Consider the following 53,098-nt stretch of genomic DNA (forward strand, 5'->3'; position numbering starts at 1 on the left):
GTAATAATTGTATACAATATTCAAATTTTTTACTTAAATCCCTTATAAATATAGGCTTTTTGCTTTCAATTTATTAAAATATATTGTAAAATGATAAGCGGATGACATTGTGAGAGCATAGTCGATAAAAGTCATAATTCACTATTTTATTCTACTTTAACAGAGATTGACTAATTGACGGTTACTATTTATGATTATTAGGGAATTGATTTCTGGACTTTCATTTTTCCCGTATTTGATTATTTTACGTTTGTCTTTTATGAATTTTATTATTTAGTCGGTTTATAAATAGTGAGGTTCTTAAAAAAATATAAGGGGTTAAAATAACATTTTGAAAGGAGAATTAGCTGTGGATTGGTATTTATTACTGGCAGCTATTCTGCTGCCTGCACTGAGTGCGGCGTTATGCTTTATAATCAGAAATCAGAAAGTGCGTATTGCAATAGTAAGCATATCAACAGTATTGCTCTTTGCGGTAGCAGGCGGATTTATTGCACTTATGGTAAAATCTCCGGATGGAAAACTTGTATTCCATATGGAGCACAGTGTACTTGAAGTAGTAAGTTGGGTGATCAAGGGGTTTGATCTTTTACTCTTCTGCTATATAGCGTACATCGGGTTAAAGCATAAAAAGGCGATAGTATTTATTTTATCTGTATTACAATTTATTCCCTGGGCATTATTTGAGGTATTTGGGGTTTTCGGAAAGGTCAACGAGCCCGAAAGCGCATTTGTAATTGATTACCTTGCATTAATCATGATTATGCTGGTATCAATTATAGGACCCATTATTACTGTTTTTGCCATCGGGTACATGAAGGAACATGAGCATCACCTGCACTTGAAGGTATCGAGACAGCCAAGATTTTTCATGATACTCTTTATCTTCCTGGCGGCTATGAACGCACTGGTGATGACCAACAATTTATCCTGGATGTATTTCTTCTGGGAGATAACAACACTCTGCTCATTCCTGTTGATTTCCCATGATGCAACAGAAATAGCCATCAAGAACGGTTTAAGAGCCTTATGGATCAATTCTGTCGGCGGCTTGGCATTTATTATTGCAATTGTATTAATGAATTCCGGGCTGAACACACTTTCCATACAGGAGATATCGGAAGCAGGAATGCAGGGAGCCTTTGCAGGTGTTCTTCCCATAGCACTTTCACTGCTGTGTATAGCCGGTTTTACAAAGTCGGCGCAGTTTCCGTTCCAGAGCTGGCTTCTGGGTGCCATGGTTGCTCCCACTCCGGTATCTGCATTGCTGCACTCCAGTACAATGGTCAAAGCCGGTGTTTATCTGGTAGTCAGAATTTCACCAGCATTTGCCGGAACAGTTCTTGGACAGATGGTTGCAATCGTCGGAGGCTTTACCTTCGTGGCGGCATCTGCAATAGCAATAAGCCAGAGCAACGCCAAGAAGGTGCTTGCATATTCAACCATTGCAAACCTTGGACTGATTATCTGCTGTGCAGGTATCGGAACAAGAATTTCACTGGCTGCGGCAATTCTTCTCATGATATTCCACGCTGTTTCAAAAGGACTTCTGTTCCTGTGCGTAGGTACTATAGAACTGGGAATCGGAAGCCGTGATATTGAAGACATGCAGGGCTTGTTTAAAAGAATGCCCTTTACTACCGTAATTACCGTTATCGGTCAGATTTCAATGCTGCTGCCACCTTTTGGTGTCCTCATAACAAAATGGATGGCTATCGAGACTGCGGTTCATCAGCCGCTGGTATTGTTGTTCCTGATACTGGGCAGTGCTTTGACAGTAGTTTTCTGGAGCAAGTGGATAGGTATAATATTGACAATGTCATATAAGCCCAAGTACACCAGAGAAAAGTTATCCTTTTCAATGAAGGCGGCACTTTCCGCTTTAATTGCCGTGGTTATGGCTGCAAGCATAGGCATTGCACCATTGTACAATCAGTTTGTAAAGCCTCAGATACTTGCATTTAAACTTGCAGACAAGGAAGTGCTTACCGGAACAGGGATGGGAATATGGCTGCAGAAGGTTGACGCAGCCGTGTATGGTGGCTTTGCTTCCATCATGTTCTTCGCTGTAATACTTGTTCTTATGGTGGCAATACCTGTGATTGCAAACAGAATAAAGCCAAACAGGCTGAAAACCCCATATCTTTGCGGTGCCAATGCCGACGAGGATTTGCGAGGCCTGGAATTTATCAGCCCCGGTGACAAGATTGACACCGTTGTGGTCAGAAACTATTACATGGAAAATGTTTTTGGTGAAAAGAAGCTGACCTTCTGGGTTAATGTGGTTGCAGGTGCTGTAATTATTATAATGTTAGGGGTGGTGACAGGATTATGAGCATAAACAATTTAATTATTGCTGTCATTGCCATAATAGCCGCTCCTATAGTTGGTGGTTTATTAACTGGTATAGACAGAAAAATAACTGCTAGAATGCAGAATAGATTTGGTCCTCCGCTGCTGCAGCCCTTCTATGACTTCTTCAAGCTGTTGGGCAAGCAGGGGATAGCAGTAAACCAGACTCAGATGGTTTATGTTATGGGACACTTGTTCTTTGCTGTGGGTGCTTTTGTTATGCTGGTGCTGAAACAGGATTTGTTGATGCTGATGTTCATTTTGGCATTCTCAGCCGTTTCCTTGATAATGGGAGCCATGAGCGTTCGTTCTCCTTACAGCAAAATAGGTGCACAGAGAGAAATAATGCAGATGATGGCTTACGAGCCTGTGCTGCTTTTAATGGTGGTCGGAGTTTACAAGACAACCGGAAGCTTTATGATTTCAGAGATATTTGCCCACGAGCGGCCTTTGCTGTTCAGCCTGCCTCTGGTATTCCTTGCGTTCCTTTATGTCCTGACTATCAAACTCAGAAAGTCACCTTTTGACTTTTCAACTTCCCATCACGGACATCAGGAGCTTATAAAGGGTCTGACTACCGAGTTTTCAGGAACCCAACTGGCCCTCATAGAGCTTACACACTGGTTTGACCTTGTACTTTTACTGGGATTAATTACATTGTTTTTCGCCCAGCCGATCTGGGTAGGTATATTGATAGCACTGGCCAGCTATTTCTGTGAAATAGTTATTGACAATATAAGTGCGAGAGTGACCTGGCAGTGGATGGTAAAAGTAACTTGGGTTGCCGGAATAGGTGCGGCGCTTGTAAATATAGTTTGGATGTACCTGATCTAGAAAATTTGGCGTACCAGTTTAGTGTATGATTGACTGATTGCTGTATTCTCACTATATGGTGCTGAAAGTACGTAAATGGAGGTTTTTATGGGTATAATAAGCAAGTCGAGGAAAAAGTCACCCTGGGTAATGCATTATGACTGTACAAGCTGCAACGGATGTGATATTGAGGTTTTGGCCTGTCTTACTCCGCTGTATGATGCTGAAAGATTGGGAATAATCAATGTGGGTAATCCCAAGCATGCAGACATTTTGCTGGTCACAGGTTCTGCAAATAAAAGAAATGCACATGTATTAAAAAATATATATAATCAGATGCCTGATCCAAAGGTAGTGGTTGCTATAGGTGCCTGCGCCTGTACAGGAGGAATTTTCAAGGAATGCTACAATGTTATGGGCGGAGTTGAAAATGTTATTCCTGTGGACGTATTTGTTCCCGGCTGCTGTGCAAGACCGGAAGCTATAATAGACGGAATAGTCCAGGGCATCGGCAAATTGGATGAAAAAGCAGATGCAATGAAGGCCGGGAGTAAGGCGTAGAGAATGCGTTTGCATTCACATTGGGCTTTTAAAAGGCCATTGCGTGTCTTTTTATTTACTATTTAAATCGCTGCATACAGCGGATTGGAGATTAGTATGATTGAAAATTTAGTGGAAATTACTTGTGACCAATTGCTTGGTGAAATTTCAAAAGCCAAGCTGGAGGGCTACAGATTTGTTACTGCATCCTGTGCAGATAATGGTGATGACACTATAGATATTATCTATCATTTTGACAAGGACTATGGTATGAGAAATTACAAGGTCAATGTTAAAAAAGGAGAAGAGGTACCAAGTATCTCAAAGATAATTTTCAGTGCTCTGCTGGTAGAAAATGAGATGAAGGAATTGTTCGGACTTAATATAACCGGTATAGTGGTTGATTACGGAGGACACATGCTTTTATCGGAAGAGGAATTGGGATCACCGTTCTTAAGGCAGCAAATAACTATTGAGCAAAGAGGGGGTAAAAAAGAATGAGTTCAACTGTAATACCTTTTGGGCCACAGCATCCTGTGCTTCCTGAACCCCTCCATATCAAACTGGTTATGGAAGATGAAAATATAGTTGATGCCATACCGGCCATCGGCTATGTTCATAGAGGCCTTGAAAAACTCACAGAAACAAAGGAATTTACGCAAAACGTATTTGTCGTTGAAAGAGTTTGCGGCATATGCAGCGTAATGCATGCAATGGCATACTGCCAGGGCATTGAGGAACTGATGAATATTGAAATATCTGACAGGGCAAAGTTCCTGAGAGTTATATGGGCCGAGCTCCACAGAATGCACAGCCATCTTTTGTGGCTGGGACTTCTAGCTGATGCCTTCGGTTTTGAAAGTCTTTTCATGCAGGTATGGAGGGACAGGGAAAAGGTTATGGATATCATGGAGGAAACCGCCGGTGCCAGAGTTGTCATATCAGCCAACACCATTGGGGGAACCAGACGTGACCTTTCAAAGGAACAAATGGTTAAGATCAACGTAACAATTGATGAAATAAAAAAGGATTTGCAGCAGGTTGAAGCTGTGTTCCTGAATAACTATACCGTTAAGCACAGGTTGGTGGGAAGGGGTATCCTCTCCAAAGCAGATGCAATAGAATTGTGTGCAGTAGGGCCAATGGCAAGAGCGGCGGGAATTCCTATGGATTTAAGAACCACAGGCTACTCGGCATACGGACAATTGGATTTCGAGCCTGTAACCCATCCTGACGGTGACAATTATGCCAGAACATACGTAAGATTGTATGAGGTATATCAGTCTATTGATCTCATAAAGCAGGCTATAGCCAAAATACCCGAAGGTGAACATGTAGTTCCCGTTAAGGGTAATCCTCCCAAGGGAGAGGTCATATCCAGGGTTGAGCAGCCAAGAGGTGAAGTGTTGTACTACCTGAGGGCAAACGGAACAAAGAATCTTGAAAGGCTGAGACTCAGAACTCCGACTTTTGCAAATATACCTTCACTTATAAAAATGCTGCCCGGAAGCCAACTGTCTGATGTACCGCTGCTTATTCTGACAATTGACCCCTGCATATCTTGTACAGAAAGATAACGGGTAATATATTTGTATGTTTGTAGCCGCATATCGGCTTAAAGCCATAACATGGCTCATGGAGGTTAATATGTTAAAGATGGTCGAAAATGTATTTAAAAATTTGGTGTCAAAGCCCGCAACCAGGATGTACCCCTTTGAAAAGAGAGAGCCTTTTAAGGATTCCAGGGGACAAATTGAAGGTTGCGAGATAGATAAGTGTATTTTTTGTGGAATATGCCAGAGAAAATGTCCTGCAAATGCCATTGTAGTCAACAAGGCTGAAAAGTCCTGGGAGATAAACCAGTTCAAATGCGTTATCTGCAATGCTTGTGTAGAGGTTTGCCCGAAAAAGTGCATAGTTGCAAGTGCTTCACACAAAACAGCCTCGGCAGTCAAGGAAAGCTTGAAGATCGTTCAAGCTGAAAAGCCTGTTGAAGTTGAAGATGCAAGCAAGGTAACTGCCTGAGCCTAAACCTTATCAGGGCCGCCATGTTTCATACCGCAGTAAAAGCAAATACGCCGGCCTGGAAGCCGGCGTATTTTTTGGCAGCAGTGATATAATAAGACTGGCAGGAAAGTTTTCCTAGATGGTGGTGAATTATTACATGCACGAGTACGCAGTAACGCAGTCCATGCTGAATATTGCCCTGGAAGAAGCAAAACGGGCAGGGGCATCCAAAATTCTTGAGATTCGTCTTGTCATTGGAGATTTGTCTACAATTCTGGATGATTCAGTGCAGATGTACTTTGACATTATGAGTGAAGGAACGCCGGCACAGGGGGCAAAGCTTGTATTTAACAGAGTCAAGGCCCAGTTCAGGTGCAGGGAGTGCGGAGAGGTTTTTATAAAGCCGCCCAAAGGCTTTGACTGCCCACGGTGCGGTGGCCTTGGAATGCCTACGGAGAAGGGAAAGGAATTTTATATAGAGAGCCTGGAAGTTGACTGACGGCAGCACAAGTTTAATATATGAGCTATCACTATTGGCAGCCGTATTCATATTATAAAGTATGATTATTGCAGGGAGTACTCTTGGCATATGTCTGCGGGAAGTTTTACGGTGCTTTTAAGTGTGGTGGATATTATAGGTACAGTCGCCTTCGCAGTTTCCGGTGTCCTTGTAGGTATAAGGAACAGGCTTGATCTGTTCGGCATATTCGTACTGGCTGTCATAACTGCATCAGGCGGGGGAATAATAAGAGATGTGGTTATAGGCAGAACCATACCTGTATTTTTTACAGAGTGGAGATACTTTGCAGCAATAACCGTTTCCATGGTCATAACCTGTATCTTGTATAAGTTTGTCAACAGGATGCTTTCTGTAGTATTACTTTTTGATGCCATAGGACTGGGTGTGTTTACAGTAACAGCGACCTATAAGGCAATCGGCTACGGAATGCCGCTGCTGGGAGTTGTTTTTGCAGGGGTCATTACCGGTGTGGGCGGCGGAATATTGAGAGATATCCTGGTAAATGAAATTCCTCTTATTTTCAGAAGCGAGATATACGCAATTCCTTCCATAATCGGTTCGCTGCTGTTCTGTCTGCTGCATCACAGTGGTAAACTGAATGTGAATGTAAACACATATGTATGTGTGGCAGTGATACTTGCAATACGGCTGGTATCAGTAAAATTCGGGCTTAACCTGCCTACCTTTGCCAGGGTGGCTGGCAATAAGAGTGATGGCGCAACCCGGAATAAGCTGAGAAGATAAGAAGTAAAAAAGGAGGTACTTATGGAAGTTAAAATCATGAAAAACATCATGCATGCTAATGAGAAGCTTGCAGGAGAAAACAGGGATTATTTTCAGAAGAAAGGTATAAAGGCTGTAAACATAATGGCATCGCCCGGCTCAGGAAAAACCAGCACTATTCTGAAACTCATAGAAGCCTTCGGGGACAGGGCAAGTGTTGCGGTTGTTGAGGGCGATATAGCTTCAAGTATTGACGCCGAAAAGATAGACAGCCTTGGTAAACCTGTAATACAGATAAATACGGGCGGCGGCTGTCATTTGGATGCCAATATGATAAAGGTGGCCGTGGACAGTTTGAATTTAAGTGATGGGGCCATATTATTCATCGAGAATGTGGGAAACCTGGTATGCCCTTCTTCCTTTGACCTGGGAGAAGGTATCAAAATGGTCATAGCAAGTGTACCTGAAGGCCATGACAAGCCCTATAAATACACCTCCATGTTTGAACTGGCAGACATCATCGTATTGAATAAAACAGATTTGATGCCCTATATAGACTTTGACAGGGAAAGCTTCTACAAGGGTGTCAGGGCGCTTAACGAAAAATCGGAAATTATAGAAGTTTCCTGTAAAACCGGAGAGGGTGTAGACAAGCTTGCCCAGTGGCTGCTGCAATTATCCGTATAGTATTTTTTCATATGCGTCAGATTATTTTTTAAGGGGCCGTTTCAATCCGAGTATTGAAGCAAGCCCCTTTTATTATTAGTGCCAGCTAAAGCCGGTATTTACCGGGCAAGTATCTCATAACCTGTTTTGGTAACCGCAACGGTATATTCCCACTGAGCAGACAAGGAACCATCCCGTGTGGTAACCGTCCATTTGTCCCTGCCGATTTTTACGCTGTAGCCTCCCTCGTTAATCATGGGCTCTATGGTAAATACCATGCCCGGGAGCATTAAAAATCCCTTTCCCGGCCTTTCAAAATGGTCGATATGCGGTTCTTCGTGGAATTTCACTCCCACGCCATGACCTCCAAGGTCTCTGACCACAGTGTAGCCGTTTCTGTTTGCAAAGGGTTCTATTGCCCTGCCTATATCATTTGTGGCCCCAAAGGCCCTGACCTGCTCTGTGCCCAATTCCAGGCATTCCTTTGTAATCTCCACCAGCCTTCTGGCAGAAGGAGTTACTTCACCCACCAGATACATTCTGCTGGCATCAGAAAAAAAGCCGTCAAGAATAGTAGAAACATCCACATTAATAATATCGCCCGGCTTCAGCACCGCCCTGTCACTGGGAATACCGTGGCAGACCACATTGTTGACAGAAGTACAAACACTTCTTGGGAAACCATTGTAATTAAGGGGGGCAGGAATGGCACCGTGCTCCGTGGTATAATCATACACCAGTTTGTCTATGCCGGCTGTAGTTACCCCCGGACGGATTTCTTTTTCCAAAAGATCCAGGATAGCAGAAGTAATTTTTCCACTCTGCCGGATGCCTTCAATTTGCTCCGGCGTTTTGACAATTGACGGGTGTGGTATTATATATCCTTGAAGCTTATAGCTTTCAAGGACTGCAGTAAATTCATCGTTCAACACACTAACCTCCATGACCATGCTGTTTAGTTTTATAACAGCTATTTTATTTGTACAAGGGCTACAGTAATATCGTCTATTATTTCATTTGAATCCTTCTTGCCTGAAAAGGCAATGGCTTTTTCAATAAGTTCCGACAGGGCAGGTGACGGGTCAAGGTCAGACTCAACAAGATGCTGAACAATGCGCTCTTCACCAAATTGGGAGTTCTCTGGGTTTTTGATTTCAATAATTCCATCAGTATAAAAAAATATTCTGTCCCTAGGATTTATATTAATTTTAACTTCAACATATTCCGGGTCCTCCACCCAATTGCTTATTGGAATACCAGGAGCCCTCAGTATCCTTATATCGTCTTGTGACAAAACAATAGGGCAGACATTCAGGCCTGCATTTGAATATGTAAAAGTATAGTTTTCAATATCTATAATTCCATAAAAAATTGCTATGTACAGCTCATCAGAAAAACTGTTTTTATTGAAATAGCCATATAACTGTGTCAAAGTTTTTGACGGGGACAGCAGGGTTTTATCCAAAGCGGTTCTCAGAAACATGGTAAGCATGGAGGCAGCCACACCGTGCCCCGATACATCTGCAATATAGATACCTACATGTGTATCATCAATCTGATAGATATCCAGGAAGTCTCCTCCCAGTGCCTCACAGGGCCTGTATATAAAGCTGAAATCAAGTTTATCCGTGTCAAGCTGAGTTTGTGGAAGCAGGCTGCACTGGAGCCTTCTGGCCATAGCCAGGTCGGCTTTCAATTTTGCATTCTGACTTTCCAGCTCTCTTGTGAGGTTCTTCAGTTGGGTTATATCGTGAAGCACTTCAATAACTGCATCTATCTTGCCGGTTTCATGATTTTTGAGAGGGGAGCTTGTCACCGAAAATATACGGCCGTTAATATGTTCTTCCTTTTTGGCAGACCAATCCGGGGTATTGAATCTTGACAGGCAATTTGGGCAGGGGGATTTGCGTCCAAGGGTCTGATAGCACTTTTGGCCTATGATGTCATTATTGCCTAATGCCTGGCGCATGGATTTATTTACGAATACTATGGTGTCATCCCTGCTTATTACGCGAACCCAGTCCTGCATTCCGTCAATAATATCCTCAATAAAATTGCATGCCACCGAACCAAATTTATTTTTTAATTTATATGGCAAAAAAATCAACCTCTCTCATAAAACTTCAAAAATTATCATAGATAGTAATTAAGGCTAAATATATTTTAACATAGTTTTATTCCAAATAAACAAAATGCTCTCAAAATATTAATCTCAACAATTTTTGTCAATAATATGAACAGCAAAATCAAATATGAATAATAGCTGCTTATGTAAAGGCAGTATGCCTGAAAGAAACTTTTATCAGCTTGGAAATGGAGAGTAAAATGAATTTTGGTACAAGAGCCTCTAATGTGAAATATATAGACTCGGCAGCAGCAAATGCATTTGCAATGTTTTCAGAAGCCATGTATCAGCTTGTGAAAACCGTTAGGACTGACAAGAACAGAGATATTGTAATTGTGTGCATCGGAACGGACAGATCCACCGGTGACAGCCTTGGACCAATCATAGGGCACAAGCTCAGGGGCTTGAGACAAGACAGGATACATGTCTTCGGAAATCTGGATATACCGGTGCACGCAAAAAATCTTGAGGAAATAACAAAGCAAATCTATTCAAGCCATGATAATCCCTTTGTCATAGCTGTGGACGCCTGCCTTGGGAAGGTAGAGCATGTGGGCCATATAACCGTGGGGCAGGGACCGCTGAAACCGGGCTCTGCTGTGAATAAGGATCTGCAGCCCATAGGTGATATGCACATTACAGGGATAGTTAACTTCAGCGGCTTTATGGATTTTTTGATACTTCAGAATACCAGGCTGGGAACTGTAATGAAGATGGCGGATCTTATTTCCGGCGGCATAAAGTATGTGCTGTGGAGAATTTCCCGGGACGAAATGCTGGGAAGGACTGTAACAATGGCGCCGCCAGCCGTTCAAAACGGAACTGACAGGCTGGTGAACGAGATAAATTTATAAAACCAAATAAAAACAACCTATGTTATGGTTTTTAAGGTATGCGGACTCAATCAATAAACCTGTTGTGCTGGTTAATCTAGCAGATAAGTTTGTATACCACGCGAGGACGACTTTATATACAAGCATTTATTTGAAGCTCGTCCGGGAGTGAGTAGCATTTTCCCACTGTTGCCATATTTTTAATCAGCACAACGGGTTAAATTAATATCAGAACATATTGTTTGTTTATTTGTTTTATGAAATTATGGTGAACTTTCAGACTTTTCTTATTTATAGTCTTATAATATAGTATAATACAGTTGCACAAGCAGTTTAATTGCTCCTTCCCGGTTTTGAACCGGTGTTTTTGCAGGAGTGTACTTTATTTGGTGCGGCGGTTATATTTAAGGAGGGTTTTATGAATAACAGACGAAATGGTACTATGATTGTCGGATTGGTTTTGATACTGATCGGTGTAGCATATTTATTAAATAACTTTGGCATTTTTGAAATTTATTTTGATATTTTTGATATAGGTTTCCTTTTCTCAACCTTCTGGCCAATGTTTTTGATAATACCGGGATTAATATTCCACTATTCATTTTTTACTGCGAAAACATCCGATGCTGGTTTGCTGGTTCCGGGGGGAATACTGCTGGTAATGGGACTGACCTGTCAGATATCCATGCTGTTTAACGTATGGGCATATATGTGGCCTGGATTTATACTCGCAGTTGCAGTAGGTCTGTTTGAGCTCTACTTGTTTGGTTCAAAGGAAAAAGGGCTTCTTATACCGGTATTCATTCTGGGCGGCCTGTCCTTGATTTTCTTTGCAATATCTCTTGGAAGAATAACCATATTGAGACTTTACCTGATTCCCGCCATACTGATTTTCGGCGGATTGCTGATAGTTTTCAGAAATCGCAGGAATTAATATTGACGAAAAGTGCCCCTTTGCCGGCTGTTGCATATAATGATAATAGTCATTAACTCAAATCCTGTGGGGATGGAGCAATCGAAGGTGAATTTATATGAGCAGATGTGATGAACTTCAAGTGAGGCTGGAAAAGCTGGAAAGCTATGTTTACAATGAAGTCAGCCAATTCATTATGAGCGGCGAAAAAAGTAAGGCTGAAAATGTGACTGAAAACAGTAATCTTCTAAGATATAAGCCATCAAAGCACCAGAAAGCTTATAAACCGGAAAGAAATTTAAAAAAAAAATGTTATACCAGATAAAAGATGGGAATATATATATTATTAACTATGCAAACCCTTATGCTATAGGAGAATATATATAGTTAATAAATTCCGAAGATTTTATACAAGGAGTGGATAAACGGATGGATAAATACGTATGTACTGTTTGCGGGTATGTGTATAACCCCGAGGATGGGGATCCGGATAGCGGAATAGCACCGGGTACGGCTTTTGAAGATATTCCTGAGGATTGGGTATGTCCTTTGTGCGGAGTAGATAAAAGCATGTTTGAAAAGCAATAAAAAGCTATATGAAATTACTGAAGACGGTTTTCCAGAGCGCATGCTCATCGGAGAGCCGTTTTTTAAGTCCGGGGAATTAATTTTGTATGCCAAGACAGCTATATTATATTGACAAGGAGTGGTTTCTGAATGTATAAAGGTAAGCCTGTCATCGGGATAACAGCCGCTTTTGACTTTGAAAAAAGCACAAGCAATCTGAGAGACGACTATTATGAGGCAATTATTCAGTGCGGTGCTGTTCCTGTGATGATTCCTGTAACCGAAGTGAAAAGTGTATGGGTTGAGTATCTGGACATATGCGACGGAATAATCTTATCAGGCGGCCCTGATGTGGATGCTCTGCAATTTGGACAGAGCAACATGCCGTATACAAAAGAAATTTCTCCGGTGCGGGATAATATGGAGTTGTTCCTTGCAAGACAGGCCCTGGCTGTGGATAAGCCGCTGCTGGGCATATGCAGGGGTATACAGGTATTGAATATTGCATCAGGAGGCAGCATTTTTCAGGATATATATGCAGAGAATAATTCTGGGAAAAGTCTTATCCAGCACTGTCAGGCAGCTCCAAGATGGTTCCAGATTCATAATATCACTATATTGGAAAACAACTGTCTTTCAGGTATTTTTGGAAGGCAGACGCTGAAGGTAAATTCTTTTCACCACCAGGCGGTCAGGGAGATTGCTCCGGGATTTATCGTAAATGCCTGTTCGGAGGATGGCATAATAGAGGCCATCAGCAATGAAAGTAAGAAATTTGTGCTGGGAGTTCAATGGCATCCGGAGAATCTGTGGAGGAAGGACAAAATACATCTAAAGCTGTTTGAAAGGCTTGTAGCGGTATGTTAAAATAAACTAAAACAGATATATGCCGGGAACCGGTGACGGATCTGATAAAAAATATAAAATTAGGAAGGAAGAAGATGAAAGAGATATCCATTCTGACTCAGATAGATAATTACCTGAAAGACTTTCTTGGAGGCTTTTACAATCCGGTATTCAAAATAGGCAAGATTATTTTGATAATGATTGTTGCCCTGTTGATTGCACGGCTGGGCAAAATAGTCATAAGGAAAGTTTTTGAAAAACAAAAGAATTTTAAATTCAAGATGAGTGATAAAAAGCTGGACACTATGGCCACCTTGATAGCAAGTGTTTTTAAGTATGTAATATATATATGGGCCATACTGATGATTCTATCGGACATACTGAACCTTAAGTCGGTGCTGGCTGCGGCCGGAGTGGGAGGAGTTGCCATTGGCCTTGGGGCGCAAAGCCTTATAAAGGATACCCTGTCAGGTTTTTTTATTCTGCTGGAAGACCAGTTTGCAGTTGGAGACCTTATTACCATAGATACCATGACAGGAACCGTTGAGCATATGGAGCTGCGTGTTACCAGACTCAAAAACTACAACGGGGATATATATATAATACCAAACGGTGAAATAAAAAGAGTCACCAATCACACCAGGGATAACAAAATGGTGATTGTGGATATTCCTGTGGCATATTCCACAAGTCTGGAAAAAGTATATGAAATCGCCCGGAAGGTTTGTGATGAGGTAAAGCAGGAGTTTACCGTCTTCACCGAGGAGCCGTCTATTCTGGGAATAACGGAACTTGGGAAGCAAAGCATAAATCTGAGGATTACCGCCCGTACCTACCCAAATGAACAATGGGGGGTAGAACGAAGGATAAGAATGAAAATAAAAGAGGCCTTTGAAAAAACAGACCTTGAATTCTATGACCGGACTTTGATTACAAAGGAGGAGTAGCTATGGCTGACAAATATGCAGTTGGAGATATCGTGGAAATGAAAAAGCAGCACCCGTGCGGCAGCAAGCAGTGGGAGGTAATAAGGACGGGAGCTGATTTCAGGATAAAATGCACAGGGTGCGCACATCAGGTAATGCTTGCAAGAACCAAGTTTGAGAAGGCGGTAAAAAAGATTGTCAAGTCGGATGCCGGACAGGAGCCACGGGATTCCTCCTCAGTCTCCGGGTAATTGCCGGAATGGTGTATAGAAAATACAAATGTGGAAACACTTAGTAATAGCACACTGACAGGTATGAACGGATAAAAACCACCACTGTTCCCAAATACTTAAGGCAATTACTAGGAGGCTGAAATGGAAGAGCTGCAAAATACCACACCATCGGAAAAATTTGAAGCTGTAATAAAGGAGTATCTTCAGCAGGGAAAAGAGAAGCTGGAGAAGGACCTTGCGGGCACAAGAGAGGCAATTAAGCTTATAGCCAAGGATAAGACCAAAAATTTTATGAGGACAATGGATATGGGCTTGAGTGAGGAGGAGCGGAACTGCCTCAGCGCACTCATAATAACAAGTATGTATCAATCCTTTTGCTATGGCTATGGTATCGGAAAGATTGAAGGAGATACGAAGCAGAAGGTCTGCCTGTAAGATGCCGGCGGAAACCGGTTTCAAACCCTGGCAGGAATCGAAAGACGGAACTGCAAAATAAGCTGTGACTGTGGAAGCTTCAGTAACAGTTTATTTTTTTTCGATTTTTATGATATAATTGGGCTTATCAGAAGGCTTCAAGTATAAAAGATATTGCTGCTGTGAAATACCCTTGATTTTGGAGAGCAGAAAAGCAGGAGGGTGGTTTATGGGTTGTAACAGTTGTGCCTGTGAAAATTGCCATAACAAAATGTGTTCCAAAAGGGTACCCATATTTTCATCCTTTAACCAGGAGGAAATCACCAGGGTATCCAGCCTTATAGTACGCCGGGAGTACAAGAAGGGCGAACTGATTATACTGGAGGGTGCAGGCATTGAGAGCCTTGTAATCATAAATTCCGGGCGGGTGAAGGCATACAGGAATACCAGTGAAGGAAGGGAACATATTCTGTATATATTTTCCGAAGGGGATTTTTTCGGAGAAAAGAATCTGCTTCAGAACAAGGCTGCTACTTATAATGCAGAAGCACTGGAGGATACAGGGATATGTACAATACATAGAAAAGCTTTTCAGGAGCTTATGAGAGAGTATCCGGAGTTGAGCTTCAAGGTAATGGAGGAGCTCTGCAACCGCCTTGTGCGGCTGGAAAAGACCATAGAAAGCATGGGAACAAGGAATGTGGAACTGCGTGTAAACTCTGTACTTGTGGAATTTGCCGAGAAGTACGGAAGGGCTGAACCAAGGGGGCTTGTGATTGAATTGCCCATGAGCCGGGAAGGCATAGCAAACTATATCGGACTGACGCGTGAAACGGTCAGCCGCAAGATGAGCCTTTTGCAGGAGGAACACATTATTGAAATGGTGGGAAATAAAAAGGTCATCATTCTGGATATGAACAGACTAAAGGAAAATGTTTAAGGATTGCCTCTCTGCGGTAAACAAGCCCACAGGGGCTTTTTTTATTATGCGGAAAAGTTGACTTCTTCCATAAATAATCGAGGTCCGGGATTAAAAATATAGTTCTTGGCATAAAAATTTTATTTAAATTATGATTCCAATCACAGTTTTATTTTTTGAAATGCCGTATTCTTATGACATCAGGAATTTAACCGCCGGCAATGTACCAATTAAGATATTGCAGACCACTGGATAAAAACAGTCAAAAATATGGAGGATTGTAATCATGAGTATACAAATTAAAGATAAAATATTCTGGGTTGGAAAGATAGATGACAGAAAGGTACCTTTTCACAGGCTGATTCTTGAGCGAGGCACCACATATAACAGCTATCTTCTTATGACAGAAAAACCTACGGTTATTGACACGGTAGATATTGAATTCGGAAGGGAATACGTTGAAAATCTCAGGAAGCTGATAGACCCGGCACAACTGGAATATATCGTCATAAACCATGTGGAGCCCGACCATGCCGGAGCGCTGCCTGCACTTGCAGCAGCCGCAAAAAAAGCAAAGATAGTGACAACGGAGCTTGGAGGGCGATTGCTGAAGGATATGTTCAGGCTTCACCACAGGGAATTTATTCTGGTCAAGGATGGAGACAGTCTTGATATTGGAGGAAAAACACTGAGGTTTTTTGAGACACCCTTCCTTCACACAGAGGAAACCATGATAACCTATTCCGTGGAAGACAGGACACTGTTTCCCTGCGACATTTTCAGCACCCATATAGCCGCAGGCGAATTATATAATGACTTGGCGGAAGAGGAGTATGTTGAAGACTTCAAGCTCTATTACAAACTGATAATGTCCCCTCACAGACCATATGTGGAAAATATGCTGGATAAGCTGAAAGGGCTATCCATAGACGTAATTGCACCTGCACACGGCTATATCCTCAGAGAGGACGCCGGGTCCTTCATCAGACTTTATCAGGAGATGAGCAAGGCCGGAAATGCACAAGATAAAAAGGTGACAATCGTGTTTTCCACAATGACGGGAAATACCGGGAAAGCAGCTCAAAAACTTGCAGAAGGTATTGAGGAGAAGGGAATAAGCACCTCGGTCTTTAATCTCAAGAATGCCGACGTAGCTGAAGTAGCGGAGGTAATCAGGGCATCTGACGGAGTTCTGATAGGCAGCTCTACAAAATATGCAGATATGGTGGGCAAAATTGAGGAGCTTTTGGGACTTCTGAAGGAAAAAGGTGTGGGAAGCAAGCTTGCAGCAGCATTCGGCTCATACGGGTGGAGCGGTGAAGCGGTTACGCATATTGAAAGATATCTTTGTGACGCAGGCTTAAAGGTGGTTAACCAGAACTTTTTGATTGAAACTCTGGGAGTGGATCAGCCCCTTTTTCCACTCAGAGTGAAATTTGACAGGGAAGAGGGCCTGAATACCGCTTTGAAAGCGGGAGGCGTTTTTGCAGAGCTTTTAAAATAATATTAATCGAGATTTTTTCGTGAAAAGGAGATGTTATGACTAAGATCAATATATTTCAAACACTTGGAGAAATAGTTTCAGCACATCCTCAAGCAAGTGCCGTATTCAAGAAGTATAACATTGACTTCTGCTGCGGGGGAAACCGGCCTCTGGCAGATGCAATAAGGGAACAGGAATTAAATGGGGAAGAATTGCTCAGCGTATTGGAAGAAGCCTGCTTTAACGCAAAGGAGCAGGTGCGGAAGGAAGATTTCAGAGATATGGCCCCTCCCCGGCTTATAGAGTACATTGTCGGCACACATCATGCATTTTTGAGAAGGGCACTCCCCGAGGCCGGCGAACTGGCGGAAAAGATATTAAGAGCACATGGAACAAGGCATCAGGAGCTGTTTAAGGTCCACAAGCTTTTCAACTCACTGAGGGCAGAACTGGAAGAACACCTCATCAAGGAAGAGGAGCTTTTGTTCCCACTTATAAATGAATATGAAGGCAAGCCTTCCCAACAGCTTTTCCAGGAAATAAGGAGAGTCATGGAGGAGACGGAGGATGAGCACGAGGGTGCAGGTCATATACTTAAGGAACTGAGGAATATCACCTCAGAGTACGTCGTGCCGGAGGATGGCTGCGTAACCTATGAGCTGGCCTATTCAAAACTCAGGGAAATAGAGAGCGACTTATTTGAGCACATACACCTGGAAAACAATATTCTGTTTAAAAGATTCCGTACCATCATAGATCTGTCCAGGCCGGTGCACGACCTGTGCAAGGAGAACCCTTCCGTGGTTGAAATACTCAGGGAATTAGGCTTTGACCAGATAACCAATCCTGCCATGCTTAATACTGCCGGAAGATTTATGACAATTCCAAAGGGGGCTGTTATGAAAGGCGTGGATTTGGGAAGAATTAAGATTGAACTGGAAAAAAGAGGTTTTGATATAAAAGACTAGGAGGTGCAATATGAGTGAATTCATAAACAATCGCCAATACAGGCAAAAGATATTAAAGGAAATAATATTGGAGCTTCACCAGGGGAAGGCGGTAGACCAGGTCAAGGCAAGATTTGAGGAGCTTATAAAAGGTATTTCGCCTGGAGAAATATCAGAGATGGAGCAGGCACTTATCATGGAGGGGATGCCCCTTGAGGAAATCCAGAGGCTGTGCGATGTACATGCCGCTGTATTTAAAGGCTCCATTGAAGAGATACACCGCCCTCAGAGGCCAGAGGAAGTACCCGGACACCCTGTACACACCTTCAAAATGGAAAACAGGAAGCTTGAAGCTTTAATCAACCAGAGAATAAAGCCCCATCTGGAGGATTTCAAAAATGATGAAAGCCCCGACAGTGTGGAAAAGCTTATGGAGGACTTTAATACCCTGTGGGAAATAGACAAGCACTACTCCAGAAAGGAAAATCTGCTGTTCCCATTCATGGAGAAGTACGGAATCACAGCCCCGCCAAAGGTGATGTGGGGAGTGGATGATGAAATCCGGGCTGCTGTCAAGGGAACTTTAAAAGCTCTGGCCCATGGTGGTACAGACGGACAAAGCTGCATCAAAATGGCCGAGGAAGCTGCCAACAGAGTGATTGAAATGATTTTCAAGGAGGAAAATATACTTTTTCCAATGGTGCTGGAGACACTGGCCGAGGATGAATGGCTGCAAATTCAGGAGGCCAGCGAAGAGATAGGCTATTGCATGGTGGAACCAGGCTCAAAATGGCTGCCTGCCAAGGTAAATGTAGAGCAAAAGGCAAAAGAGGAAGGGGAACAGCCCTTAAGCAACGGCTATGTCAAGTTTGATGCAGGAATTCTTTTGCCGGAGGAGATAAATTCAATGCTTAATACCTTGCCTGTGGACATTACTTTTGTTGACAAGGATGGTATGGTGAAGTATTTTACACAGGGAAAAGACCGGATATTTGCAAGGCCGAAAACCATCATAGGCAGGGAGGTTAAAAACTGCCATCCACCGGCTAGTGTCCACATTGTAGAAGGAATAGTGGAAGACTTGAAGTCTGGAAAAAAGGAGCATGAGGATTTCTGGATAAAAATGGGCAGCCGGTATGTCTATATCAGGTATTTCGCAGTCAGGGACAAAAATGGGGAATTTCTCGGAACTCTTGAGTTTACTCAGGACATCAAACCAATACAGGAAATAACCGGAGAAAAAAGGCTGGTTGAAAATAGTTCAAACAAATAAAGTAAAAAAATGGTGCAATATCAAAATAATGGGTATATAATAAGGCAAAAGTCCTGATTTCTGGATTTCTGCCTTTTCTTTTGTTCAAACAACTTTGTTTTTCACCAAAAAAAGGAAAATATATAAAAATGTAGAATATTTAGTTTCTAGCTTGATTTAGTATGCTCTTTTAACTTGCATAATCTGGAGGTATTTTTCATGGAAATTGGAAGCAAGCTGCAAGTAATTCTCAGGAAGCCCGGAACAGTCAAAAAGGAAACCATAATTGAATTATGGATATTCTCATTCTTTTTGCTGTTTCTCATTCACACACAGGTAGACTATCATCTTCTTTTCCACACTTCCGCAGAATTATTTGCCAGTATAGTATCTTTTGGTTTATTTTTTGTTGCCATCAATACCAGCAATGTAAGTGAGAACAATTTTATTGTACTATTGGGTATCGGTTATTTTTTTGTGGGGATAATTGATATATTTCATATATTTACATACCCCGGTGTTTCCATAATATTTGAAAGGGGCAGCCAGGCTGCCTTTGAACAATTGTGGATTGCCGGGAGGTACATGACTGCCCTCACACTCCTTGGGTCCACATTACTGACTTTAAGAAATGTGAAAAAATTTCGCGCCAATGTGATATTTTTCGTCTACTTCATGGCCTGTCTTATGATTCTGGTATCAATACTGTACTTCAGGATATTTCCTGCCTGTTATGTGGAAGGAGGAGGCAGCACACCTTTTAAGGTTGCCAGTGAATTGATTGTATCTGCTGTATATCTTGCAGTGGCCTTTTTGTATTTTAAGCTCAGAAAAGACATGGATTCAACCTTGTTCTTTTTTATGGAGGCACACCTGCTGACAATGGCAATGTATGAACTGCTGTTTGCCAGCCTCTCAGGGCCAGACGGCTGGCGGAACAATCTGGCCCATATCATCAGGGTGGTTTCCTTCTTTTTTCTTTACAAGGCCTTTTTTGAAACCGGTTTGAAAAGGCCATATGCCGTTCTTTATAACAAAATGAACAAGATGGATCTGGAGCTGGACAAAACCAGTAAACATTTGAAAAAAGCCGAGCACCAGAGGAAGACCATAGAGGAGATGCTGGCAAGAAATGATCAATGTTATGATATGATTATAAACAATTCCAGCGATGCCATAATTATTATCAGCGACTCAAAATTTATTTTTGTTAATGAAAGAGCTGCCAATATGTTCGGGGTCAATAATCCCAGTGATTTAATAGACATGGAGGTTCAGGATTATATCAATCTCAAGGAGCAGGAAAGGGTAAAAGAGCTGCTTATGCAGACTGCCGATGAACTCTGCCGGGATATAAAATTCGAATCCAGATTAAAGGCACAGAGCGGCAATGAAATTGATATAGAGGTTACCAGTGCCAAACTTCTGTACAAGGGTAAACTTTCCTACATAAATATTTTCAAGGATATAAGTTCGAGAAAGCAAATAAATAAATTGGAAAACCATATAAAGGATAATGAAAGAAAGCTGATTGAAACCAAAGAGTACAATAAAATGCTTACTGAATTTTTTTCAAATATATCCCATGAGCTTAAAACACCTCTGAATGTTATCCTGGGAGCAATCCAAATACTGTCGCTTAAGGGTAATATGCAAATGTCCCTGGAAAACGAGGACAAATTCAACAAATATCTCAGGGTGATGAAGCAAAATTGCTACAGGCTGCTCAGGCTTGTCAACAATTTAATTGACCTGTCCAAGTTCGACTCGGGTTATTTGAAGCTGAACCTGTGCAACCTTAATATAGTGAGCGTGGTGGAGGAAATCATACTGTCGGTGGCACATTATGTTGAAAACCGGGGCCTTTCAATTGTCTTTGACACGGATATTGAAGAAAAGATAGTGGCTGTGGACGCCGACAAGATAGAGAGAATAATGCTGAACCTGCTTTCAAATTCCATTAAGTTTACTGACACGGGAGGCAGTATCTCCGTGAACATATCCGACAGGGAGGACGCCGTTGTAATATCTGTCAGGGACACAGGCATAGGTATCCCCAAAGACAAATTGAACTCCATTTTTGACCGTTTCGGACAGGTGGACAAATCTCTCACAAGAAACAAGGAGGGAAGCGGAATAGGGCTGTCACTGGTAAAGACGCTGGTTGAACTGCATGGAGGGCATATAGGCATCAGCAGTGTAGAGGGAGAGGGTAGCGAGGTTGTGTTCGAATTGCCGGTGCTGACAGTGGAGAATGAAATGCCTGCTGTAGGCTCTGTCGCAGGTAAATCAAAGGTTGAAAATATTAAAATTGAGTTTTCCGACATCTATTCCTTTGAGTAGTATGGCAATTTTATGAAATTTATGCAGCAAACTGTGATTAAAATCACAGTTTGTTTTTATTATACGGGTTATAATTCGTATATAAAAAGTACATGGGAGTGGATTACAATGATAAGTGTCGCATCTTTAAAAAGACAGCATGAAGAAATAAGTGAAGTCATTGGCAATATCAGGAGCTTTATAGCGGGCGGGAAGGTGGAAGCCGGAGCCCATGAGGTTGCCTTGCTTATAAATACTCTGGCCGGCAAACTCAATATTCATCTTAATACCGAAGACAAATATATGTATCCCGGCCTATTGGAAAGCGAAACCGAAGAGCTGAAGGTCCTTGCAAGGGAATACATGGGTGAAATGGGCGCTATCAGCCATATATTCCTGCAATACAAGGAAAAGTTCAACACCAGGTCAAAAATATTGTCAGCTCAGGAGGCCTTCATAACAGAATCGCAGAAAGTGTTTGACCTGCTTGAGAAAAGAGTGGAAAGGGAAGAAACCTCACTTTATACAATCCTATGACAAAGGAATCTCTATAGGCTTTTCGGCACCGGCAGGCCATATAACCAGTTTATTCGCAGCCTGGATTTCAAGGGGAACTCCAAAAGGAATATTAAAGGTAAAACTTCCGGTTTCACCATTACTTATGATAGTTTCTCCCTGAAAAGCACTGTAGACAGAACCGTCCTTGAAGACCAGTGAGCAGTCGCTTGAGGAGAACCCCGGGTTTCTGCCTTCAGGCACTGTCCCTGTGATGGTAATGGAAAGCGGAGAAAGTTTTAGCCTGTCTATTTGGGTGTCCTGATTGGTATATATGTGTTGATCTTTTACATTAAAAGTACTTATATTGTCGGTAAGGGACAGGGGAAAGCTGAGGTAGAATTCCTCCGGCATTACAATTTCAAGATTGCCCAGCAGCTTTCTATCGGTGATTGTGAATGGGAAGTATTCCAGGTTATCCTTGCTCAAAGAAACAAAGCCATCATTGCGGTTATAAATGCTGAGAGTATTCTTATCCCGAAGAAATATTGAGGGGATTTTATAATAACCTGAGGAATCCACAGCCAGAACAAGACTTCCGCCCGAGTAACCCACCGATTCCAGGAGAATTGTTCCGTAGCCGGTTTCAAGCGGCAGGTTCAACTTATTGTCAGGGAGGTCTGAGACATTACCGCTGTCTGTAGCTGCAGCTTCATGTCCGGAATATGCTTTTGACAAATCTATGTCTGTTGCTTGATATTTATCCGGGAAGGTCATGACCAGTGTGGCATTTTTTTCGGAGGAGGAAATTTCCCCATCAAAACTGTATATAGCCGAATAATTGTATTTTGTAGCTCCGGAACTTTCGGGGAGAGACGACGTAGTCACTGAAACCGGCTTAACCCCCTTTTTAAGGTCTCCCAGATACAGCTTGTTTGACAATATCCCCGAGTGTATATTGGGATCATAAGCCTTATCCATCTGAACCGAATACTTTACGTACAAAAGGTTGCTGTCACCTATGACTCCATCCACGCTCAAGGTTACACCGTCTCTTGTATAAGATTTATTGGGGGAATAACCGTATTTTTTTATAATATCTGCCTGTTTGCCGGTTATATGGGTTCCGAAAAATTGTGAGAAGAAGCTGCGAAAGACGGTATCGATTCCCAGCCGCGGCGCCGCTGAAACGGTTATTACCGATACGGCAAGAACAGCCGCAACAGGCATTAACAGCCTGAAAAGCTTTTTTTGTGAGCCTGCTGCTGAGGATGCATACATACTGGACTTTGAGACTACCCTTTGGATGATATCCTCCGAAACGGCAATATTTTTGAATGCTTGCTTATATAAGAATTTATTCATATTGTAAATCCTCCATTAACCTGCTTTTTAGCAATTTGCGGGCTCGCTGAAGCTGAGTCGCAACCGTTGTTTCCTTTTGATTTGTAAGCCGGGCGATTTCCTTGATTCTATATTCCTCATAATAGAACAGGTGAACTACCACTCTGTACTTTAACGGCAGTGCCATTACAACATAGAACAGCTCACTTTCCTCCTGGGCCTGAAAGGACAGATTGCTTCCAAGAGGCAGTACTTTTTTGAACCATGAGGAAAGCAGCAGCTTTTTACAGCAATTGATGGTTACGCGGATAAACCAGGCCTTTTCATAGTCCGGACTATCAAAAGCAGGTTTCTTCCTGAAGTACCTGAGAAATACTTCCTGGAATACATCCTCCGCATCACTTTTGTTTTTGCAGTATGTATATGCGATTTTGTAAACCGTGTCCTTATAGTGATCAATTATCTGAAGTTCTTCCACTATGACCTCCGTGCAACTATTGACTTGAACAGCCTGTTCATATATAAAACCCCTCAGCGGTAAAAAAAATCACATGAAAATAAAATATTTATTAAAATAAGAAAAGACACTTTGTTTTTCAGTGTCTTTTCTCAGTTGGCTGCTATATGAGTCCTGCCTTTTTCTTTCCGGTTTTGGCCTTCCCCTGTATCTCAGGCACCGGTCTCACATCATTCTTCTGAAAGTGTTGGGAGTGATTGCTTTCAGTGCCATGAGGTTCAGCGGGGTCGGGCCTTCTCATTCCTTTTTTAGCCATGTTTTTCTCTCCTTGCGCGCCTGTGCACGTATCAGATGGTGTTTAAAAGCACCTCACAGCTATTTTTTCATTTTATAAAAATAATATTCCTATGAGCAGTCGGAAGATTCTATACACACTTAAATTTTCTCATATAGTTTTGTAAAATGCCAGAATTATAGGAGGCAGATTTGCTTAAATAATAAAGGACCTGTTCAGCGGCTTGCATGGTGTCTTCCCTTTGGCACTATAAGAGGGGAGGCAGACACGGGATCACAGATAACCTTGCAGTCAAGGTCAAAGACCTGCTTTATCAAATCCTCTGAAATGATATGGGAAGGTTCACCTTCGGCCACGAGTCTCCCTTTGCGGAGGGCAAATAAATAATCTGCATATCGTGCGGATAAATTAATGTCATGCAGTACCATGACGATGGTTGTGCCTCTGCTTCTGTTCAGGTCTGTCAGCAAATCAAGTATTTCAACCTGATAGCTGATATCCAGGAAGGTTGTAGGCTCATCCAGAAGCAGAATGTCCGTCTGCTGGGCCAGAGCCATGGCAATCCACACACGCTGGCGCTGTCCGCCGGATAGTTCGTCTACACTGCGATTGGCCAGGTCTGCAATACCCATGATTTTCAAGGCATCTTCAACTGCTTCATAATCTTTTTTGCCAAGTCCCTTAAAAAAGGATTGATAAGGAAACCTTCCACGCCCCACCAAGTCCGCAACGCTGATGCCTTCAGGAGCAATTGGTGATTGAGGAAGCAGGCCGAGAACTCTTGCCAATTGCTTTGGGGATATGTCGTTGATATTTTTATCATCAAGGAGAATTTCACCTGAGACCGGCTTGATCAGCCGGCAAAGTGTCTTGAGCAAGGTGGACTTGCCGCACGCATTGGCGCCTATAATCACGCTGATTTTATTATTTGGAACAGTGATATTGATACCGTCAATAATGATTTTTTTATCATAGCCGGCAACAATATTACCGGCTTTCAATAAATGCTTGGATTTCATGCTGATCCTCCTGTTCGATTCATGCGTATGAGTAGGTACAATAAATATGGTGCTCCCAGGATGCCGGTAATAATTCCCACCGGAAATCGGGTGTCAAAAGCAAACTGACCGATTAAATCCGCTCCCAGTACCAGTATGGAGCCTATCAGGCCTGAAGGCAATTCATTTGGTGCACCTATACCCACAAGCCTGGCCGCAATCGGACCGGCAAGAAAAGCTACAAAGGAAACAGGTCCTGTAACTGCAGTTGCAAATGCAATTAAAAATACCGCACTTAAAATCAGCAAAAGACGGGTTAAATCGGTCCTGACGCCAAGTGTAACAGCAGACTGCTCGCCCAGCTCCAGGATTTTGAGATGTCTTCCAAGCAAGAATATCACAAGGCCAAAGGCGGCGACGACTATGAAGAGCAGAGGTATCCTGGACAGCCGCACACCGTTCAGGCTGCCGCTAAGCCATATAAGCGCACCCGGTACATCATATTGAGAGGCTCTCAGCAGCAGGTAGGAGATAACTGCGTTCAGCATGGCCTGTACTCCAATGCCGATAAGAATCAGCTTGCCCCCTGAAAAGCTGCCTCCTCTGGAAAGTGCATAAATAAGTGCTGCCACTGTGATTCCGGCAATGACGGCGGCAATTGAAACAAAAGTGCCGCTCAATTTCAGCACAAGTATGCAAAAAACCGCCGCAGCACTTGAACCGGAAGATATGCCGATGATATCCGGGCTGGCCAAAGGATTGCGGAGCATTGTCTGAAAAGTACTGCCGGCTATACCGAAGGCCATTCCCACCAGAAGACCTGAAAGCATTCTGGGCAGTCTGAGAGTACCCACTGCAAAAGTGGCACCTTGTATCTGTTCGCCAAGCAGGACCTTCAAAACGATTTCAGGAGAATATATGGTATTTCCAAGTAAAAGGGCCGTAACGCAAAGTGTAAAGGTCAATATGCCCAGAATAACGGTCACACTGACCCAGCGCAATTTTCTCTGGCGGTAGCCGGCTGTAATTGTATCTGAATTATTTATTGTCATAATGTACGCACCTTTGCTCTCATGGCAATGATAATAAGTATCGGAGCACCCAGGAAAGAAGTGACAATCCCTGACTCAAGCTCACCAGGGCTGCTGATGAGTCTTCCCAGAACATCGGATATGGTTAGAAGAATAGCTCCGCCCATGGCAGACATGGGGATGATCAATCTGAGATTAGGGCCGCAGAGCATCCGCATCATATGAGGAACCATTAAGCCGATAAAGCCGATAGGTCCTGCGAGGGCTGTTGTTGCTCCGCATAAAAGGATGCCGGACAGCGCCCCGAACAATCGGACGGTTCCCGTACGGATGCCCAGGCCTGTTGCAACGTCGTCACCCAGAGCAAGAGCGTCCAGGGCGGGGCTGACCAACAAACCAATAAGCAGTCCGGCTATCAGAAAAGGAAGCACTGTGTATATGCCTTCCCAGGTGGCCCCGCTGATGCTTCCCACCTGCCAGAAGCGAAAAATGTTCATTACCTCTGTACGGGGAAGGATTATTGCACTGACAACGGAAGATAAGGCTGCACTGGTTGCTGCACCTGCCAAAGCAAGCTTTATGGGGGTGGCACCGCCATAGCCCAAAGACCCGATTCCATAAACAAACAGGGAGGTAACCGTGGCACCTGTTAATGCAAGCCATATATACTGGTTTAACGATCCGATATGAAAGAGGGATATGCCGCTGACCACAAATAAGGAGGCGCCGGTATTGACACCCAGGATGCTGGGGTCTGCAATGGGATTGCGTGTGATTGCCTGCATGAGAGCGCCGGATACCCCAAGCGCTGCTCCTGCCATAATACCAAAAACAGTTCTTGGGATACGCTCATGAACTACAATATCAATTAAAGCGGTTTTTTTAGCATTTATCAAAATATCTATTATGTCAGGAATATTCACATATCGTACTCCAAAGGCAAGAGAAGCCAAAATGCACATAAAAAGAACAATCATACTGCTAACCACTAGGGCAATTACTTTGGAGTATTTCATTTCACTTTATCCGCTGCCTCTCCAATAATACGAAGATAATCATCAAGGGTTGCCGGAATGGAAAGTGAGCTTGGTGTCCCGGAGGCCGCCAGAGGAGTACCATCTTCAATTACCACTACAGAGCCTCTCTTGACAGCCGGAATGGTTCCAACCAGAGCATCCGCCTGCATCGCACCGAGCAATTTGTCATTACCGTAGGTGATAATAATGTCAATGTCTTCAAGGATATCTACGTTCTCAGCGCTTATCTCCAAAGCGAAACTGGTGCTTTCAGATGCCAGTTTGGTCACACTTTCAGGAGCCTTCATGCCTAAGTCTGCCAGGTATGCGGCACGAGGATCGCTGGGCAGATATACATAAAACTTGCTTAAATCTGTGGGAGTGAAATAAAAAAAGGCGGCTGTTTTTCCGGCAATTTGCGGATACTTGTCGGTTCTTTCCTCTATTAGGGTTTCTAATTTGCCGACCAACGCTTCACCTTCAGCTTTCATACCCATACCGGCTGCGTCAAGCACTATCTGGTCACGCCAGAGGGTTTGCCAGGGCTGGGTTGGATATGCCACAACAGGTGCTATTTCACTTAATAAATTATATTCTTCCTGTGTTATGCCTGAATAGGCCGCTAGAATCACATCGGGCCGGACATCGCTGACAGCTTCGAAGTTCAGGCCGGCAACATCGTCAAACAGAACAGGAGCAGTCACTCCCAATTCTTTAAACTTTTCCAGGGTCCAGGGCAGAAGACCGCTGTTATCCGTAACACCATAATTTGCCTTGGAGATTCCCACAGGGACTACGCCCAGAGCCAAGGGCAGGTCCTGGTTGCCCCATGAGATGGTAGCAATACGTTGGGGTTTGCTTTTTATAACCGTCTCTCCAAAAGCATGTTTTATTGTAAGCGGATAGGCAGCTTCAGCAACAGCGGCAGTTTGTCCTCCCGCCGAAGATGTTTGAGAAGCGGAGGTATCAGCGGCATCTGAGGAATTTGATGCTGTACAACCTGATAAGGCAAGTGAGAATGTGATTACAGTTGCAAAAATTAATTGGAGTGTTTTAAATTTCATAATGGTTCCTTTCTTATCCGGGTATGTAGGTAGTATATATACATTTGAGTTAGCATATGCTAACTCGCTAAATGAATATTACAATCATTATCAATTAAAGTCAAGAGATTTCTATAAAATTTAAAAATTATTAATAGTAAGTCCGGTGTGGAATTTCAGCTTCAGTTACGTATAAAGCCTGCGTCAGGGGACTGCCTCCGGCAGCCTCTTAACGCAGGCTTTATACCACTGGATTAATTCACAGTGCACTATATGGCAACTCTGTCTTCATATTCCTTTAAGGTAAGTGATACATTCAGATTTCCATTTCTGCATCTCAGTTCATCTATAAATTGCTTCTGCTCGTTGGGATTTCTCATATTAATGATATATGCAACCTCAAAAATAGTTCCAAAGTCCGCAGTCTTAACCCTTTTCAGGCTCCAGGAGGTGGTATAGCGCTCCAGGATATCGTCAAACAGGCCCATATAATTCAGGTCCTCCGGAATAATTATCTTAAGCTGCATTACTGAGCTCTGAGGCCTTGCAAAGTGTGAAAAATGCAGTATTACCATGACGAGACAGAGAACAACGACAAAAATGACTCCATATACCAGATAGCCCATTCCGCATGCCAAACCTACAGCCATGGAAAAGAACACATATGCTATATCCTTCGGGTCTCCCGGGGCGCTTCTGAAGCGGATAAGGCTGAAGGCACCCGCCAGACTGAAGGCACGGGCAACATTATTTCCTATGAGCATTATAATTATTGAAATTATGGCGGGAAGCATAATCAGGGTGACGGTAAAGCCGGCAGAGTACCCCTCCGCCCTGTGAGTTGCGATATACACGAGGCTGACCACCAGGCCCAGTAAAAGTGACAAGCCCAGGGCAAGCAGAACACCCTGAAGGGTGAGGGTATCACCGGAAGCTGTAACAGTAAAAATAGAATCTAACATTTTTTATTTTCTCTCCTTTGTCTTACATTTTTGTAGATAAATATCTTAAAGTAATATTTTACAGTATCAATAAAAGCAATACGGATTAGACTGCAATCAGCCGCTTACTGCCGACTTCTGATTACCGGCCGTCTGACGGAGCCTTGCAGGAACTCCTGCAGGGATTTCCTCCTCATCAGGTGAGAAGGCATCGGAATTTTCCGCAATGGTTTCAAGATAGTAGCGCTTGTACTCAGTACCATATTTTGAAAAGCTGGTCTTATAGATTTTGAGCTCTGACAAAAGCCTTGCAAGCCATATGGGGGTGGCACGGGATATTTTTACTTCCATGAGATACTGGTCGCCGCCCAGCAACTGCTTGCCAAAGCTACCATTTTCCATGTGAAGCTCTTCTCTGCGAGTGACAATGTTGCTGTCAAAGGTTATGCGGAAATCCTTGTCGTCTTTTCCGAAAAAGGCCATTCTGGTATAGCTGATATAGGCTGCCGGTGAGACGCTGTTCTTGCTGAGGAAATACTCCAATTCGTCAATTACCTGACGGCCCATATAGCTCTTGGAGGAGGGTTTGATTCCTTTTTCAATAAAGTTATAGGCCTCCAGCAGGGTCATGGCAGCCCTCCTTTTATGCACGATGCCCAAGGTCTTCTTTTTTAATTCCAGATAAACTTTCGAGTTTAAATCAGTAGAGGGTGAATAGCTCCTCAGACGCAGTTTTTCCTTATAGAGAGGCTTTGAAAGAGACGTCCTGATTAAATTGCTGTCCACAGTATCATAATAAATATTATAGATACTATAATTCCGACCGCCCTTACAGTACTCATCGGGATTCATATATTCCTCAATTCTGGGTAGAAGCGCGTTTAGCTGCTGGATGGATATAAGAAACTTCATTTCATACCGTTTAAAAGTTGTAATGGCCATAATTAACCTCCTGTTCCCGCCGGGCAGGCACACTTCACTGTATGCCCGCTGGACGGGATTTAACATTTTTATTAATATTTTACATTTATTTAATATTCTCTTAATATAGCTGTGGTTTAATAATACTAGATAAAGATTAGGCTGGTATCTACGGGAAAGCCGAAAATTTCCCCCGAAGTCCGGGGCTGCTAATTGTTGCGTCTGCCCGGGAAACCCTGTCCTCCGCCGGGGCCACCTCCGGGGCCGCTGCGGCCTACGGTTCCTATGGTTGTCAGGAGGCCCGTAACCGTGAAGCTTTCATACTTGGTGCCTCCGCTGAAAGTTCCGCCTTCGCTCAGGCCGTTTTTTTCAGAACCGCTGGAACTGCCTCCGTAGTAAATATCATAGGTTGTACCCTTTTTTAGTTCCGGCGAATTGACTACAATAGTCTGGAAGCCTTTTGCCGGCTTGAAGGTCAGCAGCTCCTTGCCATCACCTGAGGTGATATTTATTATTGTGCCTGCCGGCATTACCTGATCGAAGGAAATCATGGCGGAATTTTGTGTGGAGCTTGTGTCGGGAGCCTGTGCCATACCGGAACTTCCTGCAGCTATCAGGAACCCGCCGGTCATTTTAAAGGCGCCGTCATAGTCAAGAGCACCGTTATTGTTTCCTGTGGGGCCATTGACTACTACCGTACCATTTGTTATATATATTGAGCCGTTAGCATCAAGTCCGTCACCCTGAGAGTCAACATACACATACCCTCCGTTTATTTGAAGGGAATCGCTGCCGGAGGTGTTAAAACTATTCTGTCCTGCACGACCGCCTGTTGAAGAACTGTCTGCTCCGCCGGAGACATTTATTCCGTCATCGCTTGAGCTTACCGTTATATTTCCGTTATTAATGATTATATTTGCACTTTCAATGCCTTCATAAGCCTTTAATACATTGGTGTCGCCATTATTTATATAAATGGCCGCATCTGCATGAATGCCGTCGTCACCCGAAGAGACGGAAACAGTACCCCCGTTGATGCAAATAATGTTGTTTGAATGAATGGAATCATCCGCAGAGTCAATTTCCAGGGTGCCGCTTTCAATGGTTATACTGTCTGCTGCCTTAAGGCCTTTTTTGCTTTCAGATTCAGTAGCCGTGGAGTCTCCGGAGACACCCGTATCGGCAGGAGCACGGGTGGTGCTGTCCGCTTCGGCTGTATCTGAAGGCACGAAATCAAAGCCCCTGCCCGGGCCTCCCATACCGGGCTGCTCGTCTGCTTTTGTTTCACCGTTGGTATAGCCTCCTCCGGAGGTAATATTGATAGCCGCTGTTTTGATTAGTATATCAGTTTCAGCTTGAATACCGTCCTCCAGAGCAATAATGTTTATAGAACCGCCTTCAATTAAAACAAAGCCTTTTTTTGCATCCTCATCATTGTTGGACTTTATACCGTCTTCTTTTGCATTAATATTTACTATCCCATCCTTGATAGCAACAAAATCTCTCCCTTTCATGCCGTCACCTGTTGAATTTAAAGTAATGTTGCCGCTCATGATTTTTAACTCATCCTTACTTGTAATAGCATTTTTGTAATTTGCGTTTATAGTCAGCGAACCCGTTCCGTTTATGGTTAAGTCTGATTTTGAAAAAATTGCCGAATCAGGTTCGTCAGCCTCTTTATTATCAAAGACATAGTTCTTGCCGTCAGTAATATTGTTTTTTGTACCTTCAGGCAATATGAGCACTGCTTTTTTGGCGCTGGTTATACAAATTGGTGCACTTTCCGTACTGGTTATATCCGCGCCGTTTAAAACTAGCCTTACAGGCTGGTCATCCTTGGTATCCACAATTATGCGTCCATTGTTTATGGTTCCGCTTATAATATACGTGCCTGCTGAAGTAATTGTGACAATGTTTTTGCTGATTACAATTCCTTCTCCCTGACCGTTTATGGTATCAGAGGAAAAGGTTATTTTTGTCGAACTCTCACTGTCCCAGCCGGTATCCACATCTGTGGAGTCGTATTTAACCGATATATCGGTTTGTGGTGTTGGGGTTGACCCGGATTTCGCTTTTGAGGAAGTCGTAATGGCAGTATTATTACTGCTGGCGATATTTGTAGTTTGAAGTGTACAAGCTGTCAATAATGAAATACTTAAAAATATAGTTAGTATGGCTGAAGTAAATTTGTACTTTAGTTTTTTGTTATGCAATTGTGTCCCCTCCTTTTTATTTTACAAATGTTATTTTAAAATTCCAATGTGATGATTGTATGAATTAATGCTGATACTTTAGTAAATAATTGACAAAAAAAGGATTTAATTTAATTCATAACTAAAAAAGTTAAAAATTAACAAATCCTTTTTTAAAAGTGTCTTAATTTTTGCGGACCGGTAATAGAAAAATATTGAATTAAAGTTTGTTCAGCCAGTCAAAATAGTCCTGGAGCCTGTTGGGACCACCCAATATATCTCTGGCAATGTACAGGGTACCATCATTTTTGACTTTTTCGCTCCATTTGACAAGACATATGGTACCGTTGGAAATCTCGATTGCAGTAATTGCATGAGGATGTATGCAGCAACCGTCGTTAAAATACGGAATCTGCCCGACTTCCGGAAAGGAGGGCCTGTGGTTGTGTCCTGCAATAAGCAGATGCTTTTCCTTGACCACCCACTGGGACAGCTTTTTTGCAATTGAGATTTTCTTTTTATAGTTCTTGGCTGCGCTGGTGGGGTCGTTGACGCCAAAGGTCTCCAGGGGCTTCCATACATATCTTACAAGGAATTTACTCAGCCTCCACAGGGTGCTGCTCATGGTATCCACCTGATGGCCATGGATCAGCAGTATTTTGTCATCTGAATCGGTATGCCTTAAAATAAGTCCTTCGTGCACTTTCACATCGCTGAAGATAGAGGGGTCCTCCTGCTCACGTTCCTCATGGTAGCGCTGGATATTTTTGTCCACGTATTTGTAATTTCTTTTTTCCATATCGTGGTTTCCATACATTAAATACAGCCTTTTGTCGTCATGAAACTTGGACATGAGGCTGAAGACCTCCTTATGAATCTGAATAATATCCGAAAGACGCTTGTTTTCCCATAGCTCGTCGCCGTCACCCAATTCAATATAGGTAAAATTACGGTAATAGTACTGGGTCAGTGCAGAGTAAAAAATATTTCTGTTATTGATAAAATTATCTGAACGGCTTCCGTCACCTCTATGGCAGTCACTCATCAATACAAGATTGGAGGAGTCGTTAAAAGGTATTGTGTCAGATTTATTATACACTCGAGTAACCTTTTCCAGCTTATTCATTTTTCCTCACCTCACTTAAGGAGCTGGCTATCGTCAATATCAAAATTCAAGTAATTTTTAATTTTGTCAAACATGCTAAAAATTGAAGCGGTTTTTCCTATCTTGAACATTTCGGCATATAGCTCCGGAGACCCTTCCTTGACTGCATTCATTTTATCTTTCATACTGGTAAAGCCATTTGTAAGTGTCTGATATACGTCACAATTCCTTTTGAGCTGTGCCAGCATAAGCTTATCCGTGGCTGCGGACCTTGTGTAGGGCTGTCTTGTATGTGGCTTGTCGTAATGAATTGCCACGGTTGTTTTTCTGACCTCGAACTCCTCTTCGGTGTAGCCGGCCTTTAGCAGGCTCTTTAAAAAGGCATCTCTCATGCCCCTGCTTTTAAAGGAGATATAAACATCCATGGAAAGCTCCGAGGGCTCGGAATATTCACCCAGCTTAAAGGCTGTAAGCCACCAGTGTTTAGCCTTTCTGGTTATAAGCTTTTCTCCGTTCTTATAAAGGACAAAGGCCATATATAACCTGTCTCGATTACTGGCGCAGTAGTAGAAGGTACCGTCGAAAACCCCCGGAATATTCAAATCAGGCCAGGTACTGGAATAGACGCCTATTTCGCAGCCGGTGGTCATGCCGTATTGACCCTTCCAGAACTCAATAAGCCAACGTCTTCCGCCATATGAAAAGCGTATGGGCTCACTGTCAATAATCATGCCGAGAGGAGCGGCAGCTTCATCATAAAGCCTGCAGTAGCCCATGCTTCTCTGCCAGGCATACATCGTAGAAAAAAAGATATCATTTTTGGGACTATAGGCATAACCGGCAGTACCAATAAGTTCATCTATGGTACCGCCAGCGTCATCATCTCTTTCCTGGGTATAGTCTTTCCGGGCAGCCAGGTAATACCTTCTGGCTGCCAACTTGTAGGAAAGCCAGGAGGATATATGTTCATAGAAAATAGGACCTGCCAGGGCCGCTACAAAAATTGCAATCAGGAAAATTGAGAACCAAAGATTAAAGCTTACAATATCATTGGTTAGCAGTGGAATAATTAACATAATAACTCACCCCGAATATACTGTTTATACATAATATTCAAATTTAGAGAGTTATGTTAAAGTTGTTAAGAAGTTTTATATTTATTGGAGGGAGACTATTCTATGGATACCACCCGGTTGCGGCCTGAACGCTTGGCTGTGTAAAGAGCCTCGTCGGCTTTTTCCTTCAGGACATTCAGGTCTGATACCTTATCAGGGTAGGAGGCAATGCCTATGGAAATGGTTATATTGATTTTAGTGCCGTCCGACAGGAGGAAAGGGGTGTCCTGAACCATTGAACGCAGCCGCTCCGCAATGTCTGCAGCCAGAGTGTACTCGCAGTCGGGCAGTATGACGGAAAATTCTTCTCCGCCGTTTCTGGAGATAATGTCCATTTCCCTGCAGTTTTGGCGCAAAATATCTCCCAGGGTCCTTAAAACATTATCTCCTTCCTTGTGGCCATACGTGTCATTAACCTTCTTAAAAAAGTCTATATCCAGAAAAAACAGTGAGATTTTCTTTTGCGAAATTTCCGCCGCACCTATCACATTGTTATAAACAGCATCAAATTGACGTACATTATTGAGGCCGGTAAGAAAATCTCTGTTAGCCTCCTGCTTATACCGTATGAATGCAAAGGTATAGGCTTCCAGATACCCGACATAGTGGTAAAGTGCAAAAGCCACCAGACTGGATACCGAACAGAACAGAAATATGATTAAAACCCTGTACATGGGGTCGGTTATAAATATTGCATAAGCAATACTTACAAAAGCCTCGGATAAAAGCAGGCCGTAAATCCATTTTTTATGTAAAGGTTTTTGTTTGCGAAATAGAGGATAGGTTAAAACAGGCAATAGCAGAATAGATATTGAAGCGAAGATTGCAGCCTCGGAGAAGCCAAAGCGCAACAAGCGGAATACTGCTATTATAAGGCTGGAAAAAATCCCTGGTATAAAACCGCCATATATGGAAGCAATCAAAATGGGTAAAATACGCAAATCAATAATAAGGTTGTTTGTTATCTTAACAGAGAACTCAACCAGTATTATTCCCATGATGCCGAAAATAAAGCCTGCCTTGAATTTCAACTGCATGGGGAGCTTATGGTTCAGGCCGGTGCTGCCGAAAATTTGATAACACATGCTTAGAAATGCAATAAGCATGCCAGCATTTATGACAAAATCCCTAAACATTTTCCCTCCATAAACATTTTTCTACAATTGTTATTTTATTTTACCACCTAATTAGCCGGTATAACATGGAAAATGGAAATGTTATAAAAAAATTCAGGGTTCCATATGGCGTAGGGCTGGATTTAGCACCTTCAGAGCTTATTTTTCATCTTCTCCTCAAGGGCGGCAATCTGGGAAGGTGTGGGGAGAGAGGCTTGAGCACCTTTTCTGGTGACGGTCAGCGCACCCGCAATATTTCCGAACTCTACAGCCTCAGCTATGTTTTTTCCCCTGGACAAGGCCAATGCAACGGCTGCTGAAAAGCAATCCCCTGCCGCGGTGGTATCTACAACCTCAACTTCGGGAGCGGGCCTGTGAAATATTTTGCCGGCATTGCCATAAACCGCCCCGCTGCCGCCCAAGGTTATTATGGGGTGGGTTATGCCTTTTGAGGCTAAAAATACTGCTGCATCTTTTGCAGCTCCAATAGAATCAGCCTTCATTCCTGTGAGGGTTTCACATTCTGATTCGTTGGGGGTAAATATATCAATCCGGGAAAGCAGCACATCCGGCAGTTCTCTTGCCGGAGCAGGGTTTAGCAGTACTATTGCGCCATGCTTTTTTGCAAGGTCCACAGCTCTTTCCACTGCAGGAAGAGGTATTTCAAGCTGAATTACCACCACGTCACTTCTTTTAATTTCTTCTTCTGCGCTGTCTATCATTTCCGGTGTAAGCATGAAATTGGCGCCGGGATCGACTATGATGCTGTTATCGCCGTCCTTGACCATTATCATGGCTACTCCGGACGACACCGAAGGGATTACCTTAACATGTTCAATGTCCACATGATTAACAGCCAGGTTGGACAAAAGGCTATTGCCGAAAATATCGTCTCCTGTACAGCCAATCATTGAAACATTGCCTCCAAGTCTGGCGGCGGCAACTGCCTGGTTTGCACCCTTGCCGCCCGGGGTGGTCATAAAGCCGCTGCCCAGGATGGTTTCACCCAATACAGGCAGCCTTGGGGTTGTTACCACCATATCAATATTAAGGCTGCCTACTACAGTTATTCTATTAGCCATAAATCCTCCATCGTCAATTAACGTATACAAGCTTATTATGAGACGGTTTATAATGGGTGTCAATCACTTGACAATAACGGCAGCATGGATTAGCATATACTGGTGAAAGCCTGTATTGTACTGTGTTACGGGCAGTTATCAATGAATTGGAAAGGATTGATTAAATTTGATAAGACAAATACCAAATATTTTATCCTTTGCAAGAATAGTCCTTTCCATAGCCTTGCTTACGGTTCAGCCTCTTGGAAATGTATTTTACCTTATATATGTCATCTGCGGAGCAAGTGATATCCTGGACGGGTATATGGCACGGAGAATGGGAACAGGAAGCAAGGCCGGTGCAAGGCTGGACACTGTTGCGGATATAATAATGGCCGGGATTTTGTTTGTCAGATTATACCCATTTTTGAAGCTGCCGACCGCCATAATCGGCTGGATTTTATCCATAGGGGCAATACGCATTGCATCCATAATTGCCGTGGCGCTGAAACATAAAACCTTTGCCATGCTTCATACTTATTCCAATAAGTTTGCAGGAATGCTTCTGTTCCTTATTCCATTCTTTCTTGACTTCCCCACGAATATTTGGATGTATGCAGTATGCGGCGCAGCAAGCCTGTCTGCCATTGAAGAGCTTTTGATACAACTGGGCTCAGCAAAGCTTGAGCCTGACAGGAAAAGCATATTCCACAGGCTCTAGTGGTCTGTAACATCTAAATTCATACATTGCCGGCGGTTAAATTTCTCCAGGACGAAATATTCAGCCTGAAGCCTTTTTGACTGCGGCCGCATGCTCCTGAATATATGAGGCTGAGGTTGTTGCGCTGTGGGAGGTACTGTTTTTCATATACAGGTCAAAATGTCCTGAGACGGCATTATCCACTGTATCTGCGCCGTGAGGCATACCTGACAGTGAGGCTGCAAGATTCATGCCGTTAATATATATTACTACCGGTCTCGGCGACCATTTCCAGGAGCCGAAAAGACTTTTCATGGCGGCTGTGTCCGAAGCGGTGAGGGGCTCAATATCTATATGATTATAGCCGCCCAGCATTTTGCCCCGGAACTGCTTCCCTGTTTCCACATCCACAACCGTAAAGGTGGAATTTCTCTTAACCAGGTATTGTCCCTCCAGCACCCAGTCCACGGCAGTGCCGTGCCGTGCGGGAGAAGTGTCCTGTCCGGGGCTTACGGTGTTGGCCCTGGGAGCATACCCTGATATGGCAATTTTATCACCTGCTTCAAACCATTCTTCTGAGGACATATAGTTATATTTTAAAATATCCTGAGCCGGCCTTCCAAACTTTTTTGAAATAGATGCAGCCGTGTCACCAGGCTGAACGATATAAGTAGTATCAGGCCACTTGGTTTTGGCTGCTGCGGTTGCGGGAGCGGGAGAGGAGGCCTTCGCCGGTGCAGGTGCCGCAACCGAAGGTGAAGGTGGCGTGGAAGAGGCAGTTCCCGCGTTGGGTATTGTAAGCTTCTGTCCGGGGTATATAGTATCGGAGGCAAGCTTGTTGGCGTGTTTAATCGAGTCCACGGATTGTCCTGTCTTGCTGGAAATTTTCCACAACGAATCCCCGGAGGAAACAGTGTATATATTTGCACCGGCAGACACATCAACCGTTTTTGCAGAACTGTCAAGAGTTACCTTGTACCCCAGGTTTTCAGCAATGAACCTTAAGGGGGCATAAGTAGTTCCTCCAATGGAAAGGGAGGCGGGCATCGCCTTTTGAACTCCATTGACACGGGCAGACACAGAACCTCTCACAAAGGCAATACTGCTTCCGTTTCCTTCAATTCCCACGGTTTTGGACTCTCCATTCCACCAGACCTTTGCACCCAGAGCCTTACCGAACTCACTTACGGGAACGTAGGTTATATTGTTGTATATCAAAGGCTTGTCTTGAAAGGTCATTGTTTTTCCATTTATGGATACGTTTACGTTATAATTGTATGCACTCTGGGTCTGTGCAGTTTTTCCCGAGGGTTCAGCGGCCTGAGCCGAAATGGGCAGCCCCAGCATAAAGGAAGAGAGGAGTACTGTTCCAAGCATGAGCTTAACTGAATTTATCTTTTTATCAGGAAACTTCTTGCGTATGTCGTCTATGAGGTTTTGGGGCAGGCTCTCACCGGAGTCCTTGAGCTTGCCCAGCTCACCTGCGAATTCAACGTCCGTGGAGCCGGGCTCGAAATAAATTATAAGCTCGTAGCCATCCCCGTTTTCCACCAGCTTAAAGTTCTTGAGCAAATCCATAATCAGCTCTCCTCTCAATTAAAATAGTTTTTAAATTTATTTACACGGATTATTTTCTGCTATATGGAGAGAAATATTTATTGCGTACAAGGGATTTTTTAAAAAACAGGCGGCCCGAAGGCCACCTGCTTTTATTGGATGTAATAACTATAGTTTTTGCCTGAATTATTATCCCAGTTGTCTGAATTGTCTTTAAATGAAACGGATATCTGCCTGTTCTTTTGCAAGGGGATTGATAATTCATATCTTTTGGGACTGGTATTGCTCATATGGTATGTGGAAGTGTCGGCTCCGGCAGTGCCGTCCCTGGTACTGACCACTGCAAAAACTTCGCAGGCACCGCCCTTGGCCAACTGCCCGTCATAAGTGACCTTTAGTTGGTCGCCAAAGGTTGTGAAGGAAACACCACCGGAGTAATTTTCACCGGAAGCCTTGTCGGACAGCTCCACATTAAAGGTTTCACAACCGCACTCATTGCAGCCCGATGAAGTACAATCCGTATATACCAGAGCTTCATCACCATTGGATTGGTAATTTCCTGATTGGACCATATTATCTCCTATCTACGCGCATAGCGCGTACACAAATAGTAATGAAAGACACGTAGTGGCTTTCGCTGCGTGAAATCCACTTTGACTTGTCACATGTATCTTTCACGCTGGTACCCTCCCTGAAACTATATTTTTAACCCATTATAGTTTTCACAGTCAATGGGGGATTATTCCGGCAGAATATGGGAGAGTACTCTGGTGAAAATAACTTATCAAAACCTATTTTTAATCTATATAGGTAGAATATTGCACACAGCTTAGAGCTCATCATTATAGTACTTATCAATAGCTTCCTTTAAATCTTTTGCCTTTAATTTACGACTATCAGATTCATGTTCCCACATGTAAATTTGGTCTGACTGTATGTTACCATCAACTACATAATAACCAAAGTAATCCCCACATCCATTACCTGTTACAAATAAAATGCTATTTAGAGACTCATCCATCTTTCTTAAGTCAATATTAGTTTCAATTACATCTTTTGTTGAAAATACAAAATTTCTATCACCATTACATTCCAAAAGGAGATCTTTAAATTGCTTAGGCAGATGTAAATTGAATTTTGATTCAACTTCATTTATCTCAATTAGTGTAGCTGGTGGATTTGGAATTACAAATGGATTGACCTTTGAATAATTAAGTAATAAATTTTTCCACATGACTTTTACTTCTTGTTATGAGGAATATTTTTTATACTAACGACACCATATATAATATATTAATATGGTGTACTTCACGAGTGGACAAATCAATAGCTTGACCATCCCAATATGTATTTTGATACCAAGTTCTAAATGCTGACAATTGGGAGGAAGTTAGTGAAGAGATAGGACTGCTTACTTTTGTCCAATTAGTTGCCGTTGGTTCTGTTAATGATTTCATTGAGATAGGATCAGTATAAGTTGGGTACTCTTTTGCAGCAGCATTTAATAAAGAGATTCCTGAATTTTTGTCCATGGATGAACTGCTTCCATTTAATACTTGTGTGGTAGTCGTAGCTAATTGCCAAAACGCTGAACCGGCCGTGGTTGAGACGGTATCTGTGCTATAGGTAGTACCCATAACTATGTTTATATATGACTTTTGTGATTTAGTCACTGCGGAGGAAGTTCTTGAGGTATACTTCTTAATACTTAGGTCAACACTTACTTTCGTTGGAGCAGTCCCAGTATATGATAACCAGGTACATTCTGCCCATATTTCACATGTGGTATTATTTTTTAGTAATTGATATTGCAAATTGAGGACATTAGAGGCAGATGCTGCATTGATTGATACATCCCTATTACTGACGCTTTTTTCAACATTCGGTATAGAAATAGAGAAATCAGAAGAATCAATTATCTCTATGTCAAGTTATTAGTTGACTTGTGCAAAATTCTTACCCATAAAATGGAACAGAAGAAGCCTTAAATACTTTAAATAAGTCAATATTGGACTTTCCGCACTTGATAATGGTCAAATCCAAGGCGGTCTTCCAAATACCTGAAGCTTGTTTTTATTTGTTATATTTTTAAAGTGTTTTGACAAGATAGCTTATGTGTATTTGCTCAAGAATGCTTCATAATTGTTCTTGAGCTTGAACAGCAAAAATTTATATGATAACCTTGAAGGAGTTGTTTAATTAATGGAAAGGAATAAATCCATGAACTCATTGCAGTCCTATAATCGAAAAAGCTGCTCCGCGCAAAGACCACAGAAATCAATGTCGGCGATGCTTTGCTCGGAGCCTGAATCCCTGATGTAGCCGGTGCTGTGACTAGCTGTATACTTGCAGGCCTTTATTTCATCTATAAGGGTTTAATTAGTGTTATGGTTTTCAGCATCGTTTATTTATTGGAGATTGGGAATAAGGATTGTTTTATTGAAACAAGACCGCAGCAGGGATCACCTGAACTGCGGTTTTTTATTGGATAAAATTCAATAAGGTCTTTGCTTCAACCGTAAAAATTTGGGAGGAGCAGAGCTATGAAATATATTAAGGCACAGGACGTGCTGCCGGAAGAAATCATTGAGCTTATTCAGGAATATGTGGATGGTGAATTTATGTATATACCACGGAAAAACGGCGGGCACAAGGCATGGGGAGAAGCCAGCGGTACAAGGGAAAGCCTTCTGGAGAGGAATAGGAAGATATACCGTGACTACAGGTCAGGCACTTCAGTTCCGGATTTGACAAAGCTATATTATCTTTCCGAGCAAAGCATAAGAAGAATAATAAGTCAGGAAAAGCAGAAATGCTCAAATTCTTTACATAATCATTTGTGAAATTGCCATGTGGGACATGGCTGTGTTAAGGTTTTAGTGTAGCCGGTATCACTGATAAAAAGCGGTCTGGTGGGATTAATGGTTGGAATGAAAGTGTAGAGAGGGTGAAGACAGTAATGGCAACAAAACCGCATAGAGGTAAAACCATATGGAGATTACCATCCCATGGGAGGGGTACGTGTCCGGTATGCAAAACCACAAGGATAAAGGTTTTATATGACATAATCGCAGGAAATGGCGATAAAATAACGGTTTGCAAAAGGTGTCAGAATAAGAAGATAGCAGCGCCGGAAAAGCTTTAATTCTGAGTGGTGCAAATAAGGGCTTCCTTTTGGATGCCTTTTTATTTAACGAAAAACCCCCTGACAAATCCAGTGATTTGAGGGGGTCGTGGTGCGCCATCAGGGATTCGAACCCGGGACACCCTGATTAAGAGTCAGGTGCTCTACCAACTGAGCTAATGGCGCATATAAAAATTATGTAAATTAGCTGCCAGGTTATAGCAGCCTATTTATTATATAAAGTATTGGCAATTTAGTCAATAGTCAATTTTAAAAACATGAGTTTTTTTAAAATATATAGGTTTATATCATATAAACTCATAATCCCGGGATAGCCCACTAACCTACGGCCTGATGAATTAGAGGTATTCAAGAGAAGACTGAGCAAGAAACGTATATTTGCATTATTTTACAATTTATGGTAATATAAAAATAATTGCAGTCTCGTGCTTATAAATCAAAAATTATTACTAAGGAGGGTTTCAAGTATGCGTATCCGAAAAAATCTGATAGTTGTACTTATGGTATCAATGCTGCTGGTGCTCATGAGTCAGAATTGTTTTGCAGCGGGCAGTGCAGCCGTGGATAACGGGTCTGGTGCAATAAGCATCACTGGTCCCGGAGACAAGATAGTGATAACCAATCCTGAAATTGTGCCCGGACGGGTTATAGTTGCAATAAAGCTTGGTTATGAGAACGAAATCTTAAATGATAAAACCCTGGCGGAACTGGGCGTGGTTTCTTATGTAAATCTATACCGCAATCCGGAACAGATAGAAAATTTTTTAGGACACTCAACTTGGCTTTTAAAGCTTAAGGATAACTCTGTAAAGGGCGTATCTGTTGCCATAACCAAGCTGAAAAAATACTCCTGTGTTGTATATGCCGAACCAGACTACATCGCCCATATAAATTAACCGGCTGAGGGGCGAAAAGGCGAAAGGATATATGTACAGCCGGTATAACAAAAAGGATATAGTTTTCGGAAGGGATGTATTTGACAGCTCGAGAAATTACCTTGTGGGAATTAAGCCTGACAGCCAGGGCAGTGAATTTGCCGGAGCAATTGAGAAGAATGAACCTGCAGCATTAAGTCAGTGCTTCCGGCAGTATCTCTGGTTTATTAATAAACAGGTATTTGCAAGGGAGGTATACCGGTGAAGAATTTTAACAGGAAATACACTCTGTTTTCACTATGTGGTTTAAATTGTGGACTTTGTGTGATGCATCTGGATAATTACTGTCCTGGGTGCGGAGGAGGAGAGGGAAACCAGGGCTGTGCAATAGCACGCTGCAGCCGGCAGCACGGGCAGCCTGAGTTCTGCCATCTGTGTGGGGAGTACCCGTGTAAAAAATATGAAGGAATAGATGCTTTCGATTCCTTTGTTACTCACCGAAACCAGTTAAAGGACATGGATAAGGTAAGGAAAATGGGGATAGATGCTTACCTGGCCGAACTTTCCGAGAAAAAGGAAATATTGAAATCTTTACTTGCAAACTACAATGACGGCAGGAGGAAAAGCTTCTTTTGCATAGCCGTGAACCTTCTGGAATTGCAGGATATAAAAACCGTTATGGAGCAGATTGCCACAGAAACGGCGGAAGGGACAATATCAGGAACTACATCAGGAACTACATCAGAGAGGACAACCCTTGCGCTCAAGGAAAAAGCTGCACATGCCGTGAGCCTGTTTCAAGCCATGGCGGATAAGCGGAGTCTGGTACTCAAACTCAATAAAAAGCCGGGCTAAATCACCACAATGCAGGACTACCCTTGTTGGAAGACGTATATGAATTCATTTGTGAATTCCATTATACAGGAAACCGCTGATTTTATGACACTGGGGTATAATCCGGCTATTTGATTATACCTCGTATTCTCGTATTATGATATCTATAATAACCGTCCGGATATACAAGCTTTATTCAGCTTTAGTAAACAACAGTGAAAGTAGGAGGATGCTTGGAACGTAAATTTATTCTGCTATTCTCCGGTCCTGCACTCATAGGAGAATCTGGTATACTCTTTTACGTGTCCCAGCTTTCCATACAGGTGGATGGACTTATCATATGAGCCGCTGATAAAAGCTGTTAAAATATTGTGTTCGTATAACTTTCTCATGCAGGCTTTAAGCACCGTCCCGGCATACCCCCTGTTATAAAAATCAGAATGGGTGCAAACCCTTTCAATTTCAGCGGTGTTGTTCTCATAATCTATAAAGGCTTCGCAGCCTGAGATATGCCTGCCTTCCTTATTGACCAGCACAAAGTCGAAATTGGCGTTATAAATAGGGCTCCTCCGGGTGTATTCCTTGATCTGCAAATCTATTTCATCGCTGTAGGTCTTTGGCCAGGCATTTCTTCTGAGAATTGCCTGCTCTGAGTAATCTTTGTTTTCGGCCATGCTCAGGAAGGATATTGACAAGTCTTCAATCATAAAATTCTTATAAAGGCTTGTATCAAATACCCGTGTCAGTTCTATATTTTCATTCCTTTTGTAGCCATTGCTTTCAAGAATTTTAATATATCCTGTCTGCGTTTCTATTGCCTGGGTAACCAGACCTTTGTGCTTGCAGCCCCATTCTTTTCTCACCCAGCCAAGCAGCTCCGGATATAGAAAAGAATATGCATTCTTCAGCAGAATAGAGAACTCATTATTGAATTCTTCAGAAATTACAAAGCCTATGGGATTATTAAAGTAATCAAACCATAGCTGTGCACCACGGCAATAGTTATCCGGGAAGTGCCTGCTGAAATTTGAAAGGTTGTATTTCCAGTCCACAATGCGCCCGATATGCCAGATAAAATGTTCCTTTCTCAATTTGTTATCCTCAAGGATAAAGCTGCACATATTGTCAAAATCCTTACTTTCATAAATAAAATTACGATGATAGGTTTTCATGCCGTACCTCCACTGACTGTTAGGTTATTGCTTATTACATATTGCCTGTGGCTGTTGAATGAGCCTGCTGCGCCTTTAGTGGCAGGAGCACCACATATTGATAATTATAGGTGAAATAGCTTACGGATAATATATTGAGAATATCTATTAATTATTCTGTGCACAAAAGACCCGTCCGGCTTTTCAGCCGGACGGGTCTTTACAATTACTTAGACGAGTAGACAATTTTTTTGATACTGTCAAAGGAAAGACAGAACTTTTCACAAAGCTGGTCGATGGAACAGCCCTTACTGTAGCTATCGCGGATAGCATCGTTCCGTTGCTTCAAATGCAGCTTGCTTCCCGAGCATTCACCCCATTTTTTGCGTGTGCCTTTGGGGTTGGGGATATAGATCAATTCCCCGTGTATATATTTCTGTATTTCCTTCAGCAAAGCTTCAGGAAGAACAACATCTGCCTTTATATATTTCATTCCAACTCCACTCCTTAAAATATTTTTAATCTTAAGGCAGCAAAGTCTGCGCTATGAACGCTTTCCGTCAAGTTGTCGGAATGAAAGCCGGCGATTGCCAAAAAGCTCCATGCAATTAATCGCCAGGGTTCATATTGTAGACTTTGCATGGAGCTTTTCGTTCAAGAAATCAAGAATGCGTATCATAATATCCCTCCTTTCCAATAAGGCCTGTGCCGGATATACCCTGCCTGGGTGATCAATTTAGGATAACCCAGGATAACTGCAAGGCAAGAGCAGGATAACCGGCACAACAAAAAAAGCTGCTATTGGCATGAACACCAATACAGCTTTACTGTCCCTTGGAATAATAAACCATACACAAAAAAGTCATGTACAGCGAATTATCTGAAAACAGGCAGTATACTGTAAAAGACGTCCCTTAACCAATTCATTACAAATCAAAGTAAAAACAAAACAGACCTATTTTAATTCTTAATAAAACAGGCTTCTTCTGAACCTTTGATTGTGACAGCGTGATTAATTAAAGGTAATCATCATTTTACAGAGCACTCCTTAATACTATATATTTACATGATAGCGATATTTGGAATATCAGTCAAGCAGCAGGTAAGAGGGGAGAGATACGGAGCTTAAACAGGGAAGTTTTTGAAATGCAGTATCAATATCATAACAATTTCAGGATAAGAAGATTATTGGACTAATAGTCCATAATGCTTTTAGACCCATCAATATTATTTATATTTTCTTGAATCTCGCCAATAAGTTCTTCGTATACCCGCATTTTGACATCTGCTGAAATTCTCCGCAATAGTTCAATTTTTTGTTCCTTTGATAATTTAAACTTTTTTAATATTGTAATCCACCATACAGGGTCTCTATAATCGCATACGTCAAACTCTATTCTGCATTTTGAATCGCTGTATATCATAGTTCCACAAGTACCATATTTATTATCCTTTGATGTCTCTATAATATAATTTTTTATATTCAATTTGACCACCATTCCAGTTAATATTTTATTTTCAAATATGTTTTAAATTTTAAATGTGGCTATTTTAGCCTTCCAAACACCTCGACAGGTAAAAGCATAATTATTCAGGCCTTGCAGGAGGTGTTTATTTATGTGTTTCTTTCCAGGCACTTATACAATATTGGCTGGAAAAACTCAAAAAGTGCTGGAAGATTTGCTGGATAAACTTACCTTAAAGAGTAAAGTTTATCCATTTTTCTGAAACTCCAAAAATAGTTTCACAGATTTTGAGGTGGTCAGAATTATGCCAATAACTATGTACACTATACCCATTAGCAATATTATTATGCTAAAGCTTGTGATAAATGTGATGAGCGAAAATAAACCGCCTATAAAAAGTAATACAATCATAAGCCATTTTGCCCATTTATGTCCCTTGTAGAGGAAGAACAAAATCAGACCTTCCAGCAAAAGCCGGAATATTCCCTGCATGATTTTATAAGTGGCATCACTCATCATACCGCTTACAGCATATATTGATGAAGTGATAGCGATAGTAAATATATCAATTAACAGTATTAAAATAATAATGCTGGTAACTAATTTTTTTCCCTTCTCAATAGATTCCAGTATATGTACCATCCTTAAATTATTTTTACAATTCTCTTAAATTTTGGTCCCGTTCTGACAGAATATATTATATATAATAATCCAATCATTTACAAATAATATTAGTAAGTTATATATTTCTGTACGATTATAATTTCAGATTTGGGATACTCCAAGCAATACTGACCTTTCCTGAATGGATAAATTATCACTTATCTTATTTAGCCACATATCAATGTTATTGAATGAATTTAGGAATAAATACTGCAGTATATTTTGGTATTTACTACCATGATTATTTTGTTGTAGGGAGTTAATAAATGAGTCAACGAAAATACATGATTGAAAATGCGGTTGCTATGCGCGCAGGTTTTAGAAGTATGCTACAGCAACAAGACTTTGAAAATGATGATATAATTAATTCTTTGAAAGAAATCCCATGCCATATATATGATTTGTAGGCGTCCCCGATTCTCCTTCGATCATAAGAGTATTGTCATCACGCCTAGTAGTCAAAGGTAGTATTTTTATTGATAAAGGAGATTATAGGGAAGAACACAGCTACGAAACACCTAACAAGCCTGAATTGTGTATACATAGTTGTTCATTTAAAAAGCCATATACCGAAATTGATTTTTACAATAAAGAAGGCCTGTGTGTATCAGGAGGCAGAGCAATTCGTATTTTTACGTTTGCTACCACAGAACCCCAACAAATGTTTAAAGGCTCTCAGAATTAAATCCTGAAAGCCTTGATTTTGGCGGAGAGAGAGAGATTCGAACTCTCGGTAGGGGTTAGCCTACACACGATTTCCAGTCGTGCGCCTTAGACCAGCTCAGCCATCTCTCCATATAAAATATTCGGTTCTTTTTAAGCCGCTTTTATATTTTACATTACACCATAGTACTTGTCAACAACAAACTGCCGATAAAAGCCCCAAGGAAGAACATTCCTCATAAAACAGCTATTGACAGTGTAAAATCGGCGGAAACAATCTACAATAGAATTGTGAAATACCCTTAACAATAACTTGGCCGGCCTTTTGGCCGGCTTTTTTTCACTTTCCTGCTCCACAGAAAAAATATATATATCAGCCTGTCACCTTAAAATTCATAATATTACTGATTTTAGTATGCCTGCAAGGCTTCAGTTTGGAATTCAAAAAGCCGTATTCACTGTTTAACACCTCATGGCAGCTCACAAAAATGTTTTCCTGAGAGATCTTGCGGACTTCATTGATTTCCTCAAGATTTTTGTACAGGCAAGCCTTTACATCCGGGTCCAGGCCTCTGGTGTTCATGATTATATCCGTTGCAGCCTCCACCGACAAGGCTTTACGATAAGGTCTCTCCTCGGTCAGAGCCGTAAACATATCACTTACTGCCAGTATACGGGAGCCCAGGGTGAGCTTGTCCGCTCCCAGCCCGAAGGGATAGCCCGTGCCGTCCAGCTTTTCATGGTGAAAGGCCGCCCAGTCCCTCACCTTGTCAAGTCCCGGCATTGAATTGATAATTCTGTATGTATGATAGGTGTGACTTTTTATAACATTGTACTCATGCCTGTTAAGCGGCCCCGGCTTTTCAAGGATATTCTCCGAAATGGACAGCTTGCCCAGGTCGTGCATAAGTCCTGCACAGTGCATAAGCTCGCAGTCCTCCCCGCTGAAACCCAGCTTTGCAGCCAGGCTGCTGGCACTGGTAGCCACCCCGATAGAATGTGTGGCTGTAAATTTGCTTCGGAAGTCAATAATCCTGTGGGCTACATTTGCAAATTCAAACAGGCTCTGGTTGTTAAGTGTAACTACATATGATGACAATTCATTTCTTATGAGCTCATCAATATAGGGTGTCACTATATCAAACCAGAAATAGGGCTTTGGGGCAAGCACCTTAAAAGCCTCTACCGCCTCCGGCATGAATACTGTCCCATTGCGGTTCTCAATCTGGCATACTATAAATTTTCTCTGGTTTAAAATCTCCATGTTTCTGTTAATAAGAATGTCGATTCTGTCGGCAAGATGCAGTATATGGCTTGCCCTGGGTATTTTATATGCATCCAGATAACCCTCAGCCTCTTCCTCCCAAAACACGTGATGGAACTTTATTATTTCGGCGGCTGCCTTCAGCTCCTGGGAATCGCTTAGTATAAACCAGCCCTTGTAGCCGTGGGAATGCCTTTGCAGGGCGGAATTTCCATAGTCAAATTCGAATAATGAACTTCTTTCAGAAAGATTAACCGCGCCGCAGTCATGCAGAAGCCCAGCCAATACTATATCCTTCAGTTCAAGCTCTGAATAATTCATTTCCTTTGCAATGCTGTATGCTATATACGCAACTCTTTTGTGGTGGTTGGTCAAGCTGGGGTCGATTAAATCAACTGCACCGGAGAGTGATAAAACCATATTTATGATTGGTATTTGAAACTCCATATTATCACCTTTTACTGTTTTAAAATTATGACAGGAATAATTTATATAAACCTGTCTAGTGATATTTTACTATAAACCGGAAGTATTTGAAATGAGACTATGGGGAAAAAATCTTTAAATAAGGCTGGAATCTATGGGAATTTTGCGTGTTTGAGCGATATATTGTAAAACAATGTAGAAAAATAGGGCATAAATAGAAAATAGTTTCAGTTAATGCGACATATGGAACGTAGGGCCAGGGTATTGTATAATTAATTAAATGAATCTTACAGGGGGAGTCCATTTTGCAGAATGCAGAAGTAATAATTGTTTATTTTACCATTTACAGTGTTATTGGATGGGTATGTGAAGTCATTTACTGTTCATTGCTGGCAAAAAGGATTGTAAACAGAGGTTTTTTGGCCGGTCCTGTCTGTCCTGTCTATGGATTTGGGGCCCTTTTCATTATCTGGATACTGGAACCGGTTGCATTCAGCATTCCCATCATATTTATAAGCAGCATTGTAATTACAAGCACAGTTGAATATGTGACAGGCTGGCTGCTTGAAACCTTTTTCGGGACAAGGTGGTGGGATTACAGTCAAAACAGGTTTAATCTTGAAGGCCGGGTATGCCTTAAGAATTCCATATACTTCGGTATCATGAGCGTCCTGCTGATCAAGGTGGCGCATCCGTTCACGGAATATATGGTTTCAAGCCTGCCTGCCGGATATTTAAAAATTATGGTATTGCTGCTGCTGGCGGCATTTATAGTTGACAGCATCTTTACCTTGAATACACTGGTAAATCTTAATGAGCGGCTCAGAAGGCTGTATGAGTTTACAGAAGAACTCCGCAGGAATGCGGATATCGGAGAGTGGTTCAACGAAAGGGAATTTCTCAAAAGCTTTGAAAAGCTGAAGGTAATCATAGAAGAGGGCAAAGCCGGACTGAACCAAAAGATAGAAGAAGGCAAAACCGGCTTGAGCCAAAAGATAGAAGAAGGCAAAGCTGGCCTGAGCCAAAAGATAGAAGAAGGCAAAGCCGGTTTGAACCAGAAAATAGAAGAAAGTAAAATTGATATAAATAAGAAGCTCAGGGAGAAGTTTGAAGCCCTCACTTCCAAAAAGGGCAGCGGACAAAGACTGATCCGCGCTTTTCCTCATATGCGGAGCATAAGGTATAACGTGCAGCTTAGCCATTTGAAAGAAGTCCTTAAGGATATAAAAAGAGATCTGAAGCAAAAAGTAATGAAGTAATTAGGATAGTAATCAATAATTAATAAGTAATCCTGTTCAGTTCTAACTGCCGAACAGGATTTTTTTAGTTTATTGACAATAGATATTTATTATGTATATACTGTATATGTAACATGTATAACAGTATATACATTGAACTGGAGGAATTAAGTGAAAATAATTATTTCCAATACATCGGGGATACCCATTTATGAGCAGATAAAGGAGCAGATAAAAAGTGCCATTCTTTCAGGGGAAGTTGAAGAAAATGAACTGCTGCCTTCTCTGAGGCAGCTTGCCAGAGATTTGAAAATCAGTGTCCTGACCACGACCAGGGCATATACCGAGCTGGAGCAGGAGGGCTTTGTCACCAATGTTCAGGGTAAGGGCTGCTACGTTATGGGAAGAGGCTCGGAGCTCATCCGGGAACAATTGCTCAGAGAAGTTGAAGATAATCTGACTGCGGCAATAAAAGCTGCCGGAAGAGCAGGAATATCTGAAGAAGAACTTGTAAAAATGCTCGGCATACTTATGGAGGAGGATGAAAATGAGTAATGCTATTGAAATTCAGGGATTAAAAAAGGAATATGACAAATTTACGCTTGAGGATATAAGCTTTTCTCTGCCCCAGGGATATATCATGGGGCTGATAGGGCCAAACGGATCGGGAAAGACCACTACAATAAAGCTGATGCTGAACATGCTGAAAAAAAACGCCGGAAGTATAAAAATATTAGGTATGGACAGTATTAACGACCAGAATAAGATAAAAGAAAATATGGGAGCTGTTTTTGACGCCAATTACTTTGTTCAGGACTGGACTGTCAGGCAGGTGGAAAAATCCGTGGGAATTTTTTATAAATCCTGGGACAGCAGAAAATTCAGGGAGATGTCTGAAAAATTCAGCCTTAATCTGAATAAAAAAATCAAAGAGCTTTCAAGAGGCATGCAGATGAAATTAATGCTTGCCTGTGCTTTCTCCCACGATGCAAGGCTTCTTATACTGGATGAACCCACAAGCGGTCTGGACCCGGTTGCAAGGGATGAACTGCTGGAAATCCTGTCGGAATTCATACAGGACGGTACGAGAAGTGTGCTCTTTTCCACTCATATAACCTCAGACCTGGACAAAATTGCCGATTACCTGACCTTCATCAACAATGGAAGTCTGTTTTATACAGGTCCCAAGGATGATTTTACAGATGGCTTCAGGATGGTTAAAGGGGGCAAGGATGAACTCAGCCACAGGCTGGAAGAGAAGCTTCTCGGTATCAGAAGATATTCCACCGGCTTCGAAGGACTTATCAGGAGTACAGATATCAGGGAATTCAGCCACCTGAGCTGCGAGCCTGTTTCAATCGATGACATTATAGTTTTCACAAGCAAAGGAGGCAATTGAAATGAATAATGTTTTAAAAATGCTGAGACTGGATATTTCATTGATAAAGCCCTATTCAAAATCGCTGCTGGTGGTTTTCATAGCTCCCCTCATCATAATATACAGCACCCAGGATATTGTTTCGGGGTTTATATTCTGCATGAGTATTATGGCAATGACCTCCAATTATACATTTTCAATAGCTGAGAAAAACGATTTGAACAGACTATACGGCTTGCTGCCTGTCAGCAAGAAGGACATAGTTGCGGGCAGGTATCTGTTCTCAGCCCTTGCCGGGCTGATTGCGGTCATATTCGGAAGCGTCATGGACATAACATTCTTCTTTCTGGCAAAAAGATCTTTTGAAATGGAGGAGGTAATTGTATCCGTCAGTGCGGGACTGACCATGTACATGTTATTCACAGCAGTCCAGTTGCCTGCCTTTTTTAAATTCGGAGCCATCAAGGGGAGGTTCATATCCTTTATACCCTTTCTGGGGATTTTTCTGGTGGGAATAATGGCCAAGGGCCTTAAACCTGAGACAATGGAGAAGCTTTCAAGTATAGCAGTTTTAAATAATACAACCGCATTATTTGTAAGCTCCATACTTTTGGACATTGTACTTTACGGCATCTCAATGGGAATTGCACAGAGAATTTACGATAGAATGGAATTTTAAAAATAAAATGGCTGCCGGAAAAAGGCAGCCATTTTATTTGTCATTAAAGGAGATGATCTATGAAAACTGCAACAATTAATCATTGCAGATAAAAAGGGAGTCGGCTAAAATATTTTTTCTTTACTCTGCCTCACCGAAAATTAATTATGTTCCATAGGTAATATAATAACTCCTGATATTGAAGGTAATGTGATATGAAAGTGAAGAAGCTGTGTAGAATACTGGAAAAATAAAAAACTTGAAACAAGGGTTGTTTACGTGTAGAATATATATGCTGAAGTTAATCATTAATTTTTTACATTAACTCAGACTGCATGGAGAAGTATCGAAGTGGTCATAACGGTGCTGACTCGAAATCAGTTTGACGGAAACGTCACGTGGGTTCGAATCCCACCTTCTCCGCCACAATTTGTCTGAAAAGTCCGATTTTGTCGGGCTTTTCGGCGTTTTAAGAATGAAAAACGGTACGAAATTGATGTGAAAAACCAATTTCGGTACCGTTTTTGTTTTTATACAGGAATATTTTATG

58 protein-coding genes and 3 tRNA genes are annotated in these 53,098 nt (G+C 42.1%); 35 read left to right on the forward strand and 26 right to left on the reverse strand.

The genetic code is table 11. From position 1 onward, the window contains the following. The first annotated feature begins 349 nt into the window (after positions 1–349). The 9 genes from CLHUN_RS19900 (at position 350) to hypB (ending at position 7,642) form a co-directional block, all read left to right on the forward strand. A complete protein-coding gene (locus tag CLHUN_RS19900; protein ID WP_080066448.1) occupies positions 350–2,335 on the forward strand; it encodes an NADH-quinone oxidoreductase subunit 5 family protein in 1,986 nt (661 codons plus the stop codon). Next, positions 2,332–3,186: a respiratory chain complex I subunit 1 family protein gene (locus tag CLHUN_RS19905; RefSeq protein ID WP_080066449.1), complete on the forward strand. Its 855-nt coding sequence runs from the start codon at positions 2,332–2,334 to the stop codon at positions 3,184–3,186. The genes CLHUN_RS19900 and CLHUN_RS19905 overlap by 4 nt, the downstream gene beginning before the upstream one ends. Positions 3,187–3,273: 87 nt before the next feature. Beyond that, positions 3,274–3,726, forward strand: coding sequence for an NADH-quinone oxidoreductase subunit B family protein (locus CLHUN_RS19910; protein ID WP_080066450.1), 453 nt, complete (start codon positions 3,274–3,276; stop codon positions 3,724–3,726). A 96-nt stretch (positions 3,727–3,822) separates the two neighbouring features. Beyond that, positions 3,823–4,206, forward strand: coding sequence for an NADH-quinone oxidoreductase subunit C (locus CLHUN_RS19915; RefSeq protein ID WP_080066451.1), 384 nt, complete (start codon positions 3,823–3,825; stop codon positions 4,204–4,206). Further along, positions 4,203–5,282 (forward strand): hydrogenase large subunit, encoded by a 1,080-nt coding sequence (locus tag CLHUN_RS19920; RefSeq protein ID WP_080066452.1) that lies wholly within the window; start codon positions 4,203–4,205, stop codon positions 5,280–5,282. Before CLHUN_RS19915 ends, CLHUN_RS19920 begins: the two co-directional genes overlap by 4 nt. 70 nt (positions 5,283–5,352) lie before the next feature. Next, the gene (locus CLHUN_RS19925; protein WP_080066453.1) at positions 5,353–5,730 is read left to right on the forward strand and encodes a 4Fe-4S binding protein; all 378 of its coding nucleotides are present in this window, start codon (positions 5,353–5,355) and stop codon (positions 5,728–5,730) included. A gap of 139 nt (positions 5,731–5,869) precedes the next feature. Next, positions 5,870–6,211 carry a hydrogenase maturation nickel metallochaperone HypA gene (gene hypA / locus CLHUN_RS19930; RefSeq protein WP_080066454.1) on the forward strand — a complete coding sequence of 114 codons (342 nt, stop codon included), beginning with the start codon at positions 5,870–5,872 and terminating at the stop codon, positions 6,209–6,211. Positions 6,212–6,301: 90 nt separating this feature from the next. After that, positions 6,302–6,976, forward strand: a complete 675-nt coding sequence (locus tag CLHUN_RS19935; RefSeq protein WP_080066455.1) for a trimeric intracellular cation channel family protein — start codon at positions 6,302–6,304, stop codon at positions 6,974–6,976. A gap of 21 nt (positions 6,977–6,997) precedes the next feature. Continuing rightward, the gene (gene hypB / locus CLHUN_RS19940; RefSeq protein ID WP_080066456.1) at positions 6,998–7,642 is read left to right on the forward strand and encodes a hydrogenase nickel incorporation protein HypB; all 645 of its coding nucleotides are present in this window, start codon (positions 6,998–7,000) and stop codon (positions 7,640–7,642) included. 98 nt (positions 7,643–7,740) lie between these two features. On the opposite strand, the gene map is transcribed toward hypB, so the two are convergent. Both map and CLHUN_RS19950 read right to left on the reverse strand, forming a co-directional pair. After that, positions 7,741–8,553 (reverse strand): type I methionyl aminopeptidase, encoded by an 813-nt coding sequence (gene map, locus CLHUN_RS19945; RefSeq protein ID WP_242656574.1) that lies wholly within the window; start codon positions 8,551–8,553, stop codon positions 7,741–7,743. A gap of 38 nt (positions 8,554–8,591) precedes the next feature. Next, positions 8,592–9,719: a PP2C family protein-serine/threonine phosphatase gene (locus CLHUN_RS19950; RefSeq protein WP_242656575.1), complete on the reverse strand. Its 1,128-nt coding sequence runs from the start codon at positions 9,717–9,719 to the stop codon at positions 8,592–8,594. A 227-nt stretch (positions 9,720–9,946) separates the two neighbouring features. Here CLHUN_RS19950 and yyaC point away from each other — a divergent pair, with 227 nt between their 5' ends. The 14 genes from yyaC (at position 9,947) to CLHUN_RS20020 (ending at position 21,938) form a co-directional block, all read left to right on the forward strand. Beyond that, entirely contained in the window at positions 9,947–10,600 is a 654-nt protein-coding gene (gene yyaC, locus CLHUN_RS19955; protein ID WP_080066458.1) for a spore protease YyaC, read from the forward strand. A 397-nt stretch (positions 10,601–10,997) separates the two neighbouring features. Further along, a complete protein-coding gene (locus CLHUN_RS19960) occupies positions 10,998–11,513 on the forward strand; it encodes a LiaF transmembrane domain-containing protein (protein WP_080066459.1) in 516 nt (171 codons plus the stop codon). 97 nt (positions 11,514–11,610) lie between these two features. Then, entirely contained in the window at positions 11,611–11,817 is a 207-nt protein-coding gene (locus CLHUN_RS19965; protein WP_080066460.1) for a hypothetical protein, read from the forward strand. Between the two features lie 104 nt (positions 11,818–11,921). Further along, a complete protein-coding gene (gene rd, locus CLHUN_RS19970; RefSeq protein ID WP_080066461.1) occupies positions 11,922–12,080 on the forward strand; it encodes a rubredoxin in 159 nt (52 codons plus the stop codon). Positions 12,081–12,209: 129 nt separating this feature from the next. Then, positions 12,210–12,926 (forward strand): gamma-glutamyl-gamma-aminobutyrate hydrolase family protein, encoded by a 717-nt coding sequence (locus tag CLHUN_RS19975; RefSeq protein WP_080066462.1) that lies wholly within the window; start codon positions 12,210–12,212, stop codon positions 12,924–12,926. Between the two features lie 74 nt (positions 12,927–13,000). Beyond that, on the forward strand, positions 13,001–13,852 hold the full coding sequence (locus CLHUN_RS19980; protein WP_207559190.1) for a mechanosensitive ion channel family protein: 852 nt from the start codon (positions 13,001–13,003) through the stop codon (positions 13,850–13,852). A gap of 2 nt (positions 13,853–13,854) precedes the next feature. After that, positions 13,855–14,082 carry a DUF951 domain-containing protein gene (locus CLHUN_RS19985; protein WP_080066463.1) on the forward strand — a complete coding sequence of 76 codons (228 nt, stop codon included), beginning with the start codon at positions 13,855–13,857 and terminating at the stop codon, positions 14,080–14,082. 123 nt (positions 14,083–14,205) lie between these two features. Beyond that, positions 14,206–14,499, forward strand: a complete 294-nt coding sequence (locus tag CLHUN_RS19990; protein ID WP_080066464.1) for a hypothetical protein — start codon at positions 14,206–14,208, stop codon at positions 14,497–14,499. 208 nt (positions 14,500–14,707) lie between these two features. Then, a complete protein-coding gene (locus CLHUN_RS19995) occupies positions 14,708–15,418 on the forward strand; it encodes a Crp/Fnr family transcriptional regulator (RefSeq protein ID WP_080066465.1) in 711 nt (236 codons plus the stop codon). A gap of 265 nt (positions 15,419–15,683) precedes the next feature. Next, positions 15,684–16,901, forward strand: a complete 1,218-nt coding sequence (locus CLHUN_RS20000) for an FprA family A-type flavoprotein (RefSeq protein ID WP_422785073.1) — start codon at positions 15,684–15,686, stop codon at positions 16,899–16,901. Between the two features lie 35 nt (positions 16,902–16,936). Then, positions 16,937–17,848 (forward strand): iron-sulfur cluster repair di-iron protein, encoded by a 912-nt coding sequence (gene ric, locus CLHUN_RS20005; RefSeq protein ID WP_165755806.1) that lies wholly within the window; start codon positions 16,937–16,939, stop codon positions 17,846–17,848. 10 nt (positions 17,849–17,858) lie between these two features. After that, positions 17,859–19,100 carry a DUF438 domain-containing protein gene (locus CLHUN_RS20010; protein WP_080066467.1) on the forward strand — a complete coding sequence of 414 codons (1,242 nt, stop codon included), beginning with the start codon at positions 17,859–17,861 and terminating at the stop codon, positions 19,098–19,100. Positions 19,101–19,298: 198 nt separating this feature from the next. Then, positions 19,299–21,422 (forward strand): MASE3 domain-containing sensor histidine kinase, encoded by a 2,124-nt coding sequence (locus tag CLHUN_RS20015; RefSeq protein ID WP_080066468.1) that lies wholly within the window; start codon positions 19,299–19,301, stop codon positions 21,420–21,422. Positions 21,423–21,530: 108 nt separating this feature from the next. Beyond that, complete coding sequence (locus CLHUN_RS20020) at positions 21,531–21,938, forward strand: hemerythrin domain-containing protein (RefSeq protein ID WP_080066469.1); 408 nt, start codon at positions 21,531–21,533, stop codon at positions 21,936–21,938. On the opposite strand, the gene CLHUN_RS20025 is transcribed toward CLHUN_RS20020, so the two are convergent. The 14 genes from CLHUN_RS20025 to rbsK all read right to left on the reverse strand — a co-directional run bounded on the left by CLHUN_RS20025 (position 21,933) and on the right by rbsK (position 36,551). Beyond that, a complete protein-coding gene (locus CLHUN_RS20025) occupies positions 21,933–23,261 on the reverse strand; it encodes a DUF4179 domain-containing protein (RefSeq protein ID WP_080066470.1) in 1,329 nt (442 codons plus the stop codon). The genes CLHUN_RS20020 and CLHUN_RS20025 overlap by 6 nt on opposite strands. Beyond that, complete coding sequence (locus CLHUN_RS20030; protein WP_242656576.1) at positions 23,254–23,718, reverse strand: sigma-70 family RNA polymerase sigma factor; 465 nt, start codon at positions 23,716–23,718, stop codon at positions 23,254–23,256. Before CLHUN_RS20030 ends, CLHUN_RS20025 begins: the two co-directional genes overlap by 8 nt. A 142-nt stretch (positions 23,719–23,860) precedes the next feature. Further along, positions 23,861–24,013 carry a hypothetical protein gene (locus CLHUN_RS22205; RefSeq protein WP_165755807.1) on the reverse strand — a complete coding sequence of 51 codons (153 nt, stop codon included), beginning with the start codon at positions 24,011–24,013 and terminating at the stop codon, positions 23,861–23,863. A gap of 194 nt (positions 24,014–24,207) precedes the next feature. Further along, complete coding sequence (locus tag CLHUN_RS20035; RefSeq protein ID WP_080066472.1) at positions 24,208–25,011, reverse strand: ABC transporter ATP-binding protein; 804 nt, start codon at positions 25,009–25,011, stop codon at positions 24,208–24,210. Continuing rightward, positions 25,008–26,042: a FecCD family ABC transporter permease gene (locus tag CLHUN_RS20040; RefSeq protein WP_080066473.1), complete on the reverse strand. Its 1,035-nt coding sequence runs from the start codon at positions 26,040–26,042 to the stop codon at positions 25,008–25,010. Before CLHUN_RS20040 ends, CLHUN_RS20035 begins: the two co-directional genes overlap by 4 nt. Beyond that, the gene (locus CLHUN_RS20045; RefSeq protein WP_080066474.1) at positions 26,039–27,037 is read right to left on the reverse strand and encodes a FecCD family ABC transporter permease; all 999 of its coding nucleotides are present in this window, start codon (positions 27,035–27,037) and stop codon (positions 26,039–26,041) included. Before CLHUN_RS20045 ends, CLHUN_RS20040 begins: the two co-directional genes overlap by 4 nt. After that, positions 27,034–28,101, reverse strand: a complete 1,068-nt coding sequence (locus CLHUN_RS20050; protein ID WP_080066475.1) for an ABC transporter substrate-binding protein — start codon at positions 28,099–28,101, stop codon at positions 27,034–27,036. Before CLHUN_RS20050 ends, CLHUN_RS20045 begins: the two co-directional genes overlap by 4 nt. Before the next feature lie 248 nt (positions 28,102–28,349). Beyond that, positions 28,350–29,042: a DUF4956 domain-containing protein gene (locus CLHUN_RS20055; RefSeq protein ID WP_080066476.1), complete on the reverse strand. Its 693-nt coding sequence runs from the start codon at positions 29,040–29,042 to the stop codon at positions 28,350–28,352. 96 nt (positions 29,043–29,138) lie between these two features. Then, entirely contained in the window at positions 29,139–29,963 is an 825-nt protein-coding gene (locus CLHUN_RS20060) for a polyphosphate polymerase domain-containing protein (RefSeq protein WP_080066477.1), read from the reverse strand. Positions 29,964–30,151: 188 nt separating this feature from the next. After that, entirely contained in the window at positions 30,152–32,155 is a 2,004-nt protein-coding gene (locus tag CLHUN_RS20065) for a carbohydrate-binding domain-containing protein (RefSeq protein ID WP_080066478.1), read from the reverse strand. A gap of 199 nt (positions 32,156–32,354) precedes the next feature. Further along, a complete protein-coding gene (locus tag CLHUN_RS20070; protein ID WP_080066479.1) occupies positions 32,355–33,260 on the reverse strand; it encodes a metallophosphoesterase family protein in 906 nt (301 codons plus the stop codon). Between the two features lie 11 nt (positions 33,261–33,271). Next, entirely contained in the window at positions 33,272–34,315 is a 1,044-nt protein-coding gene (locus CLHUN_RS20075) for a DUF4474 domain-containing protein (protein WP_080066480.1), read from the reverse strand. Between the two features lie 95 nt (positions 34,316–34,410). Beyond that, positions 34,411–35,490: a diguanylate cyclase gene (locus CLHUN_RS20080; protein ID WP_080066481.1), complete on the reverse strand. Its 1,080-nt coding sequence runs from the start codon at positions 35,488–35,490 to the stop codon at positions 34,411–34,413. A 131-nt stretch (positions 35,491–35,621) separates the two neighbouring features. Beyond that, positions 35,622–36,551, reverse strand: a complete 930-nt coding sequence (gene rbsK / locus CLHUN_RS20085) for a ribokinase (RefSeq protein ID WP_080066482.1) — start codon at positions 36,549–36,551, stop codon at positions 35,622–35,624. Positions 36,552–36,717: 166 nt separating this feature from the next. On the opposite strand from rbsK, the gene CLHUN_RS20090 reads away from it, so the two are divergent. Then, on the forward strand, positions 36,718–37,251 hold the full coding sequence (locus CLHUN_RS20090; RefSeq protein ID WP_242656577.1) for a CDP-alcohol phosphatidyltransferase family protein: 534 nt from the start codon (positions 36,718–36,720) through the stop codon (positions 37,249–37,251). Positions 37,252–37,311: 60 nt separating this feature from the next. On the opposite strand, the gene CLHUN_RS20095 is transcribed toward CLHUN_RS20090, so the two are convergent. The 4 genes from CLHUN_RS20095 to CLHUN_RS21915 all read right to left on the reverse strand — a co-directional run bounded on the left by CLHUN_RS20095 (position 37,312) and on the right by CLHUN_RS21915 (position 40,319). Next, the gene (locus CLHUN_RS20095; RefSeq protein WP_080066483.1) at positions 37,312–38,808 is read right to left on the reverse strand and encodes a stalk domain-containing protein; all 1,497 of its coding nucleotides are present in this window, start codon (positions 38,806–38,808) and stop codon (positions 37,312–37,314) included. Positions 38,809–38,939: 131 nt separating this feature from the next. Next, positions 38,940–39,359: a carbohydrate-binding protein gene (locus CLHUN_RS20100; protein ID WP_080066484.1), complete on the reverse strand. Its 420-nt coding sequence runs from the start codon at positions 39,357–39,359 to the stop codon at positions 38,940–38,942. A 257-nt stretch (positions 39,360–39,616) separates the two neighbouring features. Continuing rightward, positions 39,617–40,021, reverse strand: a complete 405-nt coding sequence (locus CLHUN_RS20105; RefSeq protein ID WP_080066485.1) for an SMI1/KNR4 family protein — start codon at positions 40,019–40,021, stop codon at positions 39,617–39,619. Between the two features lie 31 nt (positions 40,022–40,052). Then, positions 40,053–40,319, reverse strand: coding sequence for a hypothetical protein (locus tag CLHUN_RS21915; protein ID WP_133051125.1), 267 nt, complete (start codon positions 40,317–40,319; stop codon positions 40,053–40,055). Positions 40,320–41,330: 1,011 nt separating this feature from the next. On the opposite strand from CLHUN_RS21915, the gene CLHUN_RS20110 reads away from it, so the two are divergent. After that, on the forward strand, positions 41,331–41,630 hold the full coding sequence (locus tag CLHUN_RS20110) for a CD3324 family protein (protein ID WP_080066486.1): 300 nt from the start codon (positions 41,331–41,333) through the stop codon (positions 41,628–41,630). 116 nt (positions 41,631–41,746) lie between these two features. Continuing rightward, positions 41,747–41,932 carry a hypothetical protein gene (locus CLHUN_RS20115; RefSeq protein ID WP_080066487.1) on the forward strand — a complete coding sequence of 62 codons (186 nt, stop codon included), beginning with the start codon at positions 41,747–41,749 and terminating at the stop codon, positions 41,930–41,932. 89 nt (positions 41,933–42,021) lie between these two features. On the opposite strand, the gene CLHUN_RS20120 is transcribed toward CLHUN_RS20115, so the two are convergent. After that, a tRNA-Lys gene (locus CLHUN_RS20120) sits at positions 42,022–42,097 on the reverse strand. Positions 42,098–42,399: 302 nt separating this feature from the next. Between CLHUN_RS20120 and CLHUN_RS20125 the strand changes: the two genes are divergently transcribed. From CLHUN_RS20125 to CLHUN_RS20135, 3 genes are read left to right on the forward strand one after another with little or no spacing between them, the layout of a single operon-like run. Then, positions 42,400–42,828, forward strand: a complete 429-nt coding sequence (locus CLHUN_RS20125; protein WP_080066488.1) for a hypothetical protein — start codon at positions 42,400–42,402, stop codon at positions 42,826–42,828. Positions 42,829–42,859: 31 nt separating this feature from the next. Continuing rightward, positions 42,860–43,072 (forward strand): hypothetical protein, encoded by a 213-nt coding sequence (locus CLHUN_RS20130; RefSeq protein ID WP_080066489.1) that lies wholly within the window; start codon positions 42,860–42,862, stop codon positions 43,070–43,072. Next, the gene (locus CLHUN_RS20135) at positions 43,069–43,662 is read left to right on the forward strand and encodes a DUF3795 domain-containing protein (RefSeq protein WP_080066490.1); all 594 of its coding nucleotides are present in this window, start codon (positions 43,069–43,071) and stop codon (positions 43,660–43,662) included. Before CLHUN_RS20130 ends, CLHUN_RS20135 begins: the two co-directional genes overlap by 4 nt. 233 nt (positions 43,663–43,895) lie before the next feature. Here CLHUN_RS20135 and CLHUN_RS20140 read toward each other — a convergent pair whose 3' ends face one another. The 3 genes from CLHUN_RS20140 to CLHUN_RS20150 form a co-directional block, all read right to left on the reverse strand. After that, positions 43,896–44,813 (reverse strand): GNAT family N-acetyltransferase, encoded by a 918-nt coding sequence (locus CLHUN_RS20140; RefSeq protein WP_080066491.1) that lies wholly within the window; start codon positions 44,811–44,813, stop codon positions 43,896–43,898. Between the two features lie 205 nt (positions 44,814–45,018). After that, positions 45,019–45,285, reverse strand: coding sequence for a CD3324 family protein (locus CLHUN_RS20145; protein WP_080066492.1), 267 nt, complete (start codon positions 45,283–45,285; stop codon positions 45,019–45,021). A 700-nt stretch (positions 45,286–45,985) separates the two neighbouring features. Continuing rightward, positions 45,986–46,279, reverse strand: a complete 294-nt coding sequence (locus CLHUN_RS20150) for a hypothetical protein (RefSeq protein ID WP_080066493.1) — start codon at positions 46,277–46,279, stop codon at positions 45,986–45,988. Positions 46,280–47,187: 908 nt separating this feature from the next. Between CLHUN_RS20150 and CLHUN_RS22210 the strand changes: the two genes are divergently transcribed. Then, positions 47,188–47,328 (forward strand): hypothetical protein, encoded by a 141-nt coding sequence (locus CLHUN_RS22210; RefSeq protein ID WP_165755808.1) that lies wholly within the window; start codon positions 47,188–47,190, stop codon positions 47,326–47,328. Positions 47,329–47,625: 297 nt separating this feature from the next. Here CLHUN_RS22210 and CLHUN_RS20160 read toward each other — a convergent pair. Beyond that, positions 47,626–47,716, reverse strand: a tRNA-Ser gene (locus CLHUN_RS20160). 241 nt (positions 47,717–47,957) lie between these two features. Next, complete coding sequence (locus tag CLHUN_RS20165; protein ID WP_080066495.1) at positions 47,958–49,295, reverse strand: HD domain-containing phosphohydrolase; 1,338 nt, start codon at positions 49,293–49,295, stop codon at positions 47,958–47,960. A gap of 284 nt (positions 49,296–49,579) precedes the next feature. Here CLHUN_RS20165 and CLHUN_RS20170 point away from each other — a divergent pair, with 284 nt between their 5' ends. The 5 genes from CLHUN_RS20170 (at position 49,580) to CLHUN_RS20190 (ending at position 52,974) form a co-directional block, all read left to right on the forward strand. Continuing rightward, the gene (locus tag CLHUN_RS20170; protein ID WP_080066496.1) at positions 49,580–50,533 is read left to right on the forward strand and encodes a putative ABC transporter permease; all 954 of its coding nucleotides are present in this window, start codon (positions 49,580–49,582) and stop codon (positions 50,531–50,533) included. Positions 50,534–50,683: 150 nt separating this feature from the next. After that, on the forward strand, positions 50,684–51,067 hold the full coding sequence (locus tag CLHUN_RS20175; protein ID WP_080066497.1) for a GntR family transcriptional regulator: 384 nt from the start codon (positions 50,684–50,686) through the stop codon (positions 51,065–51,067). Further along, entirely contained in the window at positions 51,060–51,911 is an 852-nt protein-coding gene (locus tag CLHUN_RS20180; RefSeq protein WP_080066498.1) for an ABC transporter ATP-binding protein, read from the forward strand. Before CLHUN_RS20175 ends, CLHUN_RS20180 begins: the two co-directional genes overlap by 8 nt. A 1-nt stretch (position 51,912) precedes the next feature. After that, positions 51,913–52,569, forward strand: a complete 657-nt coding sequence (locus tag CLHUN_RS20185; protein WP_080066499.1) for an ABC-2 transporter permease — start codon at positions 51,913–51,915, stop codon at positions 52,567–52,569. Between the two features lie 316 nt (positions 52,570–52,885). Next, positions 52,886–52,974 (forward strand) — tRNA-Ser (locus CLHUN_RS20190). Positions 52,975–53,098 lie beyond the last annotated feature (124 nt).

The sequence above is a fragment of the Ruminiclostridium hungatei genome (genome assembly GCF_002051585.1).
In the GTDB taxonomy this organism is placed as follows: Bacteria; Bacillota; Clostridia; order Acetivibrionales; family DSM-1351; genus Ruminiclostridium; species Ruminiclostridium hungatei.

Excerpts from the sequence above, each read along its gene's own strand:
- CLHUN_RS19905 (WP_080066449.1), top strand. The coding sequence starts at position 2,332 with ATGAGCATAAACAATTTAATTATTGCTGTCATTGCCATAATAGCCGCT.
- CLHUN_RS19910 (WP_080066450.1), top strand. The coding sequence starts at position 3,274 with ATGGGTATAATAAGCAAGTCGAGGAAAAAGTCACCCTGGGTAATGCAT.
- CLHUN_RS19915 (WP_080066451.1), top strand. The coding sequence starts at position 3,823 with ATGATTGAAAATTTAGTGGAAATTACTTGTGACCAATTGCTTGGTGAA.
- CLHUN_RS19920 (WP_080066452.1), top strand. The coding sequence starts at position 4,203 with ATGAGTTCAACTGTAATACCTTTTGGGCCACAGCATCCTGTGCTTCCT.
- CLHUN_RS19925 (WP_080066453.1), top strand. The coding sequence starts at position 5,353 with ATGTTAAAGATGGTCGAAAATGTATTTAAAAATTTGGTGTCAAAGCCC.
- hypA (WP_080066454.1), top strand. The coding sequence starts at position 5,870 with ATGCACGAGTACGCAGTAACGCAGTCCATGCTGAATATTGCCCTGGAA.
- CLHUN_RS19935 (WP_080066455.1), top strand. The coding sequence starts at position 6,302 with ATGTCTGCGGGAAGTTTTACGGTGCTTTTAAGTGTGGTGGATATTATA.
- hypB (WP_080066456.1), top strand. The coding sequence starts at position 6,998 with ATGGAAGTTAAAATCATGAAAAACATCATGCATGCTAATGAGAAGCTT.
- yyaC (WP_080066458.1), top strand. The coding sequence starts at position 9,947 with ATGAATTTTGGTACAAGAGCCTCTAATGTGAAATATATAGACTCGGCA.
- CLHUN_RS19960 (WP_080066459.1), top strand. The coding sequence starts at position 10,998 with ATGAATAACAGACGAAATGGTACTATGATTGTCGGATTGGTTTTGATA.
- CLHUN_RS19965 (WP_080066460.1), top strand. The coding sequence starts at position 11,611 with ATGAGCAGATGTGATGAACTTCAAGTGAGGCTGGAAAAGCTGGAAAGC.
- rd (WP_080066461.1), top strand. The coding sequence starts at position 11,922 with ATGGATAAATACGTATGTACTGTTTGCGGGTATGTGTATAACCCCGAG.
- CLHUN_RS19975 (WP_080066462.1), top strand. The coding sequence starts at position 12,210 with ATGTATAAAGGTAAGCCTGTCATCGGGATAACAGCCGCTTTTGACTTT.
- CLHUN_RS19980 (WP_207559190.1), top strand. The coding sequence starts at position 13,001 with ATGAAAGAGATATCCATTCTGACTCAGATAGATAATTACCTGAAAGAC.
- CLHUN_RS19985 (WP_080066463.1), top strand. The coding sequence starts at position 13,855 with ATGGCTGACAAATATGCAGTTGGAGATATCGTGGAAATGAAAAAGCAG.
- CLHUN_RS19990 (WP_080066464.1), top strand. The coding sequence starts at position 14,206 with ATGGAAGAGCTGCAAAATACCACACCATCGGAAAAATTTGAAGCTGTA.
- CLHUN_RS19995 (WP_080066465.1), top strand. The coding sequence starts at position 14,708 with ATGGGTTGTAACAGTTGTGCCTGTGAAAATTGCCATAACAAAATGTGT.
- CLHUN_RS20000 (WP_422785073.1), top strand. The coding sequence starts at position 15,684 with ATGAGTATACAAATTAAAGATAAAATATTCTGGGTTGGAAAGATAGAT.
- ric (WP_165755806.1), top strand. The coding sequence starts at position 16,937 with ATGACTAAGATCAATATATTTCAAACACTTGGAGAAATAGTTTCAGCA.
- CLHUN_RS20010 (WP_080066467.1), top strand. The coding sequence starts at position 17,859 with ATGAGTGAATTCATAAACAATCGCCAATACAGGCAAAAGATATTAAAG.
- CLHUN_RS20015 (WP_080066468.1), top strand. The coding sequence starts at position 19,299 with ATGGAAATTGGAAGCAAGCTGCAAGTAATTCTCAGGAAGCCCGGAACA.
- CLHUN_RS20020 (WP_080066469.1), top strand. The coding sequence starts at position 21,531 with ATGATAAGTGTCGCATCTTTAAAAAGACAGCATGAAGAAATAAGTGAA.
- CLHUN_RS20025 (WP_080066470.1), bottom strand. The coding sequence starts at position 23,261 with ATGAATAAATTCTTATATAAGCAAGCATTCAAAAATATTGCCGTTTCG.
- CLHUN_RS22205 (WP_165755807.1), bottom strand. The coding sequence starts at position 24,013 with ATGGCTAAAAAAGGAATGAGAAGGCCCGACCCCGCTGAACCTCATGGC.
- CLHUN_RS20035 (WP_080066472.1), bottom strand. The coding sequence starts at position 25,011 with ATGAAATCCAAGCATTTATTGAAAGCCGGTAATATTGTTGCCGGCTAT.
- CLHUN_RS20040 (WP_080066473.1), bottom strand. The coding sequence starts at position 26,042 with ATGACAATAAATAATTCAGATACAATTACAGCCGGCTACCGCCAGAGA.
- CLHUN_RS20045 (WP_080066474.1), bottom strand. The coding sequence starts at position 27,037 with ATGAAATACTCCAAAGTAATTGCCCTAGTGGTTAGCAGTATGATTGTT.
- CLHUN_RS20050 (WP_080066475.1), bottom strand. The coding sequence starts at position 28,101 with ATGAAATTTAAAACACTCCAATTAATTTTTGCAACTGTAATCACATTC.
- CLHUN_RS20055 (WP_080066476.1), bottom strand. The coding sequence starts at position 29,042 with ATGTTAGATTCTATTTTTACTGTTACAGCTTCCGGTGATACCCTCACC.
- CLHUN_RS20060 (WP_080066477.1), bottom strand. The coding sequence starts at position 29,963 with ATGGCCATTACAACTTTTAAACGGTATGAAATGAAGTTTCTTATATCC.
- CLHUN_RS20070 (WP_080066479.1), bottom strand. The coding sequence starts at position 33,260 with ATGAATAAGCTGGAAAAGGTTACTCGAGTGTATAATAAATCTGACACA.
- CLHUN_RS20075 (WP_080066480.1), bottom strand. The coding sequence starts at position 34,315 with ATGTTAATTATTCCACTGCTAACCAATGATATTGTAAGCTTTAATCTT.
- CLHUN_RS20080 (WP_080066481.1), bottom strand. The coding sequence starts at position 35,490 with ATGTTTAGGGATTTTGTCATAAATGCTGGCATGCTTATTGCATTTCTA.
- rbsK (WP_080066482.1), bottom strand. The coding sequence starts at position 36,551 with ATGGCTAATAGAATAACTGTAGTAGGCAGCCTTAATATTGATATGGTG.
- CLHUN_RS20095 (WP_080066483.1), bottom strand. The coding sequence starts at position 38,808 with ATGGATTTGCTCAAGAACTTTAAGCTGGTGGAAAACGGGGATGGCTAC.
- CLHUN_RS20100 (WP_080066484.1), bottom strand. The coding sequence starts at position 39,359 with ATGGTCCAATCAGGAAATTACCAATCCAATGGTGATGAAGCTCTGGTA.
- CLHUN_RS20105 (WP_080066485.1), bottom strand. The coding sequence starts at position 40,021 with ATGTGGAAAAATTTATTACTTAATTATTCAAAGGTCAATCCATTTGTA.
- CLHUN_RS21915 (WP_133051125.1), bottom strand. The coding sequence starts at position 40,319 with ATGGACAAAAATTCAGGAATCTCTTTATTAAATGCTGCTGCAAAAGAG.
- CLHUN_RS20110 (WP_080066486.1), top strand. The coding sequence starts at position 41,331 with ATGAAATATATTAAGGCACAGGACGTGCTGCCGGAAGAAATCATTGAG.
- CLHUN_RS20115 (WP_080066487.1), top strand. The coding sequence starts at position 41,747 with ATGGCAACAAAACCGCATAGAGGTAAAACCATATGGAGATTACCATCC.
- CLHUN_RS20125 (WP_080066488.1), top strand. The coding sequence starts at position 42,400 with ATGCGTATCCGAAAAAATCTGATAGTTGTACTTATGGTATCAATGCTG.
- CLHUN_RS20130 (WP_080066489.1), top strand. The coding sequence starts at position 42,860 with ATGTACAGCCGGTATAACAAAAAGGATATAGTTTTCGGAAGGGATGTA.
- CLHUN_RS20140 (WP_080066491.1), bottom strand. The coding sequence starts at position 44,813 with ATGAAAACCTATCATCGTAATTTTATTTATGAAAGTAAGGATTTTGAC.
- CLHUN_RS20145 (WP_080066492.1), bottom strand. The coding sequence starts at position 45,285 with ATGAAATATATAAAGGCAGATGTTGTTCTTCCTGAAGCTTTGCTGAAG.
- CLHUN_RS22210 (WP_165755808.1), top strand. The coding sequence starts at position 47,188 with ATGAGTCAACGAAAATACATGATTGAAAATGCGGTTGCTATGCGCGCA.
- CLHUN_RS20165 (WP_080066495.1), bottom strand. The coding sequence starts at position 49,295 with ATGGAGTTTCAAATACCAATCATAAATATGGTTTTATCACTCTCCGGT.
- CLHUN_RS20180 (WP_080066498.1), top strand. The coding sequence starts at position 51,060 with ATGAGTAATGCTATTGAAATTCAGGGATTAAAAAAGGAATATGACAAA.
- CLHUN_RS20185 (WP_080066499.1), top strand. The coding sequence starts at position 51,913 with ATGAATAATGTTTTAAAAATGCTGAGACTGGATATTTCATTGATAAAG.